Below are 55088 nucleotides of genomic sequence, written 5' to 3'. Positions count from 1 at the left end.
CAGCGAGCACGAGCGCAAGGCCGATCAGCGGCCAGCGATATTGCACCCAGGCCTGCCGCAGCGGGCTCGGTCCGTCCGTGGCGAGCGGCTCGCTCTCGACGAACTGGCCGATGACATAGCGCCACGCCCAAACCGAAAGCGCCAGCGTGGCGACGGCGGAGAGGATGACGACCTGGACGGCCATGCCCTGCGCAAAGCCGAAACCGGCGCCCAACGCCGCAAGCAGGATGGCGATCACGAGGCCGAGAATGCGCGCCGGAAGGCTGATTGGGGGCAGCTTTTCCATCAGTTTACGGCCTCCGTGCTGCTGGGCATGGCGTTTTCATGCATGACCCAGGCGCCACCGAGGACGAGGGCTCCAACAATGACCGCAACGGCGGGTCCGATCGTGCGCCGGCTCGACTGGCCGACCGCAAGTCGCAGGAACACCGCGAGGATCACCAGCAGAATGACGAAGAACACCAACGGGGCAGCCTCAAGCCGGAGCGCCTGCGTTTCCGGCGAGAGCGTGGCGATCTCGAGCGGCCCGGTCAGCGCCGCCTGCATGTCCATCGGTCCCGGAAGATAGGCCGGTGCCGCGCCGAGGCTCGCGTAGTCGAAGGTGGCATGAAGGATGATCCCGAGTACGACCACCGACAATGCGATGAAATAGAGCAGAGGCGAGAAGTTGCGGATGTAGCGCTGAATGACCGGGATCAGAAGCGTCAGCAGCAGCGAGATCACCAGGATGGCGCCATAGGCGAGATTGGTGACGAAGCTCTGCACGGCCCCGAAGTTGAAGGTCGAGAGCACATAGGTGATCATGTAGAGGTTGAGCGCGCCCAGCGCCGATCCGAAGACGCCGCCGCGACCACCCGCGAGCGAGGCGCCGCCAAGCACCAGCGCGGTCACCGCGATCAGGGTGTAGGTCGTGCCCTGCGAAGGGTCGCCGGACGAAATCAGCGCCGTGAAGCAGATCGAGGCAAGGCCGGCAAAGCAACCGGAAATGAGATGGGCACCGATGCGCACCACCGTGATCGGCACACCGGACGTGTAGGCCGCGCGTTCGTCCGAACCCATCAGGCGCAGATGCGTGTAGAAAGCGGTCGCGGTGAACAGCAGCCAGGCCAGGGTGGCGACGATGAGGATGATCAGCACCGGCGAAAAGATCGAGGTACCGTAACCCCATTCCGCCATGAAGGGCGGCGCCATGCCGCCGGGCCGCGGCAGGATTACGAGGTTGATGCCCGACAGCGCCAAATAGCCGGACAACGAAACGATGATCGGTTGCACGCGGACATAGATGACGATCAGCGCAAAGATGAACTGATAGACGGCCCCGACGATCATGCAGTAGAGAAATACCGGGATGGGGTTCTCCAGCATGCCCGCGGCATGGAGCTGGATCATCGTTACGTTGATGAAGCCGATCAGCGGCCCGACCGACAGGTCGACAGTGCCGCGGCCGGCGATCGTGGAGGCCATCAGCGCATAGGTGGCAAGGATCAGCGGCGTCACCACGATGATCGCGGCACCGATACCGGACGCCGTCATCAGGCTCGGCGTCCGCAGCACCGCGATGGAGAGCAATGCGAAAAACAGCGTGATCGGCATGAGCAGGAACGGATTGGACCGCCCGCCCTGCAGTTCTGCCTTGGCCGTCGTCGTCTGGGATATCTGGGTCGCGGGCAGGCTCATCGGCGCCCTCCTTCGATCCGGACACCGTTTTCACCGAACTCGACGATCCGGATGGGCTTCACGGCCGGTATGCTCTTGGCGTGCTGCGTGGAGATTTCCGGCGACACGTCGACCGTTGCCGGTGATGCGGTCCCCGCCGCCTGCACGATGGCCTGGGACAGCGGATTTGGCTTGAGATCTGCGGGCACGTCGACACGAATGCGAACGCCGTCGCCGGGAAGAGGCCCCGACGGTGCGGCGGCCGTGCCGGCGGCTCGTGGTGCGCCGGGGCGCAGTCCAAAGGTAGCCGAGGCAAGGCCCTCCCCACCGGTCTGGCCGAACATTGCCTCCAGCACCCGCTTGGGCTCGAGGCCCCGACCATCGAACGCATCGAACGGTGCGCCGTCGCGGAAAACGATCACGCGTGTGGCGAAGCCCAGGAATTCCTCGATCTCGGAAGAGAGGTAGATCACCGCCCGGCCCTCTTCCGCATAGTTGCGCAGGTGCCGGTAAAGCTCGGTCTTGGCCCCGACATCGATGCCACGCGCGGGATCGTTGAGGATGATGACGTCCGGTCGCATGGCAAAGCCGCGACCGATCAGCACTTTCTGCTGGTTGCCACCGGACAGCGAGGTGATCCGGTCCTCCTTGACGCCGAACTTGATCAGCAGGTTGTCGGCCTCGCGCTTGAACAGGGTCGACAGAGTGCCGCGATCGATGAAGCCGAGGATGCCGCCACGCTTCTTCTCCCGGTAAAGCGGCATCACCATGTTCTCGAAGATCGAGAGCGAGGCGAAGATGCCCTCGCGCTTGCGGTCGCCGGAGACATAGGCGACCTTGTTGGCGACGGCTTCGGCGAGATTGCGCACCGGCTGCCAGCTTCCGTCGCGCGACGCGACCTGGACCATTCCTTGCGAGGCGCTCATGACGCCGGCAAGCACGCGGACGAAGGCGTCCTGACCCTGTCCATCGAGGCCGGCAATGCCGAGCACCTCGCCGCGGCGCAGATCGAAGTCGAACGGTTTCGAATTCGGCCAGACCGCAAGCTTGCGCGCCTTCATCGCTCGCTCTGAATTCGTGGGCACCGGCGCTTCCGCATGACCGTGACCGCCCGAGCGGTCGTCTCCGGTCATCAGTCGCAGCAGGTTCTTTTCGGTAATGTCTGCCTTTTCGAGCACACCCACGTCGCGGCCGTCGCGAAACACGGTAGCACGGTCGGAAATGCGCACCAGCTCGGCAATGCGGTGGGTGACGATCAGAATGGTCGTACCGCGATCCCGCAGAGCTCGCATGCGGGCGAACAGTCGCTCGGTGGAATCGAAATCGAGGGCCGCGGAGCTTTCGTCGAGGATCAGGATCTTCGGTTCGGAGAGAAGCGCACGGGCAATCGTGATCCACTGCTTCAGCCCGAGCGGCAGGGTTCCGACCAGCGCATGCGGATCGATCGGCTCGCCTGAAAGCTCTTCCATGAGTTCGGCGGCCCGGGCCACCTTGCGGTCCTGGGAAAGCGTCTTGGAAAAGAGGCGGTCGGAGCCCATGAAGATGTTGTCGACGACGGAGCTTTCATCCGCCACCAGCACTTCCTGATAAACGGTGGAAATGCCGAGCGCCCGGCTTTCCGCCGGGGTGGACGGCGTCTCGCCGAGGATGGAGACTGTTCCGCTGTCGACCGGCAGGATGCCGGAGACGACCTTCGCCATGGTGCTCTTGCCGCAACCATTGCCGCCGACGATGGCATGGATCTCACCCGCCCGCGCAGAGAAGGAAGCACCGTCGAGCGCCCGGGTCGGCCCGAAATACTTCTTCACGCCACGCACCAGGATTGTCTCCCGGCCGGCAGGCTGTGCGATTTCTGGAGCAATGGACGTCATGGATCTACCCATCCGGTCGCGGTGCGGCCGATGAAACGAAGGAAGCTGCAATTGAGAGGGGTTCAAAACGGGGCTGGTCGCGCCGGATTGCGGCGAAGCCAGCCCCGGTCAGTCACGGCTTGAAGGCGCGCGGATCGGCCGGGTGCAGGAAGAAGTCGTCCAGATAGGACGGATCATAGCCCCAGCGTTTCGAACCGACCTTCAGCCATTCGGCGCTGTCGAGATTGCAATTCTCGTCCATCACCTTGGTCAGGTCTTCATGGGTGAGCTTCACCGGATCGACGAGGATCGACTGTACCTTCGGACCCTGGCCCTGCAGGGTACGCATCATGATATGCCACATCAGCTCGATGTCGTCGGCCGGCGGCCAAAGCTGGAAGGCGGCATTGATGTAGTTCGGATTCTTGCGCCAGTGGCAGAGTGCACCGAGCTCGCCGCCGATCGCAACCGGGATCTCGCCGCGGCCAGCCTGCTGAACGGCACGCAGAACGCCCATTTCCGCTGCCGACTGGACGACGATGCCATCGAGCTTGCCGGGGTTGGTGGCGAGCCATTTCTGCACTTCGCCCTGGGCAACCTGGTCCGTCCACATGCCGGCGACGGAACCGACCACCTTGATGTCGGGGGCAGATGCAAGGCCCGCAAGCACACCGCGGTTCTGGCTGTCGGAACCGGACGTGCCCGGAATGCCCTCGACCACGAGAACATTGCCCTTGCCGCCGAGCTGATCGGCCATAGCCTTGCCGATCTCGTAGCCACCGACCTGATAGTTGACCGACGAGTTGACGGCGTATTCGGAGGTCAGGTAGCCGGTCATCGAGAAGACCGGAACGCCCTTGTCCGCCGCATATTTCACAGATGCGTTCAGCGCCGTCGGATTGGAGCAGCAGAGGATGATGGCGTCCGCACCCTGGTCGACCAGCTGGCGGATCTGCTGGATCTGCGTGGAGTCATTGAGGTTGGACTGCGTGACCACGACTTCGGACAGCAACCCGAGCTTCTGCCATTCGGGCACGATCACGTTCTGCAGCTCGTCCATGGCGGCAGCGCGCCAGGTATTGCCGGCATAGGAGGAAGCGTAGCCAATCTTCCACGGCGGCCCCTTCTTCGGCTTGAAATCGCGCCATTTGCTGGGGCCGATCGGCTGCATCGGGTCCAGCATGTCCTTGTTGTAAAGCCGCTTGGCGACGTCGGGGTTCAACTCGTCGACACCCTCGGCGAGCACACCGGTGGCGGAAACGGCGATGAGCGCCGCTGCGCACAGCAATTTGCGTAACATTCCAACTCTCCTCCTAGTTGTGGACGGATGATCCCGTCCCGCGATCAGTCGTAGAAATCCTGCGGGGACTTTCGGAACCCCGGCCAGGTGACAGGGTCATGGCCGGTCACGACCATGGCATTCGTGTCGTGGGCGATGCCCCGAAGCTTGGCGACCGAGTCCGCCGCCTGCATCGACGAGGTGACGAGTCCGGGCAGCGCCCGGTTTTCCCAGTGATCCACGGTATAGGCGGCATCGATCGTGAGCAGGATCGGCCCGCTTTCCGGCAGCGTGATCAGGAAGGACTGGTGGCCCGGGGAGTGACCAGGCGTGAAGATCATCCGCACGGTGCCATCGCCGAACAGGTCGTAGTTGTCGGTGAATTCGCCGCCGAGGAACTTCCAGTTGAGGCCCGGGCGGTCGAAATCGGCGCGGATATAGGCGCCGGCCGAAAACCAGTGCGGCTTGAAGGCATATTCGTATTCGCTGCGCTGAACGATATGCTGGGCCTTCGGGAAGCGGCCGATCGCACCGGTATGGTCGAGGTGCAGGTGCGACTGCACGACATAACGCACGTCCTGCGGGCTCACATCGACCATCTTCAGCTGGTCGACACAGTTGTCCGCGACGGACATCACCGGGTCATAGGCGTCCACCACGGCGCCCCAGTGACCGCGCTTGTCGATCGCGGTCTCGACCGCATTGCCGCCATCGATGACAACGTTGCCCTGCGGATGCTTGATCAGGAACCACGGCACGGGGATCTCGAACTCATCCTCTCCCTGGTTCATCTTGATGTACTTGGTCTTGGTCTTCAGCGTTCCGGTCTGGAACATGTGCAATTCGATCCCCGAAGACTTGCGACGCGTGCGGGTCGCTTCCTTCGGGGCCGGGGAGAAACTGGGGCGCGGCGCCAGAGATGACGTCGTGGCGGGACGCGAGGGGGCGGATGCCTCGGTCTCGATGCGTCGCCCCTTGTCGTCGAATTCAATGATCTTCATGGATGATTTCCCGCTTTCGGAATCGGTTTCAGGTGCGCGCTTCGACAAGTCGAAGCGCCTCTTTCAGATAGACGGCGAACAGCGGATAGTTCTCTGACATCGGAAAATGGCCGATGTCCTCCATTTCGATGTAGATGCCGCCGGGGATCTGGCGGGCGGTGTTTTCCGTCGCTTCGGGCGGCGTGAGATAGTCGTAGGTTCCGGTCATCATGATGACGGGGCAGCGCTTCGTATCGATGTTCCCAAGCTTGCCGCGCAGGTCGTGGTCGATGGAATAGAAGAACAGGTCGCCCTTGAAGGCTTCGGAACCCTGTGTGTAATAGTGCCAGGTCAGCCACCGATCCATGTCCGGGCTCTGCGGCGCCATTAGGTCCCAGACGCCGCTGGCGCAGACCTGCGCCGCATTGGCATGGGGATGACGCCACCAGTCGAGATAGAAGCCGGGCGCGTGTTCGGCCGCCTCGACGGGAATGACGGCGCGGAACTTGTCCGGATGATGCAGGGCCAGCTGCAGAGCCACGTTGCCGCCGAAGCTCGATCCCATGAAGATCGGCCGGTCGAGTTCCAGCGCATCGCAGAGCGCTATGATGAAGTTCATGTAGTGACGCGCGGTCAGTACGTATTCTTCCTTCCACCACTCCTTGTTGAGCGGCGGATCGGACTTGCCGTGGCGTGCGAGGTCGTAGGCGATCACGTCGTAGCGACTGGTGATCGACTCGTCCTCAAGCAGGCCCCGCCACTGGTGATTGTGGCAGCCCGCGGTGTGCTGGCAAACCAGCGGAACGCCGCTGCCATTCCTGAGATAGAAGACCTTGTATTCGTAGCCGTCCACATCGATTGTGACGTAACGACCGATAACGGGGGAGTGCTTGGCCATTCCGGTTATTCCTGTAGGTAATGGGGACGTCGTCAGACCGGCACGCCGACCTTGCGGAGCAACTCGAACTGGACGGTGAAATTGCGCAGGTTCTGCATCATCACGAGGATGTTGCCCTCGATCTTCAGGTCGCGGCGGAAGCTGGCCGACCAGATGCCGTGATACATCGGCTCCGGTATGGGCTTGGCGAACTCGCGCCAGGTGCCCGCACTTGCCCGAAGCGCAAAGTCATAGGCGTCAAGCGGTTGAGGGTCGGTATTGATGCTGTGCACCTTGCCGTCCCGGACATCGACGATGACCTTTGCCGAGCCCATGTCCCAGAGGTAACGGCAAGTGAAATACCGGGCCATGGCACCGATCGTCGGATCCCGGTCCGATGCCTCGCCGAAACGGACAGCCCAGTCTCGCACGCTCATGACCATGCCTGAAACCTCCAGCGCTTCATTTCACACGGCCCTCGCAAGCGGGACCGAATCCTGTATTTCGATAATCGTTCAATATATTGAACACTTTTCATTGGACTGGACGCTAGTCGGCAGGCTATACGAATGTCAAGAAGAAAAATGACGCCCCACCAAATCTGCGGATCGCTTCATGGCTTCAACGGACACCAAGGCACATCAGTCGCCCGCGCTTGAACGCGGCGCTCGCATCCTCGACGTCGTGGCGCGTTCGAAGACCTTTCTGAACCTCTCCGATCTTTCCCGTGAACTGAAGATTGCGCGTTCCAGCGTCCATTCCCTTTGCCAGACACTCGTCAATCTCGAGCTGCTGATCCGGCGCCCGGACCAGACCTTCCAGCTCGGACCGCATCTGATGCGCTGGTCGAACGCCTTCACGCTGCAATCAGACGTGGCCACCGAGTTCGCCGCCATTTGGGACCAGGAAACGGGGTTGCCTGGCGCCACGATCACGCTGACCGTGCAAGATGGTGCGGAAGTCGTCTACATTGCCGCCCGCAACAACGCGCGCGCGCACTCTTCCCTCGAATTCCGGGTTGGCATGCGCCTTCCCGCCGCCTTCACCGCAACGGGCAAGGCCTTTCTCAGCCACATGAGTGACTACGAGGTACGTCGTCTCTATGCCCAAGGCCTTCCGGAGGCACGGACGGGCCACAGCGTCCGCAGCGTCGACGAGCTCTTGACCGAACTGCGCGCCGTCAGACGCGACGGATACAGTTGCGACGAGGAGCAGATTGTCGAAGGCATGATTTGTTTCGGCGCAACGGTGCTGGATTCGCGCAATCGACCGATCGCAGGCGTCGCCGTCAGCCTCTCGATGGATGCCGATGCCATGGCAGACCGTTCCTCGATCATCGACAACGTGCTGCAGATGGCCGCCCGGCTCTCCCATCGCATGGGAGCGGATCTCTCTATCGCCGGCGAGGTGGGGAGCCGCGGTCGGCCCCCGCGCGAACAAAAATGAGATTCTGGGGCAAGTTCCGGCGGGGCCTGGGGCTTATCGCCCTCCCCTGTTGATGCCATGATCCTAACGGGCCGGCGCTGATCTGCAAGAGCAGGGATGCCGGCGGCTCATCCTTGGGAGGGGATCAATGCTGTATTTCAGACAGGACCGGAGCGCGATTGCCGCACGCATGGCGAGATTGCCGGCTTGGAGGCGCCAGATTGTCGAGACGGATGCGGGCAGCATCGACGTCTTGGACATTGGTAAGGAAGCGCCACGCGCCATCCTGCTCATCACGCACGGGCTGGGAAGCCTCGAATCCTTCCAGGAAATCGCCGAGGCGCTGGAGGCTCGCTATCCCGCTCGACGCATCATCGCCTATTCCCGTCCCGGCCGCGGATCGAGTCCTGCAAGTCCCGGGATCGAGGCGAACGACCATCTCACCCACGAGTCGCTGTGGGTGCTCCCTGCTATCCTGCGGGCACTCGGCATCACCTCGGCGGACATCGTGGCCCACAGCGACGGCGTGGCGGTAGCCATGCTGTTTGCCTGCTCCCATCCCTCGATGGTCGAGCGGATCGTGGCACTCTCGCCGCAGGTTCATGCCGACTGGCAGTTCGTCGCCACGACCGGCGACCTTCTGGCGGATTCCCGTTTCAGCGATGACATCGCCCGCTTGGAGGCCGAGCATCTGGATCCCGAGCTTGCGGTTCGTTGCTGGGCCGCCGCGCGCGAGGCGCTGGCTGCGCGCCCCGACCATGTGCTCGCTCGCCTCGCCACGCTCGGCGCCCCTCTGCTCCTGGTCCAGGGGCTGAATGATGAATACGGTGCCCATCAGCAGATGTCGGCACTGTCAGCACACGTTCGGGGACCGATGAAGTGGGTAATCCTGCGCAATGACGGCCATTTCCCGCAGCATGACAGCACGGAAGTGGTGCTCGACCTGATTTGCGGTCATCTGGAGGACATCGAATGGAAATCCGGGAGCGGCCGCGTGCGGACCCGCGCCGCCCGCTGATGCCGATGCGCGCGCAGCAACGCCCACGCGCTTACATGCCTCGCTCAGCCGGCCAGTTCCGCGCCCAGGCGCTGCGAAAGGCGCGTCGCGAGCCCGCGTGCGCTGGCGCTGAACTCCCTGACCGCATCTTCCGGAAGATCTTCCGAATTGACGCTGATCAGCACGGCGGCCACGGTTCGATTCAACGAATTGAGAACCGCGGCAGCGAAATTTGTTACGCCACGCTGGCATTGCCCCACGTCGATTGCGACGCCATCGGCACGCACCGCCTTCAGCTCTTCGAGAAATTCGCCAACGTCGGTGATCGATCGCTCCGTCAACCGCTCCGGAAAAGCCTTCAAAGCCCGATGAATGTCATGATCGGGCCAGCGCGCGATCATCGCCTTGCCCGCCGCGCAAAAGACTGCCGGAAGTCGCATGCCCGGTCGGACAGTGATATGCTCGAGCGCGCTTCGCTGCCGCGCCGCGATGAACACCACGTCCGTCTCGTCCAGAATGCACAACGACACCACCGAATCCCTGAACTCGTCGGTCTGGTCCCAGAGAGCTGCGAACTCGGCAGCGATGTCCGTCTGCCGCTCAAAGGCGTTCGACCATCTCAACAGATGCGGACCGAGCACGAAGGTCTGGTCCGGCCGGCGAATGAGAAGCCCGAGATGCAGGAGCGTCGTGCAGAGTCCGTGCACAGTGCTCTTCGGAAGGGACGTCTCGCGCGCGAGATCGGAAACAGTGAGGTAGCGCTTGGAGGCGGACACGATGTCAAGAATGATGGACGCGCGTTCCACGGCAGGAACCAGCCTCAGTCGCGTGGACTCTTCTTCGTCCAACTGCCGTCTCCCACCTCTCGTGCCCTGTCGCCTATCGTATCGCTTCGCGCCTTTGCTAAGTCAATTCACGACTTGAATGACTGCAGCAGTTCTGTTCTCTTTCAAACTGGAAACTTGGTAATCGAGCAATCATGACGTCAGCCGTGCGTGTCATGTTGGGAAGTTTTGGTCGGGTTGCGCTTGTCGAGCTCGAGCACTGCCTCGTGCGCCACGCTCATCCCCACTGTCACATGCTGTTCAAGGTCGGCGGAGCGGATTCGAACTTCATCGTCGATGATGTCGCGGCGCCACTGACGGATTATTCGGTGGTGCTGGTGGATGCCTGGCGGCCCCACGAGTTCGTCTACCGACCCGGCCAGCCGCCCACGCAGATCATAGCACTTTATATTGATTCCGACTGGCTCGCAGCTTTGAGCGCAGATCTCGGCGATTTCAACCCGATGGACTTCTTCAAGTCGAATTCGGGACATGTCTCGCGTGACGCCTATCGCATCCTGATGGCGGTCGTCGATTGCCTGAGCGGCGTGTCTCCGTCACGGACGGATGTGGAGTTCCTGCTCAGCCAGTTGGTCTTGACCACAATCTCGCGAGCCGGCGCCGCGGGCCATGCCGTCGCCAAATCCGGCCGGCCGCATCTCTTCGACTGGCGTATCCGCAAGGCAGTCAAGTTCTTCCAGCAGAACAACGCCGATTTCGACACCATCGACCAGGTCGTGGCAGAGATCGGCATGAGCCGGGCAAATTTCTTCCGCCAGTTCAAGGCATGCACGGGCATGTCGCCAGGCCTGTTCCAGAATGTGGTGCGGCTCGAACAGGCGATCCGCCTCACGGTGGTCTCTCAGGAGACGCTCAGCGCGGCTGCAAGCAGCCTCGGCTTCTCCGACCCGGCCCATTTCAGCCGCTTCTTTCGCAATCACACTGCCGTCTCGCCCCGCCTCTACCGCCAGGGCGCTTCCGACTGGCTTTCCCGCTGACGTCTCAAACCTATCTGGCTGACGAAACCGGAGACCGCCTCCCGCGTCAAGCAACGTTGCGATGCCGTCATGAACTGGGCTGCTGCGAACGGGTTCATCGGGGCAAGCCCCGTCGGTGTGGTCGACAAATTGCTGCCGAAACAGCCGGGCAAACGCGAGCGCGTTGAACACCAGCCTGCGCTGCCGTGGAGATTACTGCCGACCTTCTTGAGCGGCGTCCTTCACGCGGGCGAGACCAACATAACCCGTCATATGCTGGAGCTTCTCATCCTGGCGGGCTGTCGCTCCGGCGAGCTTCGATATATGGAATGGCAAGAGATCGACTTTTCTAACGCAATCTGGACGGTGCCGGCGCCGCGAATGAAGGCCAAGGTGGCGCATCGCGTGCCACTGGGACCGCGGGCAATCGAGATCCTCGAAGAACGTCTTGAACAATCGGAAACCGGGGAAGGGTTGCGGCAGCGGGGTCTGAAATGGCGCTGCCGGCCAGCTTTGCTCACGATTCTGGTCCGAACAATCGATGCTCGTGAACGGGAACAAACCGCTGTTTTTCAGCGTGGCTAACACATTAAAATTTCGCGGCTACACGCCTTCGCCGCGCAAGCAGACTGATGGAACTGTCCTGGTCGGAAGTTTAGCAAGGCAGGTCGGCGATTAGCCGTCACCCTGCCTTACCTCGCTGATTGTAGTCCCAGAAGAACACTGGCTCCCATGGGACGACTTGTTCTTCAGGCCGCGTTAGAAACTCTTCAGCCGCCGAAGCCGAAGCCGACCGGCATGTCGTCGAGCGTAATGCCGAACGATTCCAGGCTCTTCAGGATCCAGGTCTGGTTGTTGCCGATGCGGCGATTGTATTCCGCCCAGGCCGAGATGAAGCTCTTGAAGGTCTCGTCGGCCCCATAGTTGAGGGCGACGACAGACGGCGTCGACAGGACCGGGGTTGGCACCTGGACCGCGCCGATGGTCGGAGCCTTCGTGGAAATGACGAGACCGTTCAGCATGGTGTTGACGAGTGCATCGGCCTTGCCGGTCGTGACCGCGACGATCGCTTCGTCACGGGTCTTGAAGCGCAACACATTGGCCTTCGGCAGATATTGCTGGGTGATGAGGTCCTGTGCCGAACCCAGATCGACGGCAAAGGTGTATTTGGGATCGTTGAGTTCCGTCCAGGTCTTGCCCGAGAGCTCTTCCTTGGCGGAAACCAGAACGAAGCTGTTGTAATAGGTCGGGTCGGAGAAGGAAACCGACATGGCGCGAACCGGCGTTGCCGTCACGGCAAATGCCATGTCGACCTTGCCGCTTTGGACATCGAGGATGGCATTGGCCCAACTGGATTCAACCACTTCGAGCTTCACGTCCAGCGTCTTGGCGATGTCGTTGGCCATGTCGATGACGAAGCCCTGCCACTCGCCGGTGCGGGGATCCTTGGTGAAGTACGGCGTCTCGTTGAGGATCGCCGGAATGCGAAGCACGCCGCGGCTGCGAATGTCGTCGATCGTGCCCGCCGAAGCCGCGGTGCCCCCCAGCAGCGACAGCGCGACGGCCACGGCCCCACAGATCTTCGAAAACAGTGTCATGGTCTGGTTCTCCTTTGTTCCCCGGAAATCTCTTTGATGTCCGTCCTCCCCGCGCCCGATTGTCAGGAATGCGGGCTGACCGGCCGCAAATCAGCCTATCCGTGAATTGACGGGGAACAATGCTAGAGAGTCCGAGGGACTTATCGGCTTTTTTATATGTCGCCGTCAAAGCGGGGGCAGCGAAAGGTCGCTGCCGCGCGGCGCATCCAGCACCGGACCCACCAACTCACGGCCGCAGTCCTCGAACAGTTGCTGGACCATCGGGTGCTTCTGCAGGAAGCCGGCATTACCGAAATAGACGCGCACTTCTGGCAGGCTGGTGAGCCTGGTGCTGCGGATCGACACATCCTCCGGGCCGACGCACCAGGACGGGATGATCGAGAAGCCTAGTCCCTCTTCGACGCAGCGCTTGACGCTGGAACTGCCGGACGTGGAGACCGCGGGCTGGACGACCGCCCCGTCGCGTCCGAGGAAATCGACCGCCAGGTTGCGCAGGGTCTGTCCCGGTTCGTAGGTGATGAACGGTCGCCCCTCGGCCCAGCCGGGAATATCCTTCTGCTCCGGCGGCTCGCCCCAGGCCTCAGGGTAAACCAGGCTCAGCCGGTAACTGCCGAGCAGACGTTGCGGCACGACGGGGTCGCCGAAGTAGCGCTCGGAAATGCACACATCCAGGCTGCCGTTCTTCACGAGTTCGGCGAGCACCGTATCGCGCTCGTAGACGGCGAACTCCATTTCGGGGAACGCCTCACGAAAGCGGGAGAGCACACGGGGGAAGAGATAGAAGAAGATGGCCTGAGGCATCCCGACCCTCAGCGACGAGCGCTGGTTCTCGATCAGCTTGGTCAGCCGCTCGAGCATGATGTCGAGCTCTGGATGCAACAGGCTATAGAGCGCGCGCCCGCGCGGCGTGAGCGAGATGCGCTTGGCCCCCTGCTCGGAATCGATCAGCTTTCCCTGCAGGATCTGCTCCAGTCGGCGCACGTGGTTGGCCGCCGACTGGTAGCTCAGATTGAGTTCGCGGGCGGCGCCGGAAAAGGATCCGTGGCGCGCCACCTGGTAGAAGGTCTGGATGAGTGTGAGGCTGATCTTGGCCATGCAGTCGGTCCCCCTCCTTCCCTGTTAAGGGGTCGCGACTTTGTAGCGGATACAAATTTCGTGAACAAGGAAGGCCGTCATCTTGTATCGACGGTCAAGCCCTGCCGCCGCCAATATTGGTCCACAGTCAACCAGGCCGGCCAGGAATCCATGCAACCCCGCCCACCGTCCAGTGTCATCATCATCGGCTCCGGCATCGTCGGGGCGGCGACGGCCTATTTTCTGAAAGCGCGGGGCGTTGCGGTGCGGCTGCTCGATGCGTCTGCCCCGGCGGCACAGGCGACCGGGGCCGCGGATGGCGCCGTATCGGTCGCCAGCAAACGCCCCGGGCCGATGATGACGGCCGCGCTGAAGGGCGTGGCGCTCTATGGAGAACTCGCCGACACCGGCCTCTTCGCCGGGGCCTTCAAGCGCCGTTCGACCTTCATCGTCGCCGCCTCAGACGAAGAGTGCACCGTGCTGGAGGCCCATTCTGCCGCGCTCGCCAGCGCCGGTGTCAAGGTGGAGACACTTGCCGGCTCGCGACTGAGGCAGATGTTTCCCGCTCTGTCAGAGAACGCCCGGATGGCGGTCGAGGTGCATGGCGAGGGCCATGCCATCGGCTATCAGATCGTCCATCGACTGCTGACGGCCTCCGGAATCGTGGTTGAACGGGACACTGAGGTGAAAACCGTGCGGCTCGCCGATGGCGGCCACAGGATCGCCGCGGTGGAAACCAATCGTGGGTCGTTCTCGGCCGACAAGGTGGTGATTACCGCCGGCACCGGTTCCGCCGCCCTTCTCGGGTTTTCGAACGTGCTGACCCCGCGCAAGGGTCAGCTTCTCGTGACCGAACGGGCGCCCGGCCTCAATGCATCCATGCCGGGCGCGATCATGTCGGGGCGCTATCTGCTGAGCAAGGGCAGCCAGAAGGCGGGTCATGCACCTCCGCCTCGGGGTCTGGGGCTGGTGATCGACCCGCTCGTCACCGGGCAGTTCCTCATCGGCGGCACCCGCGAGGATTTCGGCAAACGGGAGACCAACGACATCGACGCGGTCTCGCGCATCCTTGCCGACGCCGTGGCGCTCATTCCCGACCTTGCCCGTCTTCGCCTGCTTCGCAGCTTTGCGGGCGTGCGAACCGCCGTTGTAGACGGTCTTCCGCTGATCGGGCGTCTTCCGGACCTGGAGAACGGCTTCGTCGCCACCGGTTTCGAAGGCGACGGCATCTGTCTTGGCCCGATCACCGGCAAGGCGATCGCGCAGTTGATCTGCGGCGAAGCCCCGGCGCTCGATCTGTCCTCCTTCGATCCGGCCCGCTTCGCGGGTCGTGGAATAACCGCATGACCCCAAACACTTTTGAATGGATGGGACAAGAGATTCCCTTTCGAAATGGCGAGAGCATAGCCGCCGCCCTCGAAGCGGCCGGCATATGCAGCTTCGGGCGCGATGCTCTCGGCCAGGAGACCCGCTATTTCTGCGGCATCGGCGCCTGCCAATGCTGCCTTGTGCGGGTCGACGACGTCGTACGCGAGGCCTGCATTACCCCGGCGCGCGCAGGGATGCAGGTCGGAAGCGTGGAGGCGAGCCATGATTGACCCCGATGTCCTGGTCATCGGCGGCGGCCCGGCCGGCCTGTCGGCGGCCACCGAACTTGCCCGCGCCGGCCACGCGGTCTGTGTCATCGAACAGCGCGAAAGCCTCGGCGGCGCCGTCTATCGCCAGCCAGCCCCCGGCGTCGAACCGATCACGATCGCCTCAGCTACCAAAGCTCGCTGGCGCGGGATCGCCGACGCCTTTCTCGCGGCGGGCGTCCCGGTGCGGCACGGCTGCGTCTTTCTCGGGCTGGACGGCGACGGCTTCGTGCTCATCGAGGACCGCAGGATGGGCCGCGTCGAGCGAATGACGGCACGCGCGATCATCATCGCGACGGGCGCGGTCGAAAAGGTCTTGCCTCGCCCGGGCTGGCAGCTTGCCGGCGTCTCAACCGCCGGCGGCTTGCAGGTGATGATGAAGGAAACCGGTCGCGCGCCGCAGGGTCGCGTGCTTCTGGCCGGCAGCGGTCCGCTGTTGGTTGCCGTTGCGGCACAGATGGCGAGGAGCGGCAATCCACCGGTAGCGGTCATCGAGGCTGGTGACCCCTTCACCCGTTTCCAGTCGGGACTTGCCATGCTCGGACACGGCGGGCTTCTGCGCGAAGCCGCCGGATACCTGACCACCATGGTGACAAAGCGCATCCCCTGGATGCGTGGGGCACGGCTAGTGGCCATCGAGAAGCAGGGCGAGGGCCTTCAGGCCATCGTGCGCAGGCGCGACGGTTCTTCGTCGATGACCACCGTCGACCGCATCGGGCTGCATGACGGCATCCGTGAAAACAGTGTCGGTCTGCCCGCGGAGGTCAGAATTGCGGCCTCGGGGCCGCTCGTCCTGCGCGCAGGCGATTGCCGGGAAGCGCTCGGGGCCATCGCCGCCGAGGCGGACGGCCGGCGGGCCGGCGGCGCGGTTGCCGATCTCCTGTCGGGGAGACGCGACCGCGCGGATTTCGACCGGGCGATCAACCACGCCCGGGCGGCGCAGGAAACCCTGGCCAGGCTCTTTGCGCCGATTGATCCTCGTTCTCCCCTGTCGGACCTGCCCGACGATACCATCCTCTGCCGTTGCGAAGGCAAGACCGTCGGCGACCTGCGCCGGCTCTGCGACCGGGCCGACAGGCTGACCGGCCGGGAGGTCAAGCACAATGGCCGTTTTGCCATGGGCGCCTGCCAGGGCCGGTTCTGCGCGGCCAATACCGCAGCGCTGATGGCGGAAATCAACCCCGCCGCGCCCAGTCCTGCGGCCGAAGACCTGACGGGGCGCCGCTGGCCGGTGCGTCCGATCTCCATCGCGGCGCTGACCGGCGCCACGTCCCAGAACACAGAAAACGAATGACGAGGTTTACCGACATGACGCAAGCTCAGCGCCTGGCGCCCGAGACCCCCACCGCGATCCTGGTCCGCAATCCCTTCAATGGCTCGCCGGTCGGCGAAGTCGCAACCAGCTCTTCGGCTGAAATCAACGCCGCCGTGCTGCGCGCCAAGGCCGCCCAGTGGCAGTTCCGCCGCTCAACCCCGGCCGTGCGCCGCGCCATGCTCAATGCGCTGGCTGCCGAGATCGCCACAGATGCCGACAATCTCGCGCGCATCATCTCAGACGAGATGGGCAAGACGATCCGCGAGGCGCGCAACGAGGTGCGCCGGGCACAGAACACCCTCAAACTGTCGGGTGACGCCGCGACCTTCCTCGACGGAGAGGCGCTGCATTGCGCCATCGTCGAAGGGGGCGCCGACCGGGTGGCGACGATCACCTATGAACCCGTCGGTGTCGTGGGCGCCATCACGCCGTTCAACTATCCGCTCAACCTGCTCTGCCACAAGCTGGGTCCGGCAATCGCCGCTGGCAATGCCGTGGTCGCCAAACCGTCTCCCAAGGCGCCACTGGCCGCCGCCCGGCTACGTGAGCTGGCGCTGAAAGCCGGCTGGCCGGCGGGTCTCTTCCAGATCGTCCATGGCGCGGCGGATGCAGCCTTGTCGCTCGCCCGCTCGCCGATCGATCTCCTGTCTTTCACCGGCGGTCCGGCAGCCGGCCTCGCGCTGAAGAACGCCAGCGGCCTTGTGCGCTGCCTGATGGAACTGGGTGGAAACGACCCGTTGTTCGTACTTCCCGACGCAGACCTCGACAAGGCGGTCGCCACGGCGATCGGCCACCGCTTCGAGATCGCGGGCCAGAGCTGTGCCGCGGTCAAGAAACTCTACCTCCACCAGGACATCGAGAAGGTCTTTACCGAGAAGCTGCTGGCGGCGGTCGATGCGGTCGAGTTCGGCGATCCGTCCAGGGACGATACCGATATGGGCACCGTGATCGATCTTGACGCGGCCAGGACCGTAGCGGAACGCGTCAATGCCAGCATCTCGGGTAACGGCGCGCGACTTCTGACCGGCGGCACCCATGACGGCACCGTCTTTGCCCCGACCGTGCTCGACAATGTCGCCGCCGATGCGCCGGTGATCGCCGACGAGACCTTCGGCCCGATCATCGCCATCCGCAGTTTCTCGGACCCGCATGAGGCGATCGCTGAGGTCAATGCCGGCGCCTATGGCCTGCAGGCCGGCGTTTTCACCAACGATCATGCCCTGATCAAGACCTTCTCCCGCGACCTGGTCGTTGGCGGCGTCATGATCAACGAGGGTCCGGACTTCCGCGCCGAGCATGTGCCTTTCGGTGGTGTTAAACGATCCGGCCTCGGTCGCGAGGGCGTACGCATCGCGCTTCGCGAAATGTCCGAGCCCAAGGTCGTGATCGACTGAGGAGAGAGGCCATGCGCATCGCCATCATGGGGGCATCGGGCCGGGTCGGGACCCGGCTCGTCGAACTCATCCTCGCCAATCCGGGGCTGGAACTGGCCGCGGCCCTGGTCTCTCCCGGATCGCGCCTTATCGGCACGCCGGTCGCGGGGGGCAGCATCGAGTATCGTCCCGCCGAGGCGGCGATGAAGAGCCATTGCGACGTCATGATCGATTTCTCGACGCCGGCCGCAAGTCTTGCCCTGCAGGCGGATATCGGCACGAAGCCGATCCCGATGGTGATCGGCACCACCGGCTTCATGATCGAGGAAGACGAGTGCCTCACACGATTCTGCCTCCATCGCCCGATGCTCCTCAGCGCGAATTTTGCTCACGGATTCGAGGCCTTCCGGCGGGCCGGCGTCGATTTCGCGAGGCGCATGCCGGATGCCGAGGCGGCGGTTAGCGAAACCTACCATGCCCGCAAGAAAGCAGACCCGTCCGGCACCTCGCGTCTCCTGGCCCGCCAGCTCTTCGAGGCGCGAAGCCGGGCCATGGGCTTTGCCGCGCCCGAACCGACGATCATCGTCAACCGCGAGGGTGACACGGTCGGCGTCAACGAGATCCGTTTCGACATGGGATCGGCCGAGGCCGTTCTCACCTACCGCGTCCACACACGCGCAGCCTATGCCGAAGGGGCGCTCGCCGCTGCGCAATGGCTGGTTTCCACACCGCGCCCTGCCGGCCGATACAGCTTGGCGGACAGCCTGAACGACTGATGATACGAGAGAGGAACATGACCATGCAGGACCTTCACGAACGCTTCAACGGCGTCTTCACCGCCCTCGTCACGCCCTTCAAGGACGGCGCTGTCGATATGGCCGCCTATGACGCACTGGTCGAACGCCAGATCGAAGCCGGCGTCGCCGGCCTCGTTCCCGTCGGCACGACCGGCGAGGCGGCCACCCTTTCCGACGAGGAGGCCGATGCCCTGATCGCCCGCACCGTGAAGCTCGCCGCCGGGCGCGTCCTGGTCATGGCGGGCGCCGGCGCCAACGACACGAAGAAGACGGTCGAAAAGGTGAAGCGCGCCGAAAAGGCCGGGGCCGACGCCGTCCTGATCGTCACGCCCTATTACAACAAGCCGACCCAGGCGGGCCTGATCGCCCATTACGGCGCAGCGGCCGAAGCCACATCCTTGCCGGTCATGCTCTATTCCGTGCCCGGCCGCTGCGGCGTCGAGATCGCCCCGGAGACCTGCGCGGCCTTGCTCGATCGCCATGACAACATCGTTGCGATCAAGGAGGCCGGCGGATCGGCCGCCCGCGTCACCCAGCTGCGCGCGGCCTGCGGCGAGCGGCTGATCATCCATTCCGGCGATGACGGGCTCACCCTGCCCTTTCTGTCGCTCGGCGCTGTCGGCGTTACCAGCGTGGTGGCCAATGTCGCGCCGCACGAGATGGTGCAGCTGGTGGAGGCCTGGAGGGCCGGCGACACGGCGCGCGCCCTTGCACTGCACGACCTGATCGCGGAACTGACGGACGGCATGTTCATCGAATCCAACCCGGGACCGGTCAAGGCAGCGCTCGCCCTTTCCAATCTCGCCGGGCCCGAGATGCGGCTTCCCATGGTTCCGGTCTCCGCTGCCAATCGCGACCGGCTCGCCGGGATCCTCGGTCGTTTCGCCTCCGCATCGGCCGCCTTCCAAGAAATGCGCTAAGCAGCGACATCACCTTTGCATTGTCCGTGCTCAACGGACGTAGGACTATCAACCGCCGGCCTTGGCTTCGGACGGGGCCGGCGCAAGATCCAGGGGAACAAGAATGACAGACAGGACTGACGACAATCGGCAGGCCCGGCACGGGCATTGTCCCGCTGGCCCGGTCACCGGCAGCATCGGAGGTGGCCGATGAGTTACAGCTGGGATTTCCATGCCGTATGGCAATACTGGGATCTCTTTCTCTGGGGCCTCTGGATCACCGTTCTCTACACCTTCGGCTCGATCGTCTTCGGCGTCGTGATCGGCTTCGTGACCTGCGCTGCGCGCCTTTCCGGCTTCAGGATCCTCTCGGGCATCGCCCGCGTCTACCAGGAAATTTTCCGCTGCACGCCTTTGCTCGTCCAGCTTCTCTGGTTCTACTACGCCTTCCCGCTTCTGGTCGGCGGCTCGATCGATAATCGCCTAGCGGCGATGCTGACGCTGTCGCTTTATGTCGGGGCCTTCTATGCGGAGATCTTCCGCGGCGGGATCGTCTCGATCGACAAGGGTCAGCGGGAGGCTGCTGCCGCGATCGGCATGAGCCCGTGGCAGTCGATGAAACGGATCATCCTGCCGCAGGCGATGAAGCGGGTGCTGCCATCCTTCATCAACCAGTCGGTGATCCAGTTCAAGAACACCTCGCTGGTCTCGGTCATCTCGGTTGCCGACCTCGCCTACATGGCGGCGGTGGTCAACGGCCAGACCTATCGGCCACTCGAGTCCTACACGCTCATGGCCGGCCTCTACATCGCCATGCTCCTGCCGCTGACCCAGGCTGCGGACTGGATCGAACGGCGCCTCAGGGTCAGCGACTAACGGAACGGATGCACGGACATGACACAGAATTCTCACGCCAAGGCACCGATCATCGAGGCGCAGGCCCTGCGCAAGAGCTATGGCACGCATGAAGTGCTCAAGGGCCTTGACCTCAGTCTCGAACGCGGCGAGGTCGTTGCGCTGATCGGCCCGTCGGGCTCGGGCAAGTCGACCTTCATCCGCTGCCTCAACATGATGGAGATCCCGACCGGGGGCACGATCCGCTTTCGGGACAAGGCGGTCGGCCAGGCCTTCCGCGACAAGGGCGAAACGATCGGCATCGGCACGCTGCGTCGCCATGTCGGTATGGTGTTCCAGCACTTCAACCTCTTCCCGCACAAGACCGTGCTGCAGAACGTGACCGAAGGACCGGTCGTCGTCTGCCAGCGGCCCAGACGGGAGGCGGAGGAACTGGCGATGGATCTGCTGGCCCAGGTGGGGCTTGCGGAGAAGCATGCCGCCTATCCGAACCATCTGTCGGGCGGCCAGAAACAGCGCGTGGCGATCGCCCGGGCGCTGGCCATGGAGCCCGAAGTGCTGCTGCTCGACGAGGTGACGAGCGCGCTCGATCCCGAACTGGTCGGCGAGGTCCTCGCCGTCATCCGCAGCCTCGCCGACAAGGGCATGACCATGGCGATCGTCACCCATGAAATGGCCTTTGCCGCCGACGTCGCAAGCCGCGTGCTCTTCCTCGACCAGGGCGTGATCGCCGAAACCGGCACGGCCGAGCAGGTGATCCTCAATCCGCAGAACCCGCGGCTGCAAGGCTTCGTAGCGCGGTTCAAGGGGTAGACACGGGCATGGCAAAGTTGAAGGTCAGCATATTCGGCGCCGGCAAGATCGGGACGGCCTTGGCTGTGACCCTGTCGAAAAACGCCGACTTCTCCCTGGAGATCATCGACCGTTCGGAAGAAGCACTCGATAGCCTTCGCGCCATGCAGCTCGACGCGACATTGCGCACCTTCCGTCATCCCGAAGACCTTCCCGCCCTGCTTTCGGGGCAGGACGTCGCGGTCGCGGCCGTGCCGGAGACGGCCGTGTCCGAGATTGCCCGGGCAGCAGCGCGAGCCAATGTCCATTATCTGGATTTCTCTTGCGCAGGACGGGAAACGCGCGAGGTCCTGGCCGAACTCTCCGGCCGGCGCGCCGTCTTCAACGGCTGCGGTGTTTCTCCCGGCATGATCGGCAATATCGCCTGCGGACTGCTGGAGGAAAGCTTCGGCGTGACGGATCTCACCATTCGCGTGGGTGCCGTGCCGCGCTTTCCGACCAACCGGCTCGGTTATGGCCAGATCTGGAATGTCGATGGACTGATCGACGAATACACCCGCCCGAGCGCCGCCATCAGGGACGGCCAGCCGGTGATGCTGGCGCCCCTCGAGGAGCATGGGAAGCTCAGCATAGACGGCGTCAACTACGAAGAGTTCATCACGTCAGGCGGCGTCGGAGACCTGTCGATCTTCTCCAACTCTTCACTGAAGAACGTCACGTTCAAGACGATCCGCTATCCCGGCCATCTCGACTACATGCGCTTTCTGCTGGATGACCTCGGCCTTCGCAGCCGACGCGACATGCTGCGCTCCCTGCTGTGCAACGGCCTGCCGATCATCGAGGACGATGTCCTCCTGCTGATGGTGACGGCCCGCGGAACTCGCGGCCGGCTTCCGACCGAAAAGACACTCTGCTATCGTTTCTCGCCGGACCAGCAGAAGGGGCCATTCAACGCCTTGACCTCGGTCGCGACTGGTTACGCCGCAACCTTGCTGTCCCTGCTGCGTCAGGGAGACATCAACCCTAAAGGGTTTATCGCCCATCACCGCCTGAACACCGAAGAGATACTGTCCAGCCCGTTTCTCAAGCCCTTGCGTGATCGCTAAGGAGGTCGGAGCCTGTTAGATCGAATGCCGATTTCAGGCTGATTGCGTCAACGAGCATACAGTGATTTGGCGAGCAGGCAGTCTTTGCGCTCCCTGAAGGCATCCACCGACCCTCCAGCAAGGGTGACCTGCTCCCCTTAATGTCCGCGTTTATAAGTTAGCTCTGTTCATTTTCTGGTCCTGTCTGGACCGGGTTGCAAACTCACAAGCGGTCAAGCCGTTGAGGCTCGTGTGGGGACGGTTCAGGTTATAGTCGTTTCTCCAGTCTTCGATAATCTGCCCCGCATGGCGGTAGCTCGTGAAGAGGTGCCCGTTGAGGCATTCATCACGCAGACGTCCATTGAAGCTTTCCACGAAGCCATTTTGCATCGGCTTGCCCGGCGCGATGTAGTGCCACTCGATCGCGTGATCCTGCTGCCATTTAAGGATGGCATTCGACGTCAGCTCGGTTCCGTTGTCCGAGACGACCATGCGGGGATAGCCCGTCCTAAACGCGATCTTGTCCAACTCGCGACCGACACGCTCGCCGGACAGCGAGTTGTCGACCACGGTCGCAAGGCACTCTCGGCTGAAGTCGTCGAGAACACAGAGAATCCGGAAGCGTCTGCCGTCGACCAGAGCATCCGAGACGAAGTCCAGGCTCCAGCGCTGGTTCGGCCCCTGAGGAACTGCCATCGGCGCTCGGGTTCCCAAGGCTCGTTTGCGGCCGCCACACTTGCGCACGGTCAGCCACTCCTGCCTGTAGAGCCGGTAGAGCTTCTTCCAGTTGATCTCGACACCTTCCCGCTTCAACAGGATATGCAAGCGACGATAGCCGAAGCGACGCCTCTGGTTGGCGAGTTCTTTTAGCCTCGCGCGGATCGCGACATCATCTCCCCGCGTCGACCGATAGCGGAACACACGCGGATCGATGTCGACCAGGCCGCAAGCTCGGCGCTGCGAGTAGCCCTTTTCTTTCATTGCCCAGGTCACGGCGTTCCTCCTTGAGCCGGGCTTCAGAAGTTTTTTGCGAGCATCTCCTTCAACGTCGACACATCGAGCATCGCGTCGGCCAGGAGGCGCTTCAGTCTGCCATTCTCATCTTCGAGAGCCTTCAGCCGTTTGGCCTCAGCCACTTCCATGCCGCCATACTTCGAACGCCGCTTATAGAAGGTCGCGTCGCTGACGCCGCATTTGCGGCACAGCTCAACAGCCGAGAGCCCGGCCTGATGCTCCTTCAAAATACCGATGATCTGCTCGTCGCTGAAACGGGAACGCTTCATTCTCTGTCTCCTTCTCCGGAGAACAGAGCTAACCTCAAACCGAAGACATTCCAGGGGAGCAGGTCACGAGCAGCCACGAACTCGTGACCTGGCGTTTTGCGCAAACCTAGACTGCACTGAGGAAAAATATTAGTCGGGAGTCTCGCCTCCGGGATTGGTTTGGCGCAGCCTCTGGAGGGGCTCCAATTCCTCGGTGCAAACGAACCTGTTCGCCGTCACTCCGGTCTCCGGGCAGACCCTGGAAACCCGGAAGACCCCGTCAGTGCGACCGGCAGAAACCGAAACATCCCCCTCAAGCAGTGAATGAGCACGCTTGCACCCGAAGCACTTGACCAGAAACTGGCCGAGTGGTTCTCCTGCGGCTCTCTTCCGGCGTCGACCGTGGAAGTCGTTGAGGTCAGAACCGCGAAACAGGCGCGGTTCGGCATCAATGAAGGGAAGGCCGTCGGCAACCCAGTTGATGAGGGTATTGCGTGAGATCCCATAGAGCTTGATGACATCATCGCTCGAATAGAGCTGATGGATCCTGGCCCTTCGATTGCTCTGCAGATTACGGCGCTTTTTCCTGGACGTGTTGTCGGCGGTCATCGGCTGACCTCCTGACGCGAGACCTCGAAGGCCAGGATATCGCTCATGCGCCAGCGGGTAGAGCCGCCCAGCAGCTTGATCGGCTTCGGGAAGGCAGGATTGTGCTTGGTGTGGCGCCAGACGGTCTGGACGCTGATCGCATAGCGGCGCGCTACATCCTGAACGGAAAGATAGCGCTCGTCAGCGTGAGGCTTGGCAAGTGCGACAGCCACGTCCTTGGGGCGGAGACCGACACTTCCAGCCGCCCGAGGGCTTGCGGAGGCCAGGACGTCGGGCGCTGCCACAGAAATAGCGGCAGCGGGATCAGGCGAAACAGCGGTGCGGTTGGCCACATCGCTCGCTGGAGCGAGCTTCAATCTTATCAGGGGAGGTGAATAGACCCAACTGCGGATCTGAAGACATACGTGTCCCTTTCTAGGAAGGACACCGCACGTCTTGCGCAGTGATTGCTATCAATGAATTCCAACTAGCCGAATGTCGTAGTCATTGGCAACGGGGGGGATTCAGATTTTTTTGTGGGGATACAGACAAAAATATCGGGCCCGATATTCGTGGCGGGCTGACTGGCGGGCCGATCGCAGGGAACTAAAAATTACACAATTAAAACAATATTATAATCATAAAAATGGCGGAGAGGGTGGGATTCGAACCCACGATACGGTTGCCCGTATGCCGCATTTCGAGTGCGGTGCTTTCGACCACTCAGCCACCTCTCCGGGTCATACTTGGTCGGCGCGTTTGAAGCGCGGGGGTTACATAGCGAGAGATTCTGAGGCTTGCAAGCGCGAATATCACGCCAGACCAAGCTTTTATCTTGACAGTTTTTTGGGCCTCACGTATGCGAGCCCGTGAATTAGACATGGGCTAACTGTGTCCTGATTTCTCCGCTGCTGGCGGAGCTTCGCCGGCAGGTAACGGGTTCCTTGGGATTTCGCCACCTGCCAATACCCGACTGACAAGAAGACGGTCGTCTGGTTGCCAGACAGAGCCGGAACGAACATGAAAGGATAACCAATGTTCGCAGTCATCAAGACCGGCGGTAAGCAGTACCGCGTAAACGCCAACGACGTGCTGACCATCGAAAAGCTGGAAGCCGAAGCTGGTGCAACCATCGAATTCACCGAAGTCCTCGTTGTCGGCGAAGGTGCGGATGCCAAGATCGGCGCTCCCTTCGTCGCCGGCGCCAAGGTCAAGGCCGAAGTCGTCGAACAGAACCGTGGCAAGAAGGTCATCGCCTTCAAGAAGCGTCGTCGCCAGAACTCCAAGCGTTCGCGCGGCCATCGCCAGCACCACACCGTGGTTCGTATCACCGACATCGTCGCCGCTTAAGCGCTCAACAGGAACAAGGTTTAAAGGAGAACTCCAATGGCACACAAAAAAGCTGGCGGTTCCTCGCGTAACGGTCGCGATTCCGAATCCAAGCGCCTTGGCGTGAAGAAGTTCGGCGGCGAAGTCGTCGTCGCAGGCAACATTATCGTGCGTCAGCGCGGCACCCAGTGGCATCCGGGCCCGAACGTCGGCATGGGCAAGGATCATACCCTCTTTGCACTCACCGCCGGTAATGTCGCCTACCGTACGAAGGCCAATGGCCGCGTATACGTGTCCGTAGCGCCGAAAACGGCCGAAGCAGCGGAATAAAGCCGGTAACGCTCTAAAACAGCCGGCGTCTCATCGACCCGGCTGGCCGTACCAGGTTCAGTCTAGAAAACAGGGGAGATGGGACGCCATCTCCCCTTTTTCTTGTGCCTTTTTTCAACTGGAAGGAGACTGAATCATGCAACTCGAATTATCACGGGTCGACCAGTCCAGGTCGCCCGAAGACCGGTTGAGGCCGGATCGGTTAAGAAGCGATTGCCCCGTCTTGCTGTCGCAGCGGCTCGTCCTGCGCGCGCCGCACGAAGACGACATTGACGCCCTTGCCCATCTCGCCAACAACGCCGCCGTCGCAACGATGGTATCGCGCATGCCGCATCCCTATACGGCAAAGGACGCCGCCGATTTCGTGCGACGTACGAAGGCTGGCGAGATCGGCAAATGCGTCTATGCGATTACCAAGGTCGGAAACGGCGCGTTTCTCGGTTGCTGCGCGCTCGAGCCCCAGGCCGATGACGAGGACACGCTGGAAATCGGCTACTGGCTGGGCGAACCCCATTGGAACCAGGGCTATGCGACGGAAGCGGCCCATGCCTTGATCGACATGGCCTTCCGCACCCGCGACATCGCCCGCATCGACGCCCGCTGCCGGGTCACCAACATCGCCTCGCGGCGGGTGATACAGAAGTGCGGCTTCCAGTTCCAGGGGACCGGCATGGTCGGCAACCTCGCCATGGGCGGCATGGTTCCGGTCGAATGGTATCGCCTCGACCGCAAGACCTGGATGTCGCTGAAGAGCTGGGGGGAAATGCGGTGAACGCGCCCTTGAGAAAGACGACCCTTCCGATGCCTGGCCCCTGCCCGGTCATCGAGACGTCGCGGCTGACGCTCAGGCCGCATCGCATGAGCGATGCGGACGCGATCGCCGCTTCGCTGTCCGACTTCCAGATCTCGCGCATGCTGGCGCGGGTTCCGGTCCCCTACGACCGCGAGGATGCGAACGACTGGTTGAGTCGGGCGACATCCGGCCTTGCCCCTGATTGGGCGTTTGCCATTACGACCGGGGACGATGTCCATCTCGGCGTTGTCTCGATCGAGCTCAGGCACGGCCAGTGGCATCTCGGCTACTGGCTGAACCGCTTCTACTGGGGCAAGGGGTTGATGAGCGAGGCGGCCGGTGCCGCGATCGAGCGCTTCGTCCGGCGGATGCCGGAAACGGTGCTCCATTCCGGCGTCTTCGCCGACAACGCGGCCTCCCTGCGTCTGCAGGAGAAACTGGGCTTCGCGATCCGGCGCTGCAGCGAGATCTACTGTATCTCGCGCAGTGCGCTGGTGCCGCATATCGAGACGCAGCTCACGGCGGAAACCTTCCGCCGCTGAGTGCTTTTCTTTTGCCGGGCAGCCTCCGGGCCGCCCGGCAACGGTCAGTCGATCTCGACCCAGAGCGGGAAATGATCCGATCCGTCCGCCGCCGTGTCGACTCGGGCGGATTTCAACCGCGGCTGAAGGCCGCCACTGAGGAAGCAATAGTCGAGATGCTTGCGCACCTTGCCGTCCGGGCTCACCCAGCTGAAGCCATCCGAGCCGTGGCCGCTACAGCATGTCTGGGCATCCAACGGCTGGTCCGCGCGGGCGACCCGGCCGTAAAAGGCGTCGTCGTGACCGACCATCTCGACATATTCCGGCGATTCCGGTTCCATGTTGAAATCGCCGAGCATCAGATAGTCCGGCGCGAGCGGAAGCTCTGGCAGGGCGAACTCGCTGATGCCCGTCAATGCGCCGCCTTCGTTGAGATGGTTGGTCGCCCGCTCCTTGAGAAAGCGGATCTGCGCGATCCGCTCGTTCGGCGAGACGTGATCGAGATGTACGGAATAGACACGCAGCGGTCCGCCGGGCGCGTCGATCAGCGCCTCGGTCGCGCAGCGCTGCAGGTTGAGCTTGTCGAACGTGCGGCTGCGCGGCAAAAGCAGCATCCGGCAGGAAAGGATCGGATAGCGCGACAGCACCATGTTGCCGAACTGGAAGCGGCGTTCGCGCCGGCGCCCGTCGATCGTCTCGTGGTCGACGAACACGTCGCAGGCCGGCCCGTAGACATGGGAATAGCCGGGAAAGAGCGAGGCGAAGGTCTCGACCAGATCGGCATGCCCGTTGCGGTGAAAACCGCGGGTCACCTCCTGCAGGGCGATAACGTCCGCCGCCGCGATGCTGTCGGCGATCCGGCGAGGATCGAATTTGCCATCCAGCCCGATGCCGAACTGGATGTTGTAGCTGACGAACTTCACGATACTCTTTGACCTCCGCTTCAACCGGCTATATCGATGGCCCACATAAAGCCGCTTATCCCGACACATTATCAATGGCAGAAGCATGAAATTTCTCGACGAGGCTAAGGTCTATATCCGCTCCGGCGACGGTGGCGCCGGCAGCGTCTCCTTCCGCCGTGAAAAATTCATCGAGTTCGGCGGTCCGGACGGCGGCGACGGCGGCCGTGGCGGCGACGTGTGGGTCGAGGCGGTGAACGGCCTCAACACGCTCATCGACTTCCGCTTCCAGCAGCATTTCAAGGCCAAGACCGGCACGCATGGCATGGGGCGCAACCGCACCGGTGCCAATGGCGAGGACGTGACGCTGAAGGTACCGGTCGGCACCCAGATCTTCGAGGAAGACAACGAGACCCTGATCGTCGACATGACGGTCGAGGGCCAGCGTTTCCGCCTCGCCAAGGGCGGCAATGGCGGCTTCGGCAACGCCCACTTCAAGACCTCGACCAATCAGGCGCCGAACTGGGCCAATCCCGGCCTGGAAGGCGAGGAGAAGACGGTCTGGCTCCGCCTGAAGCTGATCGCCGACGCTGGCCTTGTCGGCCTGCCGAATGCCGGCAAGTCGACCTTCCTCGCCTCGGTCACCCGTGCCCGGCCGAAGATCGCCAACTACCCCTTCACCACACTGCATCCCAATCTCGGCGTCGCCACCATCGACGAACGCGAATTCATCCTCGCCGACATTCCCGGCCTGATCGAAGGAGCACATGAGGGTGTCGGCATCGGCGACCGCTTCCTCGGCCATGTCGAGCGCACCCGTGTCCTGCTGCATCTCGTCTCCGCCCAGGAGGAAAATGTCGGCAAGGCCTACAAGACTGTGAAGCACGAGCTCGAAGCCTATGGCGGCGGACTTGAGGACAAGCCGGAGATCGTCGCGCTGTCGCAGATCGACGTGCTCGACGAGGCAAGTCTCAAGAAGAAGACCCAGGAGCTGAAAAAGGCATCCGGCAAGGCGCCGCTCCTTTTGTCGGCCGTGACGGGCAAGGGCATGACTGAGGCGCTGCGCACGCTCCGCGACATCATTGTCGCCGAGAACGGAGACGTCGAGCTCCGGGAAAAGAGCGACAAGCACCGCAAGCGTGACCAGGAAGACAAGGAAGGCGACGAATAGATGTCGACCGCCCGCAAGCCGCTGTCACGCTACAAGCGCATCGTCATCAAGATCGGCTCGGCCCTTCTCGTCGATCGCGGCAGCGGCCTGAAGAAGGCCTGGCTCGATGCGATCTGTGACGACATTGCCGGCCTGAAGGCTCGCGGCATCGACGTACTCGTCGTCTCATCCGGTGCGATCGCCCTTGGCCGCACCGTCCTCGATCTCCCTTCCGGCGCCCTTAAGCTGGAGGAAAGCCAGGCGGCGGCGGCCGTCGGCCAGATCGCGCTCGCCCGCCACTGGTCGGAAAGCCTGTCGCGCTCCTCGATCGTCGCCGGCCAGATCCTGCTCACCCTCGGCGATACGGAAGAGCGCCGTCGCTACCTCAATGCGCGCGCCACCCTGCAGCAGCTTCTGAAGATCGGCGCCGTGCCGATCATCAACGAAAACGATACCGTGGCGACCACGGAAATCCGCTACGGAGACAACGACCGGCTCGCCGCCCGCGTCGCAACGATGGCCGGCGCCGACCTGCTGGTCCTCCTGTCGGACATCGACGGCCTCTACACTGCCCCGCCCCATCTCGATCCCGATGCCCGTTTCCTCGACACGATTGCCGAGATCACCCCGGAGATCGAGGCCATGGCCGGCGGCGCGGCTTCCGAACTGTCGCGCGGCGGCATGCGCACCAAGATCGATGCCGGCAAGATCGCGACCGGCGCCGGCTGCGCGATGATCATCGCCTCCGGCAAGACCGATCATCCACTGAAGGCGATCGAGACCGGTGCCCGCCATTCGTGGTTCGCCGCCTCGAAGGCCCCGGCCACCGCCCGCAAGACCTGGATCGCCGGTCAGTTGCAGGCCGCTGGCATCCTGCACGTCGATACCGGCGCACAGGCCGCGCTGAAGGCCGGCAAGAGCCTCCTTCCCGCCGGGGTGCGTCAGGTCGTCGGACAGTTCAGCCGTGGTGACACGGTTTCGGTGATCGGCACCGAGGGTCGCGAGATCGCCCGCGGCCTCGCCGCCTACGATGCGGAAGACGCCCGCAAGATCGCCGGGCGCAAGTCGGGCGAGATCGAAGCTTTGCTCGGCTATGCCGGCCGTGCCGCAATGATCCATCGCGACGATCTCGTGATGACCGACCCGGCCGGCAAGGCCGGGCAGGTAGCGAATGAAATCAGGGACGAGGCCCATGCTTGATACCGTCACCAACGACAGGACGATCGACGCGCTGATGCTCGACATCGGCCAGCGTGCCCGGGCGGCGGCTCGACCACTGGCGATCGCCTCGACGGATGCCAAGAACCGCGCATTGCTCGCCATGGCGGACGCGATCCTGTCCGACGAGGCGGCGATCCTTGCCGCCAACGCCATCGACCTTAAGAACGGCCGTGAAAGCGGCCTTGCCGGATCCTTCATCGACCGCTTGACGCTCAATCCGCAGCGCGTGACCGCGATTGCCGACGGTATTCGCGCGATTGCCGAGCTCAAGGATCCGGTGGGAGAGTTGATCGCCGAATGGGATCGCCCGAACGGCCTGCACATCGAGCGCGTCCGCACGCCCCTCGGCGTCATCGGCGTCATCTACGAGAGCCGACCGAACGTGACGGCCGACGCCGGCGCCCTCTGCCTGAAATCCGGCAATGCTGTGATCCTGCGGGGCGGCTCGGATTCACTGAACTCCTCGCGCGCCATTCATGCCTGCCTCGTGCGCGGTCTGGAGTCCGCCGGCATTCCGGCCGATGCGATCCAGCTGGTCCCCGTCAGCGACCGCGCGGCCGTCGGCGCCATGCTGACGGGTCTTGGCGGCGCAATCGACGTCATCGTTCCACGCGGCGGAAAAAGCCTCGTCGCCCGCGTCCAGTCGGAAGCGCGTGTTCCCGTCTTCGCCCATCTCGAGGGCCTGTGCCACGTCTATGTCGACGCTTCGGCGGATCTGGAGATGGCCAAACGCATTGTCGTCAATTCGAAGATGCGCCGCACCGGCATCTGCGGTGCAGCCGAAACCCTGCTGGTCGACAGCGCCGCGATTGGCACGCATCTGATGCCTCTGCTGGAGGCCCTGACCGAAGCCGGCTGCGAGATCCATGCCTCCCCGACCGTGCTGAAGGTCCATCCCGGTTTCAAGCCGGCGACCGAGGAAGACTGGCGCACCGAATATCTCGACGCGATCATCGCGGTCGCGATCGTCGACGGCGTATCCGGTGCCATCGACCACATCGAACACTATTCGTCCCACCATACGGAAGCGGTTATCGCCGAAGATCCGGCGGTCGTCGAACGCTTCTTCAACGAGATCGACTCGGCGATCCTGCTGCACAACGCCTCGACCCAGTTCGCCGACGGCGGCGAGTTCGGCATGGGTGCCGAAATCGGCATCGCCACCGGCAAGATGCATGCCCGCGGCCCGGTCGGCGTCGAGCAGTTGACCTCGTTCAAGTACCGGGTGCGCGGCTCCGGACAGGTGCGGCCCTGACGTGACGGACGGGCCTATCGCTTACCGCTACCGCCGCATGCCGCATGTCGAAAGCGGCATGGTCGTCGGCCTCTTCGGCGGCTCCTTCAATCCGCCGCATCAGGGGCATGCCCTGGTTGCCGAGATCGCGCTCCGGCGCCTTGGTCTTGATCAGCTCTGGTGGATCGTGACGCCCGGCAATCCCTTGAAGAGCCGCAGCAACCTCGCTCCGCTCGCCGAACGGCTGGAGAAATGCGAGGCGATCACCTCCGACCCCCGCATCAAGGTCACGGCTTTCGAGCTGACGCTCGGCACCAGCTACACCGCCCGCACCCTGGACTCCATCAAGGCCCGCAATCCGGACGCCCGTTTCGTCTGGATAATGGGTGCCGACAACCTGGCAGGATTCCATCGCTGGCAGCGCTGGCGGCACATCGCGACCACCTTCCCGATCGCCGTCATCGACCGGCCGGGTTCGACCCTCTCCTACCTGTCCTCCAAGATGGCCCGCACCTTCGACTATGCACGCATAGACGAGGACGATGCGGGCGTGCTCTGGACGAAAAAGGCGCCGGCCTGGACCTTCATCCATGGCCCGCGCTCCACGCTGAGCTCGACGGCGCTGCGCGAAGCGGCCGGAAAGTGAGCTCTGCCAGTCCTCCCAGCGCACCGATCTCTTGAAAGATTGACGGATCGATGCCACCTTCTATCAGCGATTGCCGAAACGGGAATCGCCTTCGTGCTGTTATTCAAGGAAAGGAAGAACTCTGACAACAGTACACACCAAGGGAAAGATGCACGCCATCCTCCCGAAAAGCCCGGAACGTGGCGCCGATGCCGCAGCCCGCGCGCTTGAGCTGGTCCTCGCAAGCCTCGAGGACTCCAAGGCAGAAGATATTGTCACCATCAACATTGCCGGGAAGTCCGCGCTGGGCGACTACATGGTCGTCGTGTCCGGCCGTTCGAACCGTCATGTGGCGGCGATCAGCGAACACCTTATTTCTGACCTCAAGGAAGAGGGCTTCGGCTCCGCCCGCGTTGAGGGTCTGGAAACGGGCGACTGGGTCCTGATCGACACCGGTGATATCATCGTGCATGTGTTCCGTCCCGAAATCCGCGAGTTCTACAACATCGAGAAGATGTGGGCGGCTCCGGACATCGAGGAAGGACGTCTGCACTAATGACCTGTGGCCGGCTGCCGCTGATCCCGGCAGCAGCGAAACACAACGAGGCGGCGATCATCGCTGTTCGCCGCTTGAAGCGGTTTTGCGGCCATCAAGGAAGGATTGGGACATGCGCGTTGGCATTTATGCCGTGGGCCGGTTGAAAGCCGGACCGGAGAAGGAACTCGCGTCCCGTTATATGGATCGTTTCGCCAAGGCCGGGCCTGCCTGCGGGCTCGAATTGTTCCGTTCGGTCGAAATTGCCGAAAGCCGCGCGTCTAACGCCGCCACCCGCAAGCGCGAGGAGGCGGCGGAGTTGGTCAAGGCCATGCCGGAAGGTGCCCTCGTCATCGTTCTCGATGAACGCGGCAAGGCGCTCGACAGCCAGGAATTTGCCGATCTTCTGGGCGATCATCGCGACCGCGGCCAGCGTGACCTTGCGATCGTCATCGGCGGCGCCGATGGCGTCGATCCGGATCTTCGCGAGAAGACCAGGCTCGTTCTCAATCTCGGCCGCATGACCTGGCCGCACCAGCTCGTCCGCATCCTGCTCGCCGAGCAGCTCTATCGCGCCGTCACCATCTTGTCGGGCCATCCCTACCATCGCGTCTGAGATGACCTGCCGGCCTTTCTGGGCTCTTTGCTTGTCGGCGCAAATCAGCGTATTTTCCGCGCGAACCGGGATAGCGCTTTGCGACACGACGACCGTCCGACCAACAAGATCGTTTCTGCAGGCCGAAGCCGGGCGCTGCTCCTTCGCGCTTTGGCAGTCACAACCCTGCTTGTCCTTCCGGCCGGTGGCTCTTCGCAAGAGGCTACCGCGCAGACGCCACCTCCCGCCTCGGTAGAGACGTCGCCGTCTGCACCTCCCTCTCCGGCCGACGCAGAAGCCGGCACCGGGGACGCGGCTGTCGCCCTGCGCCAGAAACGCGACCAGATCGGCCGCGAACTGCAGGAGCTTTCCCGCAGCATGCAGGTCTCCGGCGACAAGGCGAAGGAATTGGAATCGAGCATCGCAGCGCTCGCCAAGACCTCCGAAAGCCTGAAGACCGCCCTCATCGAATCGGCCGCCCGTCGCAAGGACCTAGAGCGCAAGATTGCCGAGGGTGGACGCAAGCTAGCCGATCTGGGGCTGAGCGAGGACAGGATCCGGGCATCCTTCCGCGACCGGCGTGCGATCCTCGCCGAAGTGCTGGCCGCACTCCAGCGCATGGGACGCAACCCGCCGCCCGCCCTGCTCGTGACGCCCGAGGATGCACTCGCCTCGGTGCGCACTGCCATTCTTCTCGGTGCGGTCGTTCCGGGCATCCGCAAAGAGACGGAGAAGCTCGCCGACGATCTCGCCGAACTCGTGCGCCTGCGCAAGGAGGGCGAGAAGGAGACCGAGACGCTGATCGCCACCATGGCCAGCCGGCAGGAGGAAGAGCGGCGTATGGATCTGCTGCTGGTCGAGAACGACCGGTTGTCGCGCCAGAACACGCTGGAACTCGCGACCGAGAAGCGCCGTGCCGAAGAGCTTGCTGCAAAGGCCTCCAACATGGAGGGCCTGATCGCCAGCCTGGAAAACGAGATCCGCTCGGTCCGCGACGCGGCCGAGCAAGCGCGTGCCGAGGAAGAGCGCCTGAAGGCCCTAAGCGAGGAGCAGCGCCAGAAGGCGCGCGAGCTTGCCTTATCGTCATTGCCCGATAAAAACCGTATTGCCCCGGCATACGCTTTCTCCGATCTGAAGCAGAAACTGGAGCTGCCGGCCGCGGGCGATATCCTCCGCCAGTTCGGCGATCCGGACGGTACGGGCCATGAGGCCAAGGGCATGGTCATTGCATCGACGCCCGGGGCGCTGGTGACCGCTCCCGCGGATGGCTGGGTTGTCTTCGCCGGTGAATTCCGCAGTTACGGGCAGATGATCATCCTGAATACCGGCGACGGTTATCATATGGTATTGTCAGGCATGGACCGCATCAACACCAGTCAGGGCAAGTTCGTCCTGTCCGGCGAACCGCTGGCGGTGATGGGGGAAAAAAGAGTGGCGAGCGCGACGGCATTGGCGCTGGAAACGGATCGCCCGACACTTTACATAGAATTTCGGAAAGATGGAAAACCGGTTGATTCCCGCCAGTGGTGGGCCGGAAGCGGTTCTGGAAAGGCACAGAATGATACCTAGGGTCTCTCTTGTTCTCGTTGGTGCGCTGATGGGCGCGACTGCGATGAGCGTTCTCTATTCGGCCGGCATTCCCGCACAGGCCGCCGGCGCTTCCACCTACAAGGAACTGTCGATTTTCGGCGACGTGTTCGAGCGCGTCCGCGCGCAATACGTGACGCCGCCGGACGAGGAGAAGCTGGTCGAGAACGCCATCAATGGCATGCTCACCTCGCTCGACCCGCATTCGACCTACATGAACGCCAAGGATGCGGCGGACATGCAGACCCAGACCCGTGGCGAATTCGGTGGCATCGGCATCGAAGTCACCATGGAAGAGGAACTGGTCAAGGTCATCACCCCGATCGACGACACCCCCGGCTCCAAGGCCGGCATTCTCGCCGGCGACTTCATCTCCGAAATCGACGGCGAGTCGGTGCGCGGCCTCAAGCTTGAGGAAGCCGTCGACAAGATGCGCGGTGCGGTCAACACGCCGATCAAGCTGACGATCCTCCGCAAGGGTGCCGACAAGCCGATCGAACTGTCTATTGTCCGCGAAATCATCCCGATCCGCGCCGTGAAGTCGCGCGTCGAGGGCGATGTCGGCTATCTGCGCGTCATCTCGTTCACCGAGAAGACCTATGACGATCTGGAAGCCGCGATCGCCAAGATCAAGAAAGATGTCCCGGCCGACAAGCTCAAGGGCTTCGTCCTCGACCTCCGCCTCAATCCGGGTGGCCTGCTCGATCAGGCGATCTATGTTTCGGATGCCTTCCTCGAGCGTGGCGAAGTGGTTTCCACCCGTTCGCGCGATCCGGAAGACACCCGCCGCTTCAACGCCAGCGCCGGCGACCTGACCGACGGCAAGCCGCTCGTCGTGCTGGTCAACGGCGGCTCCGCCTCGGCTTCTGAAATCGTTGCCGGCGCCCTCCAGGACCTGAAGCGCGCGACCGTTGTCGGCACGCGCTCCTTCGGCAAGGGTTCTGTCCAGACCATCATCCCGATGGGCGAAAAGGGTGCGCTCCGTCTGACCACGGCGCTCTATTACACCCCGTCGGGCAAGTCGATCCAGGGCACCGGCATCGAGCCGGACATCAAGGTCGACCAACCGCTGCCAGAAGAACTGCAGGGCAAGGTCCGTGCGGAAGGCGAATCCTCGCTCAAGGGCCACATCAAGGGCCAGAACGAGAACGACGAAGGCTCCGGCTCGTCCGCCTACGTCCCGCCGGAAGCCAAGGATGACATGCAACTCAACTATGCGCTCGACCTGCTGCGTGGCGTGAAGACGGATCCGTCCTTCCCCGCCGACCCGGCAAAGGCCGTCGTCGCAAAGTAAGCAATTGGGCGCCGGAGCAATTCGGCGCCCGAACACATTTGCGACCCGACGGGAGCGGACGACAATTTGGGCGCTGATCTGCACGCACCGCTCGGCCAGGATCGCAAGGCCGCGAAAAGGCCGCTCCGCCGTCCTCCGGCCTCCGCCGTTTTCGGCGGAATCGCTGCCCTCTCCATCTTGGGGCTTTCAACCTATTCGGCCTTTGAGCCGCTTCCCCTTCAGACACCCGTCCCGGCCACCGAACCAGCACAAGACGCCACGAGCGGCGCCGGCAAGACGAAACCGGCCGCGGGCGCAGCTGACAACGGACAGGCCATGGCGAACAGCCGGCCTCTCGGCGGCGCGTCAGTGGAACGCACGCTGACCGACGACGGATCGGTGGTCACCAAATTCTCGCCCAAGCCCCGCGACGGCAAGGGCCCCGTGCTAATCGACAATCGCAATCTCGGGCAGGAAGGCCGTCTTGCCGCGCTTCCCAACGACGACCTGATCGAGGAGACGGCCGAAGGCCGCCTTCCCGTCGTCGGGCCTGACGGCCAACGCCCGGTCGACCAGTATGCCCGCCCGTGGTCCGGCGCCCGCGGCACCCGTATCGCGATCGTCGTCGGCGGCATCGGGCTCAGCCAGACCGGTAGCCTGCGCGCTATTCGGGACCTGCCGGAAGAGGTCACGCTCGCCTTCGCCTCCACCGGCAACAGCCTGTCGCGCTGGATGCAGGAGGCCCGGATGAAGGGCCACGAGATCCTGCTGCAGATCCCGCTCGAGCCCTTCGACTATCCGGAAAACGATCCGGGCAGAGGCACCCTGCTGACCAGCGACCGGCCCGAAGAGAGCCTGAAGAAGTTGCACCAGGCCCTGGGCCGTATCACCAACTACACCGGCGTCATGAACTACATGGGCGGCAAGTTCATGTCGGATGCGGCCGCCTTCGAGCCGGTGGTGCGCGACATCGGCCAGCGCGGGCTGCTCTTCCTCGATGACGGCTCCACCGCCCGCTCGCTGACGGACGGATTTGCCAAGGCCATCGGCATGCCCTATGCGGACGGCGACCTGCTGCTCGACGGCCAGCCGGAGAAGCAGGCCGTGCTCGCCAAGCTCGACGAACTGGAACGCATCGCCCGCCGCAACGGACAGGCCATCGGCACGGCCTCCGCCTTCGACGAGACCATCGCCGCCGTGCGCGAATGGAGCGAAGAGGCGAAAGCCCGCGGCATCGAAATCGTTGGCGTCTCGGCCCTTGCCGCCGACGCCGTGGAGTAAAGAGGATCCAGATGGAGACCAACATGCCGCCCCGGCTTGAACCCGAAGACCTGCCCTACCGCCCCTGTGTCGGCATCATGGTGCTGAACCGGGCCGGCCTCGTCTGGGCCGGCCGGCGCATCCCGGAAGGCAACTCCGAATACGACGGCTCCCCGATGCTCTGGCAGATGCCCCAGGGCGGGATCGATGACGGGGAAGACCCGCTCACCGCCGCTATCCGCGAGCTTTATGAAGAGACCGGCATGAAGAGCGTCTCGCTGCTTGCCGAAGCCGGCCGCTGGATCAACTACGACCTGCCGCGGGAACTCATCGGCATCGGGCTCAAGGGCCGCTATCGGGGCCAGACACAGCGCTGGTTCGCTTTCCGCTTCGAGGGCGATGACAGCGAGATCGCCATCGATCCACCGCCCGGCGGCCACGTCGCCGAGTTCGATGCCTGGGCATGGAAGCCGATGCGGGAATTGCCCGACCTGATCGTCCCCTTCAAGCGCGCCGTATATGATCAGGTCGTCGCCGAATTCATCCATCTGGCTGCCTGAGTGGGGCGCACCGCCGGGCCTCGCTCCCCATCACGGCGGGCGGCGGGGCAGTCGGCTGTGAACAATCGGCAGCCGACGCGTGGGCATTGGCCTTCGACCGGGGTCATCGTGCGGCGCCGGCTCGGCCCGGCAGGGCGCCGCAACAAATGTCAATGAACAGGGAACGAATACCATGACAGCCGCGCGTTATGCGGATTATGTAAAAGACCTGCGGGTTCTGTTTGCCGAACTCGACGGACAGCCTGACCTGTTCCAGACCTTCGATCTCCATGTGGAGCTGGCGGCCGCCGGCCGCTTGGTCGTCTATGAAACGAGCAGGCGGAAAGGGCTTATCGACAGCCTCTACTACGGCCGCTCCGGCCCGGACGAGAGCAATCGCCAGATTGCCCAGAAGGCCGCCTTCGCAGCCATCGACCATTTCATGGCGCTGGGCCAGTTCCTCGCGCTCGACGGCAGCGCCGGCGCGATGGACGGCGACCCCTTTCAGGGCCTGACGGCAATCGGGTCACAATATCCATCCTGCGCTTTCCGCTTCGCCTATCGCAAGAAGGGCCAGCCGATGGCGCGGTCGATGGCGATGATCTTCGTCGGCTTCAACGATGATCAGGATGCCGTCCGCTATGCAGAAGCCCTGCCGGATCCCTCCGTCCTCGTTCGCGAGCGGCCATTCCGCACCGAAAAACTCTTCGAGTGGAAATGAGGTTACCCTGCATCCGCTGGCCTTTCTCAAACAAAGGTCGGTGACTCGGCGGACGAGCACGCGGTTCGAACGGGGGCTCTGGGTGGTCAGGTGGCCGGTCTTCGCCGATAGGGCCGATCCGTGAGACCCCGGGACGCTGGCCATCGGAACTGCATTGAGCGCGTTGCATGCGACCTGCCCGGCCCAGGCCGGTCAGAACCGTCGAAGCCAAACGCTCCCGCACGATTGCCCGAGCAAGGCGGCGGCGTGACGGAAAGATGACTTGGAAGTGAGACGGGAGCTCAGCGCCCTGTGCTCTTTGCGCCGCGAGACGTGAGCTGTCTTTTCGGGACCTTGGTCGCAACCGCGCGGGGCAAACATCGAACCGTCGGCGTGGCGCTGATCGCGCCACGCAATTTGATGATGATGGCCTGTCCTGTTCGGGCAGGCCCGATCCGCCTTGTTATTCGGCGGAATCCGCCGAGTCGGCGTTGAGCTGGCCGTATTTTTCTTCGCCGATCTTCGACAGCAGCTCAAGCTGGGTCTCCAGGAAGTCGATATGGCCCTCTTCGTCCATCAAGAGCTCTTCGAAGAGTTTCATGCTGACATAGTCCCCAGCCTGGGAACAGATGTCGCGCGATGCCTTGTAGGCGGTGCGGGCGTCATATTCGCCGGCGAGGTCGGCCTCGAGCACTTCCTTGACGTTCTGGCCGATACGCAGCGGTGCCACGGTCTGCAGGTTCGGGTGGCCTTCGAGAAAGATGATGCGCGAGATCAGCTTGTCCGCATGCTGCATCTCTTCGATCGATTCGGCGCGCTCCTTCTTGGCAAGCTTGGTGAAGCCCCAGTCATCGAGAAGGCGGTAGTGCAACCAGTACTGATTGACCGCACCAAGCTCGAGGAACAGAGCCTCGTTCAATCGGTCGATTACTTTCTGATCACCCTTCATGATAAATCACCCTTCTTGTGTTCTTGGTTCTGAGAATAGAGCAGAATTGCCGGAAGCTGTCGAGCAAGCGTGAAACGAGCGAGGTCTACCCTGGTTCCCGCGTCGCCACGCCGACTCGGCGGCACTTCGGCTGATGCCGTCCGGACGTGACGCCGATGGCGCTCTGGCGGAGGCACCACCGCGAAGCCGCGAGCACTGATTGGAACTGGGCGACGTTAAGACCGTGAAACGCAGGGCTTTCAACGCAGTTCGCCGGGAGGCGTTCCTGCCGGGAAAGGCGCCGGCTCTTGTAGCCGAAGCGCCGCCGGGTGCCGTACGCGACGCCGACAGGCACCGCCATGACGACAGGCCGGGAAATGTCGGTATACAGAAGAGGGCGTGCGAAAGGCAGAACCCCGGTCCTCGGCGACGGGTATCGGAACGGAATGCGGCAGTGAAAGAAAACAGAGGGTCAGGCCACCTGCGCGGCACGCTGGCGGCGCTCCAGGCTTGCAGTCTTCTGCTCTTCGTGGAAACGCTTCAAGCGTTCCATGAAATCGACCACTTCCGCACCGTCGGTCTGGCGCGACGCGTGATAATCTTCGGTGGTGCGGATGATGATGTCGACGACGTTCGGGAAGCAGCCGCAGCAACGGCCCCGTTTGCCCATCGCATGATAGACCTTCGCCGGAACGATCAGCTGCCAACAGTCCTCGTCAAGGAGCTCGTTGATGACGTCCCTGATTTCCCTGTCGGTGATGTAATTGCAGCTGCAGACGAGCATGGCGCCGATGAACTTTCAAACCTGACTTTCAGCCCCTTCTTTCTGCTAAAGAGGATGGCCCTTGTCAAGAAATTTTCCGGCCGGTGCCGCCTGTCCCGGTCTTCAGGTCCTGTTTCACCTCCCTTCGGTTTCCCTCAATGAAAATTGCGTCCCTTCGGCATGGCCTGCCGGACCTCGCCAACCAGATCGGGAACATCCCGGATCAGTCGCGCCAGGGAACCGGTCGATCGGCTGTCATGCCGGTGCTCGTTGACCGGGCGACGAACCTCGTCGGCATGGGCAAGCCCGCCGAAACCCTGCATGTCCTCGCGCAACAGGCCGAGCCTCTCGGTTTCGTCGATGAGATGTTCGGCCACGACATGGATGACGCCTTCGGCCTTCTGCAGGCGTCCCCTCACTCTCACCAGCCTCGCCCCCATGACGATGCTGCGATAGCGTTCGAAGGTCTTCGGCCAGACGATGATGTTGGCAACCCCGGTCTCATCCTCGATCGTCATGAAGATCACCCCCTTGGCCGAGCCCGGCCGCTGGCGCACGAGAACCAGACCCGCCACCTCGACTTGACGCCCGTTTGCTATTTTCTCCAGATCGACGGAAACGAGAATACCGCTTCGGACAAAGGCCTCGCGCATGAAGGCGAGCGGATGGGCCTTCAAAGAAAGCGACAGTGCACGGTAGTCGCTGACAACTTCTTCACCGGCAGGCATCGAAGGCAGCGAAACCGCAGTCTCCACCTGCAACGCGGCATCGACTGCCGCGTCGGCGAAGAGCGGCAGATGTTCGACGGCAGCCTGGTGATCAAGCGCCTGCGCCGCCCAGAGTGCCTCGCGGCGACTGAGGCCGAGAGAGGAGAAGGCATCGGCGTCGGCAAGCCGTTCGACGGCGGCCCGCGGCAACCCGGTCCGCATCCACAGATCGCGGACCGAGGCATAGCCTCTGCCACGCCGCGTCACGAGAAGCTCCATCTCCGGCTCCGAAAGCCCCTTGACCTGGCGAAAGCCGAGCCGCACGGCCCGGTTTCCCAGGATGACGTTGCGCATCGAGGTGTGGCGCGAGGCAAGGCGCCGCGGATCGAAGCCGTCCGTCTCCAGCGTGCTGTCCCAGGACGAAGCGTTGACGTCGACAGGTCGTACCTCGACCCCGTGCTCCCGGGCATCCCGCACCAGCTGGGCCGGCGCGTAGAAACCCATCGGTTGGGAGTTGAGCAGCGCCGCACAGAAGACATCCGGATAAAAGGTCTTGATCCAGGCCGAGGCATAGACCAGCAGTGCGAAGGAGGCCGCGTGACTTTCGGGAAAACCGTATTCGCCAAAGCCCTCGATCTGGCTGAAGCAACGCTCGGCGAATTCAAGCGTATAATCCCGCCGCATCATGCCGTCGATGAAACGCTGTCTGAAATTGGCGACCTGCCCCGTCCGGCGGAAGGTCGCCATAGCGCGACGCAGCTGGTCGGCTTCCGCGGGTGCGAACCCGGCGGCGGTGATGGCGATCTGCATCGCCTGCTCCTGGAAGAGCGGCACACCGAGCGTTCGCGTCAGCACGGCCTCGAGTTCCGGCTTGGGATAGGTGATCTTCCCGCCGCTTTCCCTCTCCTTGCGGTTCTTCAGATAGGGGTGCACCATGTTTCCCTGGATGGGCCCCGGCCGGACGATCGCCACCTCGATCACCAGATCGTAGAATTCCCTGGGCTTGAGCCGCGGCAGCATGCTCATCTGGGCCCGGCTCTCGATCTGGAAGACGCCGAGCGTATCGGCACGACAGATCATGTCGTAGACCTCCGGCCTGTGATCCTCGAAGAAGGAAGCAAGCGTCAACTGTCTCCCGTAATGTTGGTCAAGCAGGCGGATGGCCTTGGCCAGGCAGGTGAGCATGCCGAGCGCCAGGACGTCGATCTTGAGAATCTTCAGCGTATCGAGATCGTCCTTGTTCCACTCGATCATGTAGCGCCCGTCCGCCGTGTTCATGATCGGCACGACCTCGTCGAGCCGGTCCCGGGTGATGACGAAACCGCCGACATGCTGTGAAAGGTGTCGGGGGAAACCCACCAGGGCCGAGGCATGGTCGAGCACGCGGCGGGTGGTCGGATCCGCCAAGTCGAGCCCGGCAGCCCGGGCCTCGCGCTCGGAGAGATCGGCCGTGGACCAGCCCCAGATCGACCCGGACAATGCCGTCTGCACATCATCGGAAAGACCGAAGGCCTTGGCCGTCTCGCGCCCGGCCGAACGCGCCCGGTAATTGATCACGGCCGCCGTCAGTGCCGCATGCTCGTGTCCATAGGTATCGTAGATGAACTGGATCACCTCCTGGCGCCGCGCATGCTCGAAGTCGACGTCGATATCGGGCGGCTCGTCGCGCTCGGTCGAAATGAAGCGATCAAAGAGAAGCGTGGTCTTTTCCGGGTTCACCTCGGTGATGCCGAGACAATAGCAAACCGCAGAATTGGCCGCCGAGCCTCGTCCCTGGCACAGGATGCCTTCCGAGCGGGCGAAGCCGATGATGCGGTGCACGGTCAGAAAATAGGGCTCGTAGCGCTTCTCGCCGATCAGGTTCAGCTCATAGGCAAGCAGGTCGGCGACCTTTGCCGGAACCCCGCCGGGAAACCGCCGGGCCGCGCCCTCATAGGTCAGCCGGCGCAGTGCCAGATCAGCCGGCTCCCCCCCGACCGCTTCGTCGGGATATTGATGGCTGAGTTCATCGAGGGAAAAATGAAGCCGGCTGAAGAACTCGGCTGACCCGGCGATCGCCTGCGGATAGGCGCGAAAGAGACGCGCCATTTCCCGAGGATCCTTCAGGTGGCGCTCGGCATGCGCCTGCAGCCGGAAACCGGCCTCGGCAACGGTCACATGTTCGCGGATGGCCGTCACCACGTCGGCCAGCGGCTTGCGGTCGGGGGCGTGATAGAAGGGATCATTGCTGGCAATCAGCGGAAGCGACAGCCGCCGGCCCATCTCCGCGATCCGGTGAAAGGCCAGCCGGTCGAGACCGTCATAACGCGGCACGATCGCGAGGTAGAGCCGCCCCGCGAGCACCGGCCCCAGCCGCGCGAGCCGGGAGCAATAGTCTTCGGCCGCCCCGTTGTCGGCAAAGGCAGGTACCATCGCCGCCACCATCAGATCCTCCGCCCATTCGGCGAGATCGCTTTCATAGAGCGTGCAGACACCCTTTTCGGACCGGAGATTGCCGACACTCAGCATCCGGCACAGATGCGCCCAGCCGCGCCGGTTCATCGGATAGACGACGCATTCCGGCGTCGCATCGGCAAAGCAAAGCCGCGCCCCCGGCCGGAAGGCATGCCCCTTGAGTTTGGCAGCTGCATGCATACGCACCACCCCCGCCACCGTGTTGCGATCGGCGAGCCCCAATCCGGAAAGCCCGATCCGAACAGCCGTGGTCACCATTTCCTCCGGATGCGAGGCACCCTCCAGAAAGGAGAAGTTGCTGCGGCAGCCGATCTCGAAAAAGGTCGGGTCGCTCATGCGAAGACCCCTTGCATGAACCAGTTCGGCCGATCCGCTCCCCGTTCGTAGAGGCCTTCGCGAAACAGCCAGTAGCGATGGCCGACACTGTCCTCGATGCGGAAATAGTCACGCGGCAGCGCGTCCTCCCCGTCGATCCACCATTCCGGCACCAGTCGCTCCGGTCCCTCGGCCCGCACCACGCGATGCTGGGCACGACGCCACCGGAAGCTGGCTGGCGGACCATCCGGCACCTCGGCGGTGACCTCGACCGCTTCCGGATGGGCAAAGAGCCGGATCGGCCGGTCGTTGCGAACCGGGGCCAGGGGCACGGGATCAGACTTTGCCGGGCTTTGCGCAAGCGACGCAAGGCTGGAGCCGCGCTCCGGCCAGTGGCTCGCATGGGACAGCGGAAGCCTGAGGCACCCTTCGCCGAACCGCGCCGTCACCCGGTCGATGAAATCGAGCGCGGCATCGTTCTTCGCCTCGCCGGCACCGAAACGCGCCTGGGTCTCGGCGAGCCTGTCCGTGCAGAGCACGTTCAGCCTGAGGATCTCGAAACCGAAACCCGCGTCGAGATCGTCGTGCAGCACGGCGAGCCTCTCGTTGAACAGCGCCTTGATCCGCCCGGCATCGCGAAGCGGCGCGGCGGCACCGAGCTCGATCCGGAACACCCGCCCGTCGACGCGGAAGAGCAGAAGCTCGAAAAGCCGCCCTCCCTCCCCGCGCCCTTCGAGACCCGATTTCAGCCCCGCGGCCAGCCGCCCGACGAGATCGAGGATCGCTTCTTCGTCACGGATCGGTTCCGCGAGCCGCCGCTCGACCGAAAGCAGGGCAACAGGCCGACGTGGTACGATCGGCTCCCCTTCGCGCCCCAGCGCCTGGTCGAGCCTGAGCAGCAAGGCCGGCCCGAAACGCCGCGTCAGCGGGCCGCGCGGCATCGCCAGGAGATCGCCCACCTGCTTCAGCCCGACCCGGGCAAGCGACGCCGCCATGCCAGCCTCGATCCGCAGTGCCTTGAGGGGCAGTGGCGACAGCACCGCCACCATCTCGCGATCGGCCACCACCGTCTTTACGGAAAAACGGGCCGCCGCCCAGGACAGGCCGGGTGTTCCGGCAATCGCGCCCCGCGCATCGAGCCCGAGCTGCAGGAGGCGACCCAGCAGGTCTTCGATCATCGCTTCTTCGCCGCCGAACAGATGCGTGCAGCCGGTGACGTCGAGCATCAGTCCATCCGTGCCGTCCAGCGCCACCAGTGGCGTATAGCGGTCGCACCAGTCGGCGATCGCCTCCAGAAACCGCCGGTCGGCGGAAGGATCCTCCTCCGCCGCGTCGAGGGACGGGCAGATGGCGCGTGCCTCGGCAAGACCCTGCCCGACCCGCAGGCCAATCGTTTCGGCCGTCTCGTCGAGCGCGGTGAGGCGCACCGCGTTCTGCACCCGCCCGGCACAAACAACCGGCGGATGGTCAGGACGCCCTGTCGAACGCCACGACAGTCCCCAGCGGCGACGCGCCAGCCGATCGGTCGAAAGCCTGGGAAACCAGAGCGCCAGGATACGCCGACCGTTCGGGGCGGTGCTGGCCGGTGTGAGCGAAAGTTGCGGGGTAAAACAGGCGGTCATCTTTATTCCACTCCAGGGTCAGTTCGCGGGATGCCCCGAGCCGGCTCTTTTCCGGAACGAGGCGGAAGACGGAATTGCCGATGCTGCCGCCGAGCATCGTTCCGTCGCTCAGAATGCGCGCCGCCGCCGGCGCGGGTTCGATGCGTAGGCGAAGCGAGGCGCTGCTCGCTTCCTCTTCTCCTCCCTGCCGCAGCAGAAGAAGAAAGCCGCCCGTGCTGCGCGCCTTGAGGCTGAGACGCCGGCTTTCGGTCAGCCCGAAGCCGCGCGGGTTGCCGTTGACCTCCAGCATCACGGCCGCGAAGGCGCCGCAGGAAAGGGCGGCATCCGCCAGCCAAAGCGCCTCCTCAACTCGCCGGGGCATGGCATAGACGAGTTCACCCGGCCGGCACCCGTAATCGACCAGGCCCGCCGCATGGGGCAACCCCGCTTCACGGGCAACGAAGCTCTCGCCGATCCAGAGAATGCGCTTTTCCGGCTGGGCCGGCAGACAGGCAAGACACAAGCCCAGCCCGAAACCGCTGACGGCGCCAGCATCCCTCAGCTGCCCGCCACGAAGCTCGATCATCGCACCGACCGGAAACCCATCCGGCAGCAGGCTTTCGAGGCCTGAAGCCTCCTCCGCCCCTACGAAACCGCCGGCAGCATCCACCTCGGCGCAGCCGGCATCCGGCTCGGGTTCGAGCCCGGCCGAAAGCGGCCTGCCTTCGATCTTCGCGATGGCCTCGCGCAGGGCAAACAGCTTCCCCTGCGCCAGAGCGGTCCCGCCCATGACGTATCTCCATCGAAATGTTCTCTATATGTTCTTATGGATTCCAGAGCTTTCGAAAAGAGTCAACCGGATTCATTGTGAATTTATTCCTTGACAGGATTCCCACTCGAAAAGCGGGAACAAAACTCCTATATGGAGAGCCAGTAAGGAGTTCCGATGGCCCGCATTGACCAGACCGAAGATTGGCGCGAGCGCCATGCCCCGACGATCAGCACGTTCGAATCGCTGGCGATTGAGGCCTATGGCCATCTGCCGGAGGAATTCAGGGCGCTGACGGGAAATCTGATCATCGAGATCGCCGATTTCCCGACCGACGAAGTCTTCGAGGACATGGCGCTGGAGACGCCTTTCGACCTGCTCGGCCTGTTCGAGGGCCGTGGCATCTCGGAACGTTTCACCATGGAAACCGGGGAGATGCCGAACCGCATCACGCTCTATCGCCGCCCGATCCTCGACTACTGGGCGGAAAACGAAGAAACCCTGGGCGACATCATCACCCACGTTCTGATCCACGAGATCGGCCATCATTTCGGCCTCTCCGACGACGACATGGAACGCATTGAGGAAAGCGCCGAGGATGCCGCCGCGGAAGCGGACGGCCTTTCTGTCGCGGTGAAGGACTAGTCGCGCTTCGCAAGGAAATGCGTGGTCCCGGCTTCGGCGAATTGCAGATCCCGTGCCGGCGCACCTGAACGGATGCCGATCCCGCCCGCCACCTCGCCGTCGAAGAGCACGGGCAGGCCACCGCCCACCACCATCAGACGCCCGCCGATCGCCCCGTCCGGAAACGGGTGGCCGCCGCCCCGCCTCCTCGCCTATCCCTTGGCCTCCGACACCCAAAGGAGGTTTCCATGACAAGCCTGAACGACAAGGTCGCCATCATCACCGGAGCGTCGTCCGGCATCGGCCGCGCCACTGCCCTGCTGTTTGCCGCAGAGGGCGCATCCCTGGTGCTCAATGCCAGGGGCAGCGAAGCACTCGACGCGGTTGTCGATCTGATCGAGAGCCGGGGCGGCATCGCCCATGCCGTGCCGGGTGACGTCGCCCGTGCCGAAACCCATGAGAGGCTGGTCGATGCGGCCATGAGCCGGTTCGGCGGCCTCGATATCGCCGTCAACAATGCCGGGGCCGTCGGTCCGATCAAACCCCTCGCGGAAGTCACGATGCCCGAATGGCAGGAAACGCTGGCGGCAAACCTGACCTCGGCCTTTTTCGCCGCCCGCTGCCAGATCCCAGCCATGCTGGAACGTGGCTCCGGCGCCCTGGTCTTCGTCTCGACCTTCGTCGGAACGAGCGTCGGCCTTCCCGGAATGGGCACCTATGCCGCCTCCAAGGCGGGCATCATGGGTCTGGTAAAGGGCATCACTGCGGATTACGGCAGCCGCGACATTCGGGCCAATGCACTCCTGCCGGGCGGCACCGATACGCGGATGGCCGGCGATCAGGCCCAAAAGGACTGGGCGGCAGGTCTGCATGCCCTGAAACGCATCGCCCGGCCGGAAGAAATCGCCCGCGCGGCCCTTTTCCTTGCGGGCCCCATGGCAAGCTTCGTCGCCGGCTCGGCGCTCTACGCCGACGGCGGCAATGCCGCCGTCAAGTGACGCGATACGCCGGAGCGCCCGCCGCAGACGGCAGGCGCTCCGTTTCTGTCATTGCTCGCCGAGCTTCATGCTCGGATCGTAATCCTTGCCATGCACGGTCTTCACCACGGCTTGCCCGCAATGCATCTGGTTGGTCGCGGCATTGAAGGAAAGGCTCGGTGCACCATGCAGTTCCCAGCCCTTGTTGAGCGCATCGGTGACGCGATGGCAAAAGGCCGCGTCGTCCGGGCCGGTGAGGAAACGATAGACCTTCATGCTGTTCTGCCTTCTCTGTCTGCGATGACGCGAGCCTTGGCGAGCAGTCGCTCGGCCTGCTCCAGATGCAGCCGTTCGATCATCCGCCCGTCGAGATTGATGACGTTGAGGCCGTCGGTCGCGGGATCGGCAAAGGCGACGGCAATCGCCTTCGCCTCGGCGAGCGCCGCCTCTGAAAAACCGAAATACCGGTTGGCCCCGTCGATCTGTGCCGGATGGATCAGCATCTTGCCGTCGAAGCCCATGGCGCGTCCCTGCGCGCATTCGCCATCGAAGGCCTCGAGCGCCCTGAACTCGTTCGATACGCTGTCGATCGCGTCGAGCCCGTAGGCGCGCGCAGCAAGGATCACCTGCATCAGGAAGGGCACGAGATAGGTCCGCCCCGTCTCCGGAGCCACGCCCGTCTCCTTGCGCAGATCGTTGAGCCCGACGACGAAACAGTCGAGCAGGCCGCCGGCGGTGCGTCCCGCGCCGGCGATCGCCGCTGCATTGAGAACGCCGCGCGGCGTTTCGATCATCGCCCAGATCCTGAGACTTTCCGTCGCATCGGTTTCGGTGATGAGGTCAGCCACCCGCTGCACGTCGTCCGGGCCGTCGACCTTCGGCAGCAGCACGGCATCCGGCCGGCAGGCGATCACGGCGGCCATGTCGTCGGAGAAGAACTCGGTATCGATCCCGTTCACACGGACGATGCTTTCCCGGCCCCGAAGCGGCGTCTCGGCAAAGAAACGCCTGAGATTTTCGCGGGCTTCGGCCTTCTTCTCGACCGCCACCGAATCCTCGAGATCGAAGATGACGGCGTCGCAGGACAGACCATGGGTCTTCTCCAGCGCACGCGGGTTGATGGCCGGCACGCTGAGCACCGAGCGGCGCAGCCGCGCGGGGTGATGTGAGGTGATCGAAGTCATAGGCGAACTTTTGCCAAGCTTTGGCCAGCCGCGCAAGGCGACATTTGGCGGAAAGCCCTTGCATTCCCGAAGAAGAAGGACCACCTTCACTGTCGAGAAAGGATTTCGATCATGCAGAATCTCCGTTCCGTCGCACTTGGCATTACCGGCATCGCCGTTCTGGCCTTGGCTGCTGCCTTCACCGTCTCCCTGACGCTGATCGCTGGCGCCGTGCTGACGCTTTCGCTCGCCGCCCGCATGCTGAGCCCGAAGAGGAAGGCAGCGCCGGTCTATGCGAAGGCGAACAAGCGCCGCGACGAAATGCGCGTCTGGAACGACGGTCGCGGCACGATCATCGATCTCTGAGACGCGCGCCCCGCCGATAGGAGGCGGAAACCGGCAATTTTGATGCCGAAGCGTACCCTTTCGACCAGGAAAGGCCTTCAAATCCGCGCGGTTTTCTTTTATGGGCAGCGGAATTCCTGAATTGTATTCCGAAGGCAGGGTCTGATGGAAAAGTTCGTAAAGCTCACCGGGGTTGCAGCACCCCTTCCGGTCGTCAACATAGACACCGACATGATCATCCCGAAGGACTACCTGAAGACCATCAAGCGCACCGGTCTCGGCAAGGGTTTGTTCGCAGAGGCCCGCTACAACGAGGATGGCACGGAAAACCCGGATTTCGTCCTCAACAAGGCGGCCTATCGCAATGCCCAGATCCTGGTCGCCGGTGACAACTTCGGTTGCGGCTCCTCGCGCGAGCACGCGCCGTGGGCGCTTCTCGATTTCGGCATCCGCTGCGTCATCTCGACCTCGTTCGCCGACATCTTCTACAACAACTGCTTCAAGAACGGCATCCTGCCGATCGTCGTCAGCCAGGATGACCTGGACAAGCTGATGGACGACGCAGGCCGCGGTTCCAACGCCGTTCTGTCGGTCGACCTGGAAGCCCAGGAAATCACCGGTCCGGATGGCGGCCGCATCAAGTTCGACATCGACGCCTTCAAGCGCCACTGCCTGCTGAACGGCCTCGACGACATCGGCCTGACGCTCGAGAAGGCCGACAGCATCACGGCATTCGAAAAGACCAACGCTCAGGTTCATCCCTGGGCCTGATCTGAAAAACGCTCCGGTGCGGCAAACGGTCTCCCGCTGCCGCACCGCAACGCCCGCTACGGCCCCTCCCTCCGTACCGTTCTGCCCCTGAGTGTCCTTGAAATCCGGGCTCCTGCCCGATAGAAGGCGGCAACTCTTGATCAAGCCAGGGAGGCTTCCCATGACACAGCGCAATCTCTTCCTTCTGCCCGGCGACGGCATTGGCCAGGAAACCATGGCCGAAGTCCGCAAGATCATCGACTACATGAACGCCGAGCAGGGCGCAGGCTTCACCACCGATGAAGGCCTCGTCGGCGGCTCCGCCTATGACGCCCATGGCGTCGCGATCACCGATGCCGACATGGAAAAGGCGCTCGCCGCCGATGCCGTACTGTTCGGCGCCGTCGGCGGACCGAAGTGGGATGCCGTGCCTTACGAAGTGCGCCCGGAAGCCGGCCTGCTGCGTCTGCGCAAAGATCTCGAACTCTTCGCCAACCTGCGCCCGGCGATCTGCTATCCGGCGCTCGCCGCCGCTTCCTCGCTGAAGCCGGAATTGGTCGAAGGCCTCGACATCCTGATCGTGCGCGAGCTCACCGGCGGCGTCTATTTCGGCGAGCCGAAGACCATCACCGACCTCGGCAATGGCCAGAAGCGCGCGATCGACACCCAGGTCTATGACACCTACGAGATCGAGCGCATCGCCTCCGTCGCCTTCGAGCTGGCCCGCACCCGCAAGAACACCGTCTGCTCGATGGAAAAGCGCAACGTCATGAAGTCCGGCGTGCTGTGGAACCAGGTCGTCACCGAGACCCACAAGGCCAAGTATCCGGACGTGAAGCTCGAGCACATGCTGGCCGATGCCGGCGGCATGCAGCTGGTACGCGCGCCGAAGCAGTTCGACGTCATCGTCACCGACAACCTGTTCGGCGACATGCTCTCCGACGTCGCCGCCATGCTCACCGGTTCGCTCGGCATGCTCCCCTCGGCCTCGCTCGGCGCCCCGGATGCCAAGACCGGCAAGCGCAAGGCCATGTACGAGCCCGTCCACGGCTCGGCCCCAGACATCGCCGGCCAGGGCATCGCCAACCCGATCGCCATGATCGCCTCCTTCGCCATGTGCCTGCGCTACTCCTTCAACATGGTGAAGGAAGCCGACAACCTCGAAAAGGCGATCGCCAACGTGCTCGACAAGGGCATTCGCACCGGCGACATCATGGCCGAAGGCTGCACGAAGGTCGGCACCACCGAGATGGGCGCCGCCATCCTTGCCGAATTCAAAGCCCTGTCGGCCTGACGGGCCCTTGCAATTGCCAGCCGCGGCAACCATCTTGCCGCGGCTGCATGCCGTTTGCGGAAACCCGAAGTTTTCCCGTCCTCCCGGCAGGCTTGAGCGGAGCGGAACAGAGACGTGAACGGCATCGACAAGATCAGGATCTGGCTGGAAAGACGCCGTGATCTCAACCGGCACCCGCCGGCCCCGCATTACTGGCAGATCTTCGCCGTCGTCGCCGCCAACCTGGTGGTCCTTTCCTTCCTGATTTTCGACAGTCCGGTCGGCGCTATCCGCCACAGGGACTTCTTCACTCGCTCGCTCGGCGAGATCATTACCGATTTCGGCAGTTCCGGCTGGATCCTCATCGCATCCGCCATGCTGTTCGTCTCGGGCCTTGCCTCCTCGCGCCTCGCCCGCAGTCTGAAGGAGCGTTTCCGCGCCCTCTATGCTGCACAGATCGGCGCCTATTTTTTCCTGGCGGTGGCGTTTTCCGGCCTTACCGCCAACATCCTGAAGCGGATCATCGGCAGGGCCCGGCCCGGCCAGTTCGACGACTGGGGCGCGTTCGGATTTTCCGCCTTCAGCGGCTCGAAGTTCGAAAGCTTCCCGTCCGGCCACGCGACGACCGTCGGCACCATATTCATGGTGCTCATCCTGCTCCTGCCGCGCTATCGGCTCGCCTTTGTGCTGCTCGCCCTCTGGATGGGCTTCAGCCGGGTCATGGTCGGTGCTCATTATCCGAGCGACGTGATCGCCGGCCTCTCCTATGGCGCATGGTGCGCCCTTTTGCTCGCCAATGTCTTCGCCCGCTACCGGCTCGTATTCATGCCGGATCCCAAAGACTGGCCGGTCCCGCGGTTCCGCCTCTTTCCCGCAGACTGACGTCTCGCCGGCGCACGCCTCGGCCATCACATCTGCGTGACACATCTGCAGTTTCATCTTTTCGCACTGACAGCGGCGAACCGAATCCCCACATCTTGCGTATTGTCAATCGAACAGTGACCTGGCCGGGCCGCATCTTGCCTTTTGCAAGATTTGTCCTACGCGCGATGGAACACGATCGGCCCCCGACCCGTTCATGCAGGAGTGACCGGACTTACGACCTTTTCGCCCAATCCTTTTGCCCATGGAGACGCCGATGAACGCCATGTCCGCCGACAGACACATCATCAAATTCGCTATGGCTCAGCCCTATCTGGAGCGCGAGGAGGAACTCGACCTCGCCATCCGCTGGAAGGACGATAACGATCAGGACGCCCGCAACCGCATTGCCCATGCCCACATGCGTCTCGTCATCGCCATGGCCGCCAAGTTCCGCGGCTTCGGCCTGCCGCTCAATGATCTGATCCAGGAGGGTTATATCGGCCTGTTGGAGGCGGCGGCCCGCTTTGAGCCCGCCCGCGAAGTGCGGTTCTCGACCTATGCCGGCTGGTGGATCCGTGCCTCGATGCAGGACTATATCCTGCGCAACTGGTCCATCGTTCGCGGTGGGACGAGCTCCTCGCAGAAGGCGCTGTTCTTCAACCTGCGCCGCCTGCGCGCCAAGCTCGCCCAGGGCGACAACCGCCTCAGCGAACAGGCCATCCATCAGGAAATCGCCTCGGCGCTGGGCGTCAGCCTCGCCGACGTGCAGTCGATGGACGCCCGCCTGTCGAGCGCCGACACCTCCCTCCAGACGCCCGTGATGGGCCGCAACGGCGAGGGCACCGAACAGCTGGACATGCTGGAAAGCGACGAACTGCCGCCGGACGAACAGGTGCGGGGCATCATCGACGGCGAACGTTGGCGCGGCTGGTTGCGCAACGCCATGACCGAACTCAACGAGCGCGAGAGCCGCATCATCGCGGCCCGACGCCTCTCCGAGGAAGGCGCGACCCTCGAGGAACTCGGCATGGAACTCGGGATTTCCAAGGAGCGCGTGCGCCAGATCGAGACCCGGGCGCTCGAAAAACTCAAGATGGCGCTGGCCCATTACGGACCGAAGAGCGGTCAGCCGCTCGAAATGGCCTTCTGAGGAAGTCCGACCCGAGAAAAAGGCCGTTTTCGACCGGCCTTTTCTGTCACTCCGAGATGATTTTGACCTTGCTGCCCGACGCCACCGTCGAGGTCGGCGTCAAGGCATTGATCAGCCGGAAAAGCTCCAGCTTGCGGTCCGTGCCCATCATCCGGGCCGAAAGCGTGCCGATATTGTCGTTCGCCCCGACCGTCAAGACGCGCACCCTCAGCGGCTTCAGAGAAGCGGCTTCCTGCGGCGTGATCCGGCGGAAGCTCGCACGCAGCTTGTCCGCCGTCGGGGCAAGTGCCGCGCTACCTCTCGGCACGGCCGTTAGGAAACGGAAGATCTGCGTGCCGATGCGGATCACCGTGATGTCGAAGTCCCAGCGCTCGGCGGTGGCGTGCGCGGTCGCGGCCTCTAGGCCGTTGACCGTGACCTCCTGGATCGTCTCGGGCAACAGGCCCGTCACCCAACCGCTGGAAATGTAGTTCTTGAGGCTGCGACGCTGGTTGTCGGACACGCCGTCGAAACGGATCGCGACGTCGCCAGGCCCGGTTGCCAGAACCGCCTCCACCTTGTTGTCGATCTGGAAGCCGTCCGGCACGTCGAAACGGATGCCGAGACTGCCATGCAGGAAGGTCTGCCCACGCACATAGCCCTCTTGCGGGCTGTCGCCATAGAGCAGGCCGTCGATACCCTTGAGATAGTAGTCGCGACCGGATTCGCCATGAGAGCCTTCCGGCCCGAAGGCCCGGGCGTGCCGGCGCGCAAGCTCCACGCGCTGCGGCGCGTTCGGATGGCTCGACAGGAAGTCGAGGCTCTGGTCCGCATCCGGATCGACGGAGGTGAAGTGGCTGTAGGCGGCCATTGAATCGAGGAAGCGGGCCGCCGCATAGGGGTCGTAGCCGGCCTCGCCGAGCGTGCGCACGCCGATGACGTCGGCCTGGAGCTCCTGCTGCCGCGAGAAGGCGGCGAGCCGGAGCTTGCCGCGGGCCAGCGCCTGCTTGCCGGCGAGATCGCTCGACAGAACCTCAGCCACCACGCGGCTGGCGATCACTTCGGCTTCCTCACGGCGCTGCCGCTCGATGCCGTGGTTCGCCGTGACATGGGCCATCTCGTGGCTGAGCACGGCCGCCACTTCCGAGGCATCGTTGGCCAGCGCCAGCAGGCCGCGCGTCACGTAGAGATAGCCGCCCGGCAGGGCAAAGGCATTGATCGCCGGGGAATTCAGGATGGTGATGCGATAGGACTGGTTCGGGTTTTCCGAAACCGCCGTCAGCGCGCCGGCAATCCGGGCGACCAGCTTTTCGGTGCGTTCATCGTGATATTCGCCGCCATAGCTCGCGACGATTCGCGGATGCTCGCGCGCACCCATCTGCGCGCGCGGGTCGTCCTTCTGCACTTCGTCGACGATCTGCGGATTGCTCGACGGACCAACGGTCGGCTCATAGGCTTGCTCGAAGATCGACTGGCAGGAGGACAGCACCAGCGAGGCGCACAGCACCGCCACGATGCCCGGCATTGCACCAGCCGAAAGGCTTCGCCGAACGCGGCTGAGACGCGATACGCCCTTAACGCCCATGACCTGCTTCCTGCCCCGATGACACCGTGCCTTCCCAACTCCTTTTGAAGCGCCCGACCGACCGACGCAACCTGAAAACGGATGAACCCTCAAGGCCGTGCGCCAGTGCG

At 63.5% G+C, this 55088-nt stretch carries 58 protein-coding genes and 1 tRNA gene (1 of these 59 cut by a window edge); 35 read left to right on the top strand and 24 right to left on the bottom strand.

Annotated elements, in window-relative coordinates; all coding sequences use genetic code 11:
- The 7 genes from ACX93L_RS17535 to ACX93L_RS17505 form a co-directional block, all read right to left on the bottom strand.
- On the bottom strand, nt 1-286 hold the beginning of the coding sequence (locus ACX93L_RS17535; RefSeq protein WP_459406005.1) for an ABC transporter permease. Its footprint begins 1076 nt before the window's first position; the window shows 286 of its 1362 coding nt (coding positions 1-286); its start codon is at nt 284-286; its stop codon lies off the left edge, out of view.
- The gene (locus ACX93L_RS17530) at nt 286-1677 is read right to left on the bottom strand and encodes an ABC transporter permease (protein ID WP_459406004.1); all 1392 of its coding nucleotides are present in this window, start codon (nt 1675-1677) and stop codon (nt 286-288) included. The genes ACX93L_RS17535 and ACX93L_RS17530 overlap by 1 nt, the downstream gene beginning before the upstream one ends.
- Complete coding sequence (locus ACX93L_RS17525; protein WP_459406003.1) at nt 1674-3527, bottom strand: sugar ABC transporter ATP-binding protein; 1854 nt, start codon at nt 3525-3527, stop codon at nt 1674-1676. Before ACX93L_RS17525 ends, ACX93L_RS17530 begins: the two co-directional genes overlap by 4 nt.
- A 112-nt stretch (nt 3528-3639) precedes the next feature.
- Nucleotides 3640-4806 carry an ABC transporter substrate-binding protein gene (locus tag ACX93L_RS17520; protein ID WP_459406002.1) on the bottom strand — a complete coding sequence of 389 codons (1167 nt, stop codon included), beginning with the start codon at nt 4804-4806 and terminating at the stop codon, nt 3640-3642.
- Between the two features lie 44 nt (nt 4807-4850).
- Nucleotides 4851-5621, bottom strand: coding sequence for an AttM family quorum-quenching N-acyl homoserine lactonase (gene attM / locus ACX93L_RS17515; RefSeq protein WP_459406252.1), 771 nt, complete (start codon nt 5619-5621; stop codon nt 4851-4853).
- A gap of 193 nt (nt 5622-5814) precedes the next feature.
- Nucleotides 5815-6663 (bottom strand): alpha/beta fold hydrolase, encoded by an 849-nt coding sequence (locus tag ACX93L_RS17510; RefSeq protein ID WP_459406001.1) that lies wholly within the window; start codon nt 6661-6663, stop codon nt 5815-5817.
- Between the two features lie 32 nt (nt 6664-6695).
- Entirely contained in the window at nt 6696-7085 is a 390-nt protein-coding gene (locus ACX93L_RS17505) for a hypothetical protein (protein WP_459406000.1), read from the bottom strand.
- A gap of 172 nt (nt 7086-7257) precedes the next feature.
- Between ACX93L_RS17505 and ACX93L_RS17500 the strand changes: the two genes are divergently transcribed.
- A complete protein-coding gene (locus tag ACX93L_RS17500; protein ID WP_459405999.1) occupies nt 7258-8088 on the top strand; it encodes an IclR family transcriptional regulator in 831 nt (276 codons plus the stop codon).
- A gap of 127 nt (nt 8089-8215) precedes the next feature.
- Entirely contained in the window at nt 8216-9085 is an 870-nt protein-coding gene (locus ACX93L_RS17495) for an alpha/beta fold hydrolase (protein ID WP_459405998.1), read from the top strand.
- 44 nt (nt 9086-9129) lie between these two features.
- Here ACX93L_RS17495 and ACX93L_RS17490 read toward each other — a convergent pair whose 3' ends face one another.
- Nucleotides 9130-9912: an IclR family transcriptional regulator gene (locus ACX93L_RS17490; protein ID WP_459405997.1), complete on the bottom strand. Its 783-nt coding sequence runs from the start codon at nt 9910-9912 to the stop codon at nt 9130-9132.
- 152 nt (nt 9913-10064) lie between these two features.
- On the opposite strand from ACX93L_RS17490, the gene ACX93L_RS17485 reads away from it, so the two are divergent.
- Together ACX93L_RS17485 and ACX93L_RS17480 are read left to right on the top strand one after the other, a co-directional pair.
- The gene (locus ACX93L_RS17485) at nt 10065-10886 is read left to right on the top strand and encodes a helix-turn-helix transcriptional regulator (protein WP_459406251.1); all 822 of its coding nucleotides are present in this window, start codon (nt 10065-10067) and stop codon (nt 10884-10886) included.
- A gap of 12 nt (nt 10887-10898) precedes the next feature.
- Nucleotides 10899-11450, top strand: coding sequence for a tyrosine-type recombinase/integrase (locus ACX93L_RS17480; RefSeq protein ID WP_459406250.1), 552 nt, complete (start codon nt 10899-10901; stop codon nt 11448-11450).
- Between the two features lie 185 nt (nt 11451-11635).
- Here ACX93L_RS17480 and ACX93L_RS17475 read toward each other — a convergent pair whose 3' ends face one another.
- Nucleotides 11636-12463, bottom strand: coding sequence for a transporter substrate-binding domain-containing protein (locus ACX93L_RS17475; protein WP_459405996.1), 828 nt, complete (start codon nt 12461-12463; stop codon nt 11636-11638).
- A gap of 165 nt (nt 12464-12628) precedes the next feature.
- The gene (locus tag ACX93L_RS17470; RefSeq protein ID WP_459405995.1) at nt 12629-13558 is read right to left on the bottom strand and encodes a LysR family transcriptional regulator; all 930 of its coding nucleotides are present in this window, start codon (nt 13556-13558) and stop codon (nt 12629-12631) included.
- Nucleotides 13559-13708: 150 nt separating this feature from the next.
- Between ACX93L_RS17470 and ACX93L_RS17465 the strand changes: the two genes are divergently transcribed.
- From ACX93L_RS17465 to ACX93L_RS17425, 9 genes are all read left to right on the top strand, one after another.
- Complete coding sequence (locus ACX93L_RS17465) at nt 13709-14884, top strand: NAD(P)/FAD-dependent oxidoreductase (RefSeq protein ID WP_459405994.1); 1176 nt, start codon at nt 13709-13711, stop codon at nt 14882-14884.
- Nucleotides 14881-15135: a 2Fe-2S iron-sulfur cluster-binding protein gene (locus ACX93L_RS17460; RefSeq protein ID WP_459405993.1), complete on the top strand. Its 255-nt coding sequence runs from the start codon at nt 14881-14883 to the stop codon at nt 15133-15135. The genes ACX93L_RS17465 and ACX93L_RS17460 overlap by 4 nt, the downstream gene beginning before the upstream one ends.
- On the top strand, nt 15128-16465 hold the full coding sequence (locus ACX93L_RS17455; RefSeq protein ID WP_459405992.1) for an FAD-dependent oxidoreductase: 1338 nt from the start codon (nt 15128-15130) through the stop codon (nt 16463-16465). The genes ACX93L_RS17460 and ACX93L_RS17455 overlap by 8 nt, the downstream gene beginning before the upstream one ends.
- Nucleotides 16462-17880, top strand: a complete 1419-nt coding sequence (locus ACX93L_RS17450) for an aldehyde dehydrogenase family protein (protein ID WP_459405991.1) — start codon at nt 16462-16464, stop codon at nt 17878-17880. Before ACX93L_RS17455 ends, ACX93L_RS17450 begins: the two co-directional genes overlap by 4 nt.
- Before the next feature lie 11 nt (nt 17881-17891).
- Nucleotides 17892-18635 (top strand): dihydrodipicolinate reductase C-terminal domain-containing protein, encoded by a 744-nt coding sequence (locus tag ACX93L_RS17445; RefSeq protein WP_459405990.1) that lies wholly within the window; start codon nt 17892-17894, stop codon nt 18633-18635.
- A gap of 17 nt (nt 18636-18652) precedes the next feature.
- Entirely contained in the window at nt 18653-19576 is a 924-nt protein-coding gene (dapA, locus tag ACX93L_RS17440) for a 4-hydroxy-tetrahydrodipicolinate synthase (RefSeq protein WP_459405989.1), read from the top strand.
- A 189-nt stretch (nt 19577-19765) separates the two neighbouring features.
- Entirely contained in the window at nt 19766-20431 is a 666-nt protein-coding gene (locus ACX93L_RS17435; protein WP_459405988.1) for an amino acid ABC transporter permease, read from the top strand.
- Between the two features lie 18 nt (nt 20432-20449).
- Nucleotides 20450-21223, top strand: coding sequence for an amino acid ABC transporter ATP-binding protein (locus ACX93L_RS17430; protein ID WP_459405987.1), 774 nt, complete (start codon nt 20450-20452; stop codon nt 21221-21223).
- Nucleotides 21224-21231: 8 nt separating this feature from the next.
- Nucleotides 21232-22308 carry a saccharopine dehydrogenase family protein gene (locus tag ACX93L_RS17425; protein ID WP_459405986.1) on the top strand — a complete coding sequence of 359 codons (1077 nt, stop codon included), beginning with the start codon at nt 21232-21234 and terminating at the stop codon, nt 22306-22308.
- 150 nt (nt 22309-22458) lie between these two features.
- On the opposite strand, the gene ACX93L_RS17420 is transcribed toward ACX93L_RS17425, so the two are convergent.
- The 4 genes from ACX93L_RS17420 to ACX93L_RS17405 all read right to left on the bottom strand — a co-directional run bounded on the left by ACX93L_RS17420 (nt 22459) and on the right by ACX93L_RS17405 (nt 24874).
- Nucleotides 22459-23570 (bottom strand): IS3 family transposase gene (locus tag ACX93L_RS17420; protein WP_459405985.1). Its coding sequence is split into 2 segments (ribosomal slippage): nt 22459-23318 and nt 23318-23570, totalling 1113 coding nucleotides; the frame shifts between segments, so codons are not numbered across the junction.
- Between the two features lie 129 nt (nt 23571-23699).
- Nucleotides 23700-24158 (bottom strand): helix-turn-helix domain-containing protein, encoded by a 459-nt coding sequence (locus tag ACX93L_RS17415; RefSeq protein ID WP_459405984.1) that lies wholly within the window; start codon nt 24156-24158, stop codon nt 23700-23702.
- Nucleotides 24155-24370 (bottom strand): helix-turn-helix transcriptional regulator, encoded by a 216-nt coding sequence (locus ACX93L_RS17410; protein WP_459405983.1) that lies wholly within the window; start codon nt 24368-24370, stop codon nt 24155-24157. The genes ACX93L_RS17415 and ACX93L_RS17410 overlap by 4 nt, the downstream gene beginning before the upstream one ends.
- A 414-nt stretch (nt 24371-24784) precedes the next feature.
- Nucleotides 24785-24874: transfer RNA gene (locus ACX93L_RS17405), tRNA-Ser, on the bottom strand.
- Nucleotides 24875-25172: 298 nt separating this feature from the next.
- On the opposite strand from ACX93L_RS17405, the gene rplU reads away from it, so the two are divergent.
- The 4 genes from rplU (at nt 25173) to ACX93L_RS17385 (ending at nt 27131) form a co-directional block, all read left to right on the top strand.
- Nucleotides 25173-25487, top strand: coding sequence for a 50S ribosomal protein L21 (rplU, locus tag ACX93L_RS17400; RefSeq protein ID WP_459405982.1), 315 nt, complete (start codon nt 25173-25175; stop codon nt 25485-25487).
- Between the two features lie 36 nt (nt 25488-25523).
- Nucleotides 25524-25796 carry a 50S ribosomal protein L27 gene (rpmA, locus tag ACX93L_RS17395; protein WP_169593396.1) on the top strand — a complete coding sequence of 91 codons (273 nt, stop codon included), beginning with the start codon at nt 25524-25526 and terminating at the stop codon, nt 25794-25796.
- A gap of 136 nt (nt 25797-25932) precedes the next feature.
- Nucleotides 25933-26568, top strand: coding sequence for a GNAT family N-acetyltransferase (locus ACX93L_RS17390; protein WP_459405981.1), 636 nt, complete (start codon nt 25933-25935; stop codon nt 26566-26568).
- A 29-nt stretch (nt 26569-26597) separates the two neighbouring features.
- Nucleotides 26598-27131, top strand: a complete 534-nt coding sequence (locus ACX93L_RS17385; RefSeq protein ID WP_459406249.1) for a GNAT family N-acetyltransferase — start codon at nt 26598-26600, stop codon at nt 27129-27131.
- Nucleotides 27132-27175: 44 nt separating this feature from the next.
- Here the strand turns inward: ACX93L_RS17385 and ACX93L_RS17380 are convergent, their stop codons facing one another.
- Nucleotides 27176-28033, bottom strand: coding sequence for an endonuclease/exonuclease/phosphatase family protein (locus ACX93L_RS17380; protein ID WP_459405980.1), 858 nt, complete (start codon nt 28031-28033; stop codon nt 27176-27178).
- An 85-nt stretch (nt 28034-28118) separates the two neighbouring features.
- Here ACX93L_RS17380 and obgE point away from each other — a divergent pair, with 85 nt between their 5' ends.
- The 11 genes from obgE to ACX93L_RS17325 all read left to right on the top strand — a co-directional run bounded on the left by obgE (nt 28119) and on the right by ACX93L_RS17325 (nt 38752).
- Entirely contained in the window at nt 28119-29183 is a 1065-nt protein-coding gene (obgE, locus tag ACX93L_RS17375; RefSeq protein WP_459405979.1) for a GTPase ObgE, read from the top strand.
- Nucleotides 29184-30362, top strand: a complete 1179-nt coding sequence (gene proB / locus ACX93L_RS17370; protein ID WP_459405978.1) for a glutamate 5-kinase — start codon at nt 29184-29186, stop codon at nt 30360-30362.
- Entirely contained in the window at nt 30355-31638 is a 1284-nt protein-coding gene (locus tag ACX93L_RS17365; RefSeq protein ID WP_459405977.1) for a glutamate-5-semialdehyde dehydrogenase, read from the top strand. Before proB ends, ACX93L_RS17365 begins: the two co-directional genes overlap by 8 nt.
- A gap of 37 nt (nt 31639-31675) precedes the next feature.
- On the top strand, nt 31676-32263 hold the full coding sequence (locus ACX93L_RS17360; protein WP_459406248.1) for a nicotinate-nucleotide adenylyltransferase: 588 nt from the start codon (nt 31676-31678) through the stop codon (nt 32261-32263).
- Nucleotides 32264-32411: 148 nt separating this feature from the next.
- Complete coding sequence (gene rsfS, locus ACX93L_RS17355) at nt 32412-32798, top strand: ribosome silencing factor (RefSeq protein ID WP_169593380.1); 387 nt, start codon at nt 32412-32414, stop codon at nt 32796-32798.
- Between the two features lie 112 nt (nt 32799-32910).
- Nucleotides 32911-33393 carry a 23S rRNA (pseudouridine(1915)-N(3))-methyltransferase RlmH gene (gene rlmH / locus ACX93L_RS17350; RefSeq protein WP_459405976.1) on the top strand — a complete coding sequence of 161 codons (483 nt, stop codon included), beginning with the start codon at nt 32911-32913 and terminating at the stop codon, nt 33391-33393.
- Between the two features lie 165 nt (nt 33394-33558).
- A complete protein-coding gene (locus ACX93L_RS17345; RefSeq protein ID WP_459406247.1) occupies nt 33559-34941 on the top strand; it encodes a murein hydrolase activator EnvC family protein in 1383 nt (460 codons plus the stop codon).
- On the top strand, nt 34931-36253 hold the full coding sequence (locus ACX93L_RS17340; RefSeq protein WP_459405975.1) for a S41 family peptidase: 1323 nt from the start codon (nt 34931-34933) through the stop codon (nt 36251-36253). Before ACX93L_RS17345 ends, ACX93L_RS17340 begins: the two co-directional genes overlap by 11 nt.
- A gap of 66 nt (nt 36254-36319) precedes the next feature.
- Nucleotides 36320-37513, top strand: a complete 1194-nt coding sequence (locus ACX93L_RS17335; RefSeq protein ID WP_459405974.1) for a divergent polysaccharide deacetylase family protein — start codon at nt 36320-36322, stop codon at nt 37511-37513.
- 23 nt (nt 37514-37536) lie between these two features.
- On the top strand, nt 37537-38052 hold the full coding sequence (locus ACX93L_RS17330; protein ID WP_459405973.1) for an RNA pyrophosphohydrolase: 516 nt from the start codon (nt 37537-37539) through the stop codon (nt 38050-38052).
- Between the two features lie 172 nt (nt 38053-38224).
- Nucleotides 38225-38752 (top strand): hypothetical protein, encoded by a 528-nt coding sequence (locus ACX93L_RS17325; protein ID WP_459405972.1) that lies wholly within the window; start codon nt 38225-38227, stop codon nt 38750-38752.
- A 442-nt stretch (nt 38753-39194) separates the two neighbouring features.
- Here ACX93L_RS17325 and bfr read toward each other — a convergent pair whose 3' ends face one another.
- The 5 genes from bfr to ACX93L_RS17300 all read right to left on the bottom strand — a co-directional run bounded on the left by bfr (nt 39195) and on the right by ACX93L_RS17300 (nt 46289).
- On the bottom strand, nt 39195-39680 hold the full coding sequence (gene bfr / locus ACX93L_RS17320) for a bacterioferritin (protein ID WP_459405971.1): 486 nt from the start codon (nt 39678-39680) through the stop codon (nt 39195-39197).
- 451 nt (nt 39681-40131) lie between these two features.
- Nucleotides 40132-40443, bottom strand: coding sequence for a (2Fe-2S)-binding protein (locus ACX93L_RS17315; RefSeq protein ID WP_169593362.1), 312 nt, complete (start codon nt 40441-40443; stop codon nt 40132-40134).
- Between the two features lie 134 nt (nt 40444-40577).
- Nucleotides 40578-43919, bottom strand: a complete 3342-nt coding sequence (locus ACX93L_RS17310; RefSeq protein WP_459405970.1) for an error-prone DNA polymerase — start codon at nt 43917-43919, stop codon at nt 40578-40580.
- Complete coding sequence (locus ACX93L_RS17305; RefSeq protein ID WP_459405969.1) at nt 43916-45325, bottom strand: Y-family DNA polymerase; 1410 nt, start codon at nt 45323-45325, stop codon at nt 43916-43918. The genes ACX93L_RS17310 and ACX93L_RS17305 overlap by 4 nt, the downstream gene beginning before the upstream one ends.
- A gap of 40 nt (nt 45326-45365) precedes the next feature.
- Nucleotides 45366-46289 (bottom strand): ImuA family protein, encoded by a 924-nt coding sequence (locus tag ACX93L_RS17300; RefSeq protein WP_459405968.1) that lies wholly within the window; start codon nt 46287-46289, stop codon nt 45366-45368.
- A gap of 156 nt (nt 46290-46445) precedes the next feature.
- On the opposite strand from ACX93L_RS17300, the gene ACX93L_RS17295 reads away from it, so the two are divergent.
- On the top strand, nt 46446-46913 hold the full coding sequence (locus ACX93L_RS17295; RefSeq protein WP_169593355.1) for a metallopeptidase family protein: 468 nt from the start codon (nt 46446-46448) through the stop codon (nt 46911-46913).
- On the opposite strand, the gene ACX93L_RS17290 is transcribed toward ACX93L_RS17295, so the two are convergent.
- Entirely contained in the window at nt 46910-47047 is a 138-nt protein-coding gene (locus ACX93L_RS17290; RefSeq protein ID WP_459405967.1) for a heme-binding protein, read from the bottom strand. The two genes, ACX93L_RS17295 and ACX93L_RS17290, sit on opposite strands and share 4 nt — an antisense overlap.
- A 93-nt stretch (nt 47048-47140) precedes the next feature.
- Here ACX93L_RS17290 and ACX93L_RS17285 point away from each other — a divergent pair, with 93 nt between their 5' ends.
- Nucleotides 47141-47890, top strand: a complete 750-nt coding sequence (locus ACX93L_RS17285; protein ID WP_459405966.1) for an SDR family oxidoreductase — start codon at nt 47141-47143, stop codon at nt 47888-47890.
- A gap of 48 nt (nt 47891-47938) precedes the next feature.
- Here ACX93L_RS17285 and ACX93L_RS17280 read toward each other — a convergent pair whose 3' ends face one another.
- Together ACX93L_RS17280 and ACX93L_RS17275 are read right to left on the bottom strand one after the other, a co-directional pair.
- The gene (locus ACX93L_RS17280; RefSeq protein ID WP_028737317.1) at nt 47939-48145 is read right to left on the bottom strand and encodes a DUF1737 domain-containing protein; all 207 of its coding nucleotides are present in this window, start codon (nt 48143-48145) and stop codon (nt 47939-47941) included.
- Complete coding sequence (locus ACX93L_RS17275; RefSeq protein WP_459405965.1) at nt 48142-49053, bottom strand: HpcH/HpaI aldolase/citrate lyase family protein; 912 nt, start codon at nt 49051-49053, stop codon at nt 48142-48144. The genes ACX93L_RS17280 and ACX93L_RS17275 overlap by 4 nt, the downstream gene beginning before the upstream one ends.
- A 111-nt stretch (nt 49054-49164) precedes the next feature.
- Here ACX93L_RS17275 and ACX93L_RS17270 point away from each other — a divergent pair, with 111 nt between their 5' ends.
- From ACX93L_RS17270 to ACX93L_RS17250, 5 genes are all read left to right on the top strand, one after another.
- Nucleotides 49165-49398: a hypothetical protein gene (locus ACX93L_RS17270; RefSeq protein WP_169593347.1), complete on the top strand. Its 234-nt coding sequence runs from the start codon at nt 49165-49167 to the stop codon at nt 49396-49398.
- A 144-nt stretch (nt 49399-49542) separates the two neighbouring features.
- Nucleotides 49543-50148, top strand: a complete 606-nt coding sequence (leuD, locus tag ACX93L_RS17265) for a 3-isopropylmalate dehydratase small subunit (protein ID WP_459405964.1) — start codon at nt 49543-49545, stop codon at nt 50146-50148.
- 160 nt (nt 50149-50308) lie between these two features.
- Nucleotides 50309-51421 (top strand): 3-isopropylmalate dehydrogenase, encoded by a 1113-nt coding sequence (leuB, locus tag ACX93L_RS17260; protein WP_169593341.1) that lies wholly within the window; start codon nt 50309-50311, stop codon nt 51419-51421.
- Between the two features lie 114 nt (nt 51422-51535).
- Nucleotides 51536-52282: a phosphatase PAP2 family protein gene (locus tag ACX93L_RS17255; RefSeq protein WP_459405963.1), complete on the top strand. Its 747-nt coding sequence runs from the start codon at nt 51536-51538 to the stop codon at nt 52280-52282.
- A gap of 256 nt (nt 52283-52538) precedes the next feature.
- Entirely contained in the window at nt 52539-53414 is an 876-nt protein-coding gene (locus ACX93L_RS17250) for an RNA polymerase factor sigma-32 (RefSeq protein WP_459405962.1), read from the top strand.
- A gap of 46 nt (nt 53415-53460) precedes the next feature.
- On the opposite strand, the gene ACX93L_RS17245 is transcribed toward ACX93L_RS17250, so the two are convergent.
- Complete coding sequence (locus tag ACX93L_RS17245; RefSeq protein ID WP_459406246.1) at nt 53461-54918, bottom strand: M48 family metalloprotease; 1458 nt, start codon at nt 54916-54918, stop codon at nt 53461-53463.
- Nucleotides 54919-55088 lie beyond the last annotated feature (170 nt).

The sequence above is a fragment of the Rhizobium sp. CAU 1783 genome (assembly GCF_054551725.1).
The sequence above is the reverse complement of the archived record's forward strand: the minus strand, read 5'-3'. Positions and strand labels throughout refer to the sequence as shown.

Excerpts from the sequence above, each read along its gene's own strand:
- ACX93L_RS17530 (WP_459406004.1), bottom strand. The coding sequence starts at position 1,677 with ATGAGCCTGCCCGCGACCCAGATATCCCAGACGACGACGGCCAAGGCA.
- ACX93L_RS17525 (WP_459406003.1), bottom strand. The coding sequence starts at position 3,527 with ATGACGTCCATTGCTCCAGAAATCGCACAGCCTGCCGGCCGGGAGACA.
- ACX93L_RS17520 (WP_459406002.1), bottom strand. The coding sequence starts at position 4,806 with ATGTTACGCAAATTGCTGTGCGCAGCGGCGCTCATCGCCGTTTCCGCC.
- attM (WP_459406252.1), bottom strand. The coding sequence starts at position 5,621 with ATGTTCCAGACCGGAACGCTGAAGACCAAGACCAAGTACATCAAGATG.
- ACX93L_RS17510 (WP_459406001.1), bottom strand. The coding sequence starts at position 6,663 with ATGGCCAAGCACTCCCCCGTTATCGGTCGTTACGTCACAATCGATGTG.
- ACX93L_RS17505 (WP_459406000.1), bottom strand. The coding sequence starts at position 7,085 with ATGGTCATGAGCGTGCGAGACTGGGCTGTCCGTTTCGGCGAGGCATCG.
- ACX93L_RS17500 (WP_459405999.1), top strand. The coding sequence starts at position 7,258 with ATGGCTTCAACGGACACCAAGGCACATCAGTCGCCCGCGCTTGAACGC.
- ACX93L_RS17495 (WP_459405998.1), top strand. The coding sequence starts at position 8,216 with ATGCTGTATTTCAGACAGGACCGGAGCGCGATTGCCGCACGCATGGCG.
- ACX93L_RS17485 (WP_459406251.1), top strand. The coding sequence starts at position 10,065 with ATGTTGGGAAGTTTTGGTCGGGTTGCGCTTGTCGAGCTCGAGCACTGC.
- ACX93L_RS17475 (WP_459405996.1), bottom strand. The coding sequence starts at position 12,463 with ATGACACTGTTTTCGAAGATCTGTGGGGCCGTGGCCGTCGCGCTGTCG.
- ACX93L_RS17470 (WP_459405995.1), bottom strand. The coding sequence starts at position 13,558 with ATGGCCAAGATCAGCCTCACACTCATCCAGACCTTCTACCAGGTGGCG.
- ACX93L_RS17465 (WP_459405994.1), top strand. The coding sequence starts at position 13,709 with ATGCAACCCCGCCCACCGTCCAGTGTCATCATCATCGGCTCCGGCATC.
- ACX93L_RS17460 (WP_459405993.1), top strand. The coding sequence starts at position 14,881 with ATGACCCCAAACACTTTTGAATGGATGGGACAAGAGATTCCCTTTCGA.
- ACX93L_RS17455 (WP_459405992.1), top strand. The coding sequence starts at position 15,128 with ATGATTGACCCCGATGTCCTGGTCATCGGCGGCGGCCCGGCCGGCCTG.
- ACX93L_RS17450 (WP_459405991.1), top strand. The coding sequence starts at position 16,462 with ATGACGAGGTTTACCGACATGACGCAAGCTCAGCGCCTGGCGCCCGAG.
- ACX93L_RS17445 (WP_459405990.1), top strand. The coding sequence starts at position 17,892 with ATGCGCATCGCCATCATGGGGGCATCGGGCCGGGTCGGGACCCGGCTC.
- dapA (WP_459405989.1), top strand. The coding sequence starts at position 18,653 with ATGACCATGCAGGACCTTCACGAACGCTTCAACGGCGTCTTCACCGCC.
- ACX93L_RS17435 (WP_459405988.1), top strand. The coding sequence starts at position 19,766 with ATGAGTTACAGCTGGGATTTCCATGCCGTATGGCAATACTGGGATCTC.
- ACX93L_RS17430 (WP_459405987.1), top strand. The coding sequence starts at position 20,450 with ATGACACAGAATTCTCACGCCAAGGCACCGATCATCGAGGCGCAGGCC.
- ACX93L_RS17425 (WP_459405986.1), top strand. The coding sequence starts at position 21,232 with ATGGCAAAGTTGAAGGTCAGCATATTCGGCGCCGGCAAGATCGGGACG.
- ACX93L_RS17415 (WP_459405984.1), bottom strand. The coding sequence starts at position 24,158 with ATGACCGCCGACAACACGTCCAGGAAAAAGCGCCGTAATCTGCAGAGC.
- rplU (WP_459405982.1), top strand. The coding sequence starts at position 25,173 with ATGTTCGCAGTCATCAAGACCGGCGGTAAGCAGTACCGCGTAAACGCC.
- rpmA (WP_169593396.1), top strand. The coding sequence starts at position 25,524 with ATGGCACACAAAAAAGCTGGCGGTTCCTCGCGTAACGGTCGCGATTCC.
- ACX93L_RS17390 (WP_459405981.1), top strand. The coding sequence starts at position 25,933 with ATGCAACTCGAATTATCACGGGTCGACCAGTCCAGGTCGCCCGAAGAC.
- ACX93L_RS17385 (WP_459406249.1), top strand. The coding sequence starts at position 26,598 with ATGCCTGGCCCCTGCCCGGTCATCGAGACGTCGCGGCTGACGCTCAGG.
- obgE (WP_459405979.1), top strand. The coding sequence starts at position 28,119 with ATGAAATTTCTCGACGAGGCTAAGGTCTATATCCGCTCCGGCGACGGT.
- proB (WP_459405978.1), top strand. The coding sequence starts at position 29,184 with ATGTCGACCGCCCGCAAGCCGCTGTCACGCTACAAGCGCATCGTCATC.
- ACX93L_RS17365 (WP_459405977.1), top strand. The coding sequence starts at position 30,355 with ATGCTTGATACCGTCACCAACGACAGGACGATCGACGCGCTGATGCTC.
- ACX93L_RS17360 (WP_459406248.1), top strand. The coding sequence starts at position 31,676 with ATGCCGCATGTCGAAAGCGGCATGGTCGTCGGCCTCTTCGGCGGCTCC.
- rsfS (WP_169593380.1), top strand. The coding sequence starts at position 32,412 with ATGCACGCCATCCTCCCGAAAAGCCCGGAACGTGGCGCCGATGCCGCA.
- rlmH (WP_459405976.1), top strand. The coding sequence starts at position 32,911 with ATGCGCGTTGGCATTTATGCCGTGGGCCGGTTGAAAGCCGGACCGGAG.
- ACX93L_RS17340 (WP_459405975.1), top strand. The coding sequence starts at position 34,931 with ATGATACCTAGGGTCTCTCTTGTTCTCGTTGGTGCGCTGATGGGCGCG.
- ACX93L_RS17330 (WP_459405973.1), top strand. The coding sequence starts at position 37,537 with ATGCCGCCCCGGCTTGAACCCGAAGACCTGCCCTACCGCCCCTGTGTC.
- ACX93L_RS17325 (WP_459405972.1), top strand. The coding sequence starts at position 38,225 with ATGACAGCCGCGCGTTATGCGGATTATGTAAAAGACCTGCGGGTTCTG.
- bfr (WP_459405971.1), bottom strand. The coding sequence starts at position 39,680 with ATGAAGGGTGATCAGAAAGTAATCGACCGATTGAACGAGGCTCTGTTC.
- ACX93L_RS17315 (WP_169593362.1), bottom strand. The coding sequence starts at position 40,443 with ATGCTCGTCTGCAGCTGCAATTACATCACCGACAGGGAAATCAGGGAC.
- ACX93L_RS17310 (WP_459405970.1), bottom strand. The coding sequence starts at position 43,919 with ATGAGCGACCCGACCTTTTTCGAGATCGGCTGCCGCAGCAACTTCTCC.
- ACX93L_RS17300 (WP_459405968.1), bottom strand. The coding sequence starts at position 46,289 with ATGGGCGGGACCGCTCTGGCGCAGGGGAAGCTGTTTGCCCTGCGCGAG.
- ACX93L_RS17295 (WP_169593355.1), top strand. The coding sequence starts at position 46,446 with ATGGCCCGCATTGACCAGACCGAAGATTGGCGCGAGCGCCATGCCCCG.
- ACX93L_RS17290 (WP_459405967.1), bottom strand. The coding sequence starts at position 47,047 with ATGGTGGTGGGCGGTGGCCTGCCCGTGCTCTTCGACGGCGAGGTGGCG.
- ACX93L_RS17285 (WP_459405966.1), top strand. The coding sequence starts at position 47,141 with ATGACAAGCCTGAACGACAAGGTCGCCATCATCACCGGAGCGTCGTCC.
- ACX93L_RS17280 (WP_028737317.1), bottom strand. The coding sequence starts at position 48,145 with ATGAAGGTCTATCGTTTCCTCACCGGCCCGGACGACGCGGCCTTTTGC.
- ACX93L_RS17275 (WP_459405965.1), bottom strand. The coding sequence starts at position 49,053 with ATGACTTCGATCACCTCACATCACCCCGCGCGGCTGCGCCGCTCGGTG.
- ACX93L_RS17270 (WP_169593347.1), top strand. The coding sequence starts at position 49,165 with ATGCAGAATCTCCGTTCCGTCGCACTTGGCATTACCGGCATCGCCGTT.
- leuD (WP_459405964.1), top strand. The coding sequence starts at position 49,543 with ATGGAAAAGTTCGTAAAGCTCACCGGGGTTGCAGCACCCCTTCCGGTC.
- leuB (WP_169593341.1), top strand. The coding sequence starts at position 50,309 with ATGACACAGCGCAATCTCTTCCTTCTGCCCGGCGACGGCATTGGCCAG.
- ACX93L_RS17250 (WP_459405962.1), top strand. The coding sequence starts at position 52,539 with ATGAACGCCATGTCCGCCGACAGACACATCATCAAATTCGCTATGGCT.
- ACX93L_RS17245 (WP_459406246.1), bottom strand. The coding sequence starts at position 54,918 with ATGCCGGGCATCGTGGCGGTGCTGTGCGCCTCGCTGGTGCTGTCCTCC.